Origin of the sequence: Dactylosporangium siamense, from assembly GCF_016862795.1 — a bacterium.
Taxonomy (GTDB): Bacteria; Actinomycetota; Actinomycetes; order Mycobacteriales; family Micromonosporaceae; genus Dactylosporangium; species Dactylosporangium siamense.
In genome coordinates this window covers 57,672-101,903 of sequence record NZ_BONQ01000167.1, presented here as the reverse complement: position 1 = coordinate 101,903, position 44,232 = coordinate 57,672, and the positions used below count along the sequence as shown (strand labels likewise).

At 74.4% G+C, this 44,232-nt stretch carries 30 protein-coding genes (1 of these 30 cut by a window edge); 18 read left to right on the top strand and 12 right to left on the bottom strand.

The annotated features are described in order from the left end of the window. Nucleotides 1-91 precede the first annotated feature (91 nt). Nucleotides 92-1,537, bottom strand: coding sequence for a glycosyltransferase family 2 protein (locus Dsi01nite_RS50450; protein WP_203853643.1), 1,446 nt, complete (start codon nucleotides 1,535-1,537; stop codon nucleotides 92-94). 50 nt (nucleotides 1,538-1,587) lie between these two features. Beyond that, nucleotides 1,588-2,568: a glycoside hydrolase family 5 protein gene (locus tag Dsi01nite_RS50445; RefSeq protein ID WP_239136988.1), complete on the bottom strand. Its 981-nt coding sequence runs from the start codon at nucleotides 2,566-2,568 to the stop codon at nucleotides 1,588-1,590. A gap of 367 nt (nucleotides 2,569-2,935) precedes the next feature. Here Dsi01nite_RS50445 and Dsi01nite_RS50440 point away from each other — a divergent pair, with 367 nt between their 5' ends. Then, on the top strand, nucleotides 2,936-4,267 hold the full coding sequence (locus tag Dsi01nite_RS50440; protein ID WP_203853641.1) for a condensation domain-containing protein: 1,332 nt from the start codon (nucleotides 2,936-2,938) through the stop codon (nucleotides 4,265-4,267). Here the strand turns inward: Dsi01nite_RS50440 and Dsi01nite_RS50435 are convergent. After that, complete coding sequence (locus Dsi01nite_RS50435) at nucleotides 4,264-5,589, bottom strand: condensation domain-containing protein (RefSeq protein WP_275423490.1); 1,326 nt, start codon at nucleotides 5,587-5,589, stop codon at nucleotides 4,264-4,266. The genes Dsi01nite_RS50440 and Dsi01nite_RS50435 overlap by 4 nt on opposite strands. Nucleotides 5,590-5,666: 77 nt before the next feature. Between Dsi01nite_RS50435 and Dsi01nite_RS50430 the strand changes: the two genes are divergently transcribed. Genes Dsi01nite_RS50430 through Dsi01nite_RS59050 form a run of 8 tightly spaced genes read left to right on the top strand, consistent with a single transcriptional unit; the run spans nucleotide 5,667 to nucleotide 23,438 of the window. After that, nucleotides 5,667-7,130: a class I adenylate-forming enzyme family protein gene (locus Dsi01nite_RS50430; RefSeq protein ID WP_239136986.1), complete on the top strand. Its 1,464-nt coding sequence runs from the start codon at nucleotides 5,667-5,669 to the stop codon at nucleotides 7,128-7,130. Continuing rightward, complete coding sequence (locus Dsi01nite_RS50425) at nucleotides 7,127-8,575, top strand: condensation domain-containing protein (protein WP_203853639.1); 1,449 nt, start codon at nucleotides 7,127-7,129, stop codon at nucleotides 8,573-8,575. Before Dsi01nite_RS50430 ends, Dsi01nite_RS50425 begins: the two co-directional genes overlap by 4 nt. Next, entirely contained in the window at nucleotides 8,556-9,449 is an 894-nt protein-coding gene (locus Dsi01nite_RS50420; RefSeq protein ID WP_203853638.1) for a thiamine pyrophosphate-dependent dehydrogenase E1 component subunit alpha, read from the top strand. Before Dsi01nite_RS50425 ends, Dsi01nite_RS50420 begins: the two co-directional genes overlap by 20 nt. Continuing rightward, nucleotides 9,446-10,411, top strand: coding sequence for an alpha-ketoacid dehydrogenase subunit beta (locus Dsi01nite_RS50415; protein WP_203853637.1), 966 nt, complete (start codon nucleotides 9,446-9,448; stop codon nucleotides 10,409-10,411). The genes Dsi01nite_RS50420 and Dsi01nite_RS50415 overlap by 4 nt, the downstream gene beginning before the upstream one ends. Continuing rightward, nucleotides 10,404-11,588 carry a 2-oxo acid dehydrogenase subunit E2 gene (locus Dsi01nite_RS50410; RefSeq protein WP_203853636.1) on the top strand — a complete coding sequence of 395 codons (1,185 nt, stop codon included), beginning with the start codon at nucleotides 10,404-10,406 and terminating at the stop codon, nucleotides 11,586-11,588. The genes Dsi01nite_RS50415 and Dsi01nite_RS50410 overlap by 8 nt, the downstream gene beginning before the upstream one ends. Beyond that, nucleotides 11,588-17,572: a non-ribosomal peptide synthetase gene (locus Dsi01nite_RS50405; RefSeq protein ID WP_203853635.1), complete on the top strand. Its 5,985-nt coding sequence runs from the start codon at nucleotides 11,588-11,590 to the stop codon at nucleotides 17,570-17,572. The genes Dsi01nite_RS50410 and Dsi01nite_RS50405 overlap by 1 nt, the downstream gene beginning before the upstream one ends. Continuing rightward, a complete protein-coding gene (locus Dsi01nite_RS50400; RefSeq protein ID WP_203853634.1) occupies nucleotides 17,569-23,034 on the top strand; it encodes a non-ribosomal peptide synthetase/MFS transporter in 5,466 nt (1,821 codons plus the stop codon). Before Dsi01nite_RS50405 ends, Dsi01nite_RS50400 begins: the two co-directional genes overlap by 4 nt. Further along, nucleotides 23,034-23,438 carry an MbtH family protein gene (locus Dsi01nite_RS59050; RefSeq protein WP_203853633.1) on the top strand — a complete coding sequence of 135 codons (405 nt, stop codon included), beginning with the start codon at nucleotides 23,034-23,036 and terminating at the stop codon, nucleotides 23,436-23,438. Before Dsi01nite_RS50400 ends, Dsi01nite_RS59050 begins: the two co-directional genes overlap by 1 nt. On the opposite strand, the gene Dsi01nite_RS50390 is transcribed toward Dsi01nite_RS59050, so the two are convergent. Both Dsi01nite_RS50390 and Dsi01nite_RS50385 read right to left on the bottom strand, forming a co-directional pair. After that, nucleotides 23,407-25,665: a putative bifunctional diguanylate cyclase/phosphodiesterase gene (locus Dsi01nite_RS50390; protein ID WP_203853632.1), complete on the bottom strand. Its 2,259-nt coding sequence runs from the start codon at nucleotides 25,663-25,665 to the stop codon at nucleotides 23,407-23,409. The two genes, Dsi01nite_RS59050 and Dsi01nite_RS50390, sit on opposite strands and share 32 nt — an antisense overlap. A 1-nt stretch (nucleotide 25,666) precedes the next feature. Continuing rightward, complete coding sequence (locus Dsi01nite_RS50385; RefSeq protein WP_203853631.1) at nucleotides 25,667-26,857, bottom strand: FIST signal transduction protein; 1,191 nt, start codon at nucleotides 26,855-26,857, stop codon at nucleotides 25,667-25,669. Between the two features lie 107 nt (nucleotides 26,858-26,964). Between Dsi01nite_RS50385 and Dsi01nite_RS50380 the strand changes: the two genes are divergently transcribed. Next, nucleotides 26,965-27,759: a M23 family metallopeptidase gene (locus Dsi01nite_RS50380; protein ID WP_239136984.1), complete on the top strand. Its 795-nt coding sequence runs from the start codon at nucleotides 26,965-26,967 to the stop codon at nucleotides 27,757-27,759. A 69-nt stretch (nucleotides 27,760-27,828) separates the two neighbouring features. Here the strand turns inward: Dsi01nite_RS50380 and secD are convergent, their stop codons facing one another. After that, nucleotides 27,829-30,282 carry a protein translocase subunit SecD gene (gene secD / locus Dsi01nite_RS50375; protein ID WP_203853630.1) on the bottom strand — a complete coding sequence of 818 codons (2,454 nt, stop codon included), beginning with the start codon at nucleotides 30,280-30,282 and terminating at the stop codon, nucleotides 27,829-27,831. Between the two features lie 78 nt (nucleotides 30,283-30,360). After that, nucleotides 30,361-30,732 (bottom strand): hypothetical protein, encoded by a 372-nt coding sequence (locus tag Dsi01nite_RS50370; RefSeq protein ID WP_203853629.1) that lies wholly within the window; start codon nucleotides 30,730-30,732, stop codon nucleotides 30,361-30,363. 222 nt (nucleotides 30,733-30,954) lie between these two features. On the opposite strand from Dsi01nite_RS50370, the gene Dsi01nite_RS50365 reads away from it, so the two are divergent. The 5 genes from Dsi01nite_RS50365 (at nucleotide 30,955) to Dsi01nite_RS50345 (ending at nucleotide 35,367) form a co-directional block, all read left to right on the top strand. Continuing rightward, complete coding sequence (locus tag Dsi01nite_RS50365; RefSeq protein ID WP_203853628.1) at nucleotides 30,955-31,254, top strand: hypothetical protein; 300 nt, start codon at nucleotides 30,955-30,957, stop codon at nucleotides 31,252-31,254. Nucleotides 31,255-31,360: 106 nt separating this feature from the next. Then, nucleotides 31,361-33,691, top strand: coding sequence for a helix-turn-helix domain-containing protein (locus tag Dsi01nite_RS50360; protein ID WP_203853627.1), 2,331 nt, complete (start codon nucleotides 31,361-31,363; stop codon nucleotides 33,689-33,691). 95 nt (nucleotides 33,692-33,786) lie between these two features. Further along, complete coding sequence (locus Dsi01nite_RS50355; RefSeq protein ID WP_203853626.1) at nucleotides 33,787-34,224, top strand: hypothetical protein; 438 nt, start codon at nucleotides 33,787-33,789, stop codon at nucleotides 34,222-34,224. Next, entirely contained in the window at nucleotides 34,221-34,652 is a 432-nt protein-coding gene (locus Dsi01nite_RS50350) for a hypothetical protein (RefSeq protein ID WP_203853625.1), read from the top strand. The genes Dsi01nite_RS50355 and Dsi01nite_RS50350 overlap by 4 nt, the downstream gene beginning before the upstream one ends. Before the next feature lie 463 nt (nucleotides 34,653-35,115). Further along, on the top strand, nucleotides 35,116-35,367 hold the full coding sequence (locus tag Dsi01nite_RS50345; protein WP_203853624.1) for a hypothetical protein: 252 nt from the start codon (nucleotides 35,116-35,118) through the stop codon (nucleotides 35,365-35,367). Nucleotides 35,368-35,493: 126 nt separating this feature from the next. Here the strand turns inward: Dsi01nite_RS50345 and Dsi01nite_RS50340 are convergent, their stop codons facing one another. Both Dsi01nite_RS50340 and Dsi01nite_RS50335 read right to left on the bottom strand, forming a co-directional pair. Beyond that, on the bottom strand, nucleotides 35,494-35,853 hold the full coding sequence (locus Dsi01nite_RS50340) for a ribbon-helix-helix protein, CopG family (protein ID WP_203853623.1): 360 nt from the start codon (nucleotides 35,851-35,853) through the stop codon (nucleotides 35,494-35,496). Further along, a complete protein-coding gene (locus tag Dsi01nite_RS50335) occupies nucleotides 35,850-36,131 on the bottom strand; it encodes a hypothetical protein (RefSeq protein WP_203853622.1) in 282 nt (93 codons plus the stop codon). The genes Dsi01nite_RS50340 and Dsi01nite_RS50335 overlap by 4 nt, the downstream gene beginning before the upstream one ends. 276 nt (nucleotides 36,132-36,407) lie before the next feature. Here Dsi01nite_RS50335 and Dsi01nite_RS50330 point away from each other — a divergent pair, with 276 nt between their 5' ends. The 3 genes from Dsi01nite_RS50330 to Dsi01nite_RS50320 are packed head-to-tail and all read left to right on the top strand — an operon-like array spanning nucleotide 36,408 to nucleotide 39,848. Then, nucleotides 36,408-37,400: a hypothetical protein gene (locus Dsi01nite_RS50330; RefSeq protein ID WP_203853621.1), complete on the top strand. Its 993-nt coding sequence runs from the start codon at nucleotides 36,408-36,410 to the stop codon at nucleotides 37,398-37,400. Beyond that, complete coding sequence (locus Dsi01nite_RS50325; protein ID WP_203853620.1) at nucleotides 37,390-38,736, top strand: type I glutamate--ammonia ligase; 1,347 nt, start codon at nucleotides 37,390-37,392, stop codon at nucleotides 38,734-38,736. Before Dsi01nite_RS50330 ends, Dsi01nite_RS50325 begins: the two co-directional genes overlap by 11 nt. Next, nucleotides 38,724-39,848, top strand: a complete 1,125-nt coding sequence (locus tag Dsi01nite_RS50320; RefSeq protein WP_239136981.1) for an amidohydrolase family protein — start codon at nucleotides 38,724-38,726, stop codon at nucleotides 39,846-39,848. Before Dsi01nite_RS50325 ends, Dsi01nite_RS50320 begins: the two co-directional genes overlap by 13 nt. Here the strand turns inward: Dsi01nite_RS50320 and Dsi01nite_RS50315 are convergent. The 3 genes from Dsi01nite_RS50315 to Dsi01nite_RS50305 form a co-directional block, all read right to left on the bottom strand. After that, nucleotides 39,829-42,051, bottom strand: coding sequence for a CBM35 domain-containing protein (locus tag Dsi01nite_RS50315; protein WP_203853619.1), 2,223 nt, complete (start codon nucleotides 42,049-42,051; stop codon nucleotides 39,829-39,831). The genes Dsi01nite_RS50320 and Dsi01nite_RS50315 overlap by 20 nt on opposite strands. A 161-nt stretch (nucleotides 42,052-42,212) precedes the next feature. Beyond that, entirely contained in the window at nucleotides 42,213-43,364 is a 1,152-nt protein-coding gene (locus Dsi01nite_RS50310) for a hypothetical protein (protein ID WP_203853618.1), read from the bottom strand. Continuing rightward, nucleotides 43,365-44,232, bottom strand: the final stretch of a protein-coding gene (locus Dsi01nite_RS50305; RefSeq protein WP_239136979.1) for a DEAD/DEAH box helicase. It continues 2,081 nt past the right edge of the window; the window shows 868 of its 2,949 coding nt (coding positions 2,082-2,949); its start codon lies off the right edge, out of view; the stop codon is at nucleotides 43,365-43,367.

Here is a 44,232-nt window from a genome sequence, read left to right as displayed (position 1 = left end):
ACGGCGAAAGCCAAAGCCAACGGCACCCCCGAAGAGGAACTCGGCGCGCTGCTCAACAGCGGCGACACCTGGACCATCCGGTGAACGAGCATCAGGACGGTTTCGCGATGACCAGGAACTTGTTCTCGGCGTGCCGGGCGAACTTCAGGAAGCCGCGCAGCCCCGGGATGCTCTCCATCAGCCCGAAGATCGGAATCAGCAGGACCACCGCGAGGGACTCCCACCATCGGCGCCGGGGGTCGGCGGACACCTCGGCGTTGACCCGCAGGCCCTCCCAGTACATCCAGACCACGTAGGCCATGTTCAGCGCCCAGAGCGGGATGACCAGGTACGTCACCGGCGAGGTGTTGGGGTCGGCGATCATCACCCCGATGAGCATCACCACGCCGACGTTCTGGATCGGGCCGACCACCCACGACATCACCGAATATCCGAGCAGCAGCCGGTTGCGCCGCTGCAGCGACCGGTTGAACACCAGGCCGGCGAGGCCCCACGACCAGCGTTCGCGCTGCCGGAAGAAGTCCCGGAGGCAGGCCGGCGACGCGCCGTAGCACCGGCCCCCGAACCAGCCGCTGCGACCCTCGTAGCGGGCGCTGAAGATCAGGGCGAACTGGGCGTCCTCGACGATGCTGCGCGGTCCGAAGTCCCAGCCGATCGTCGCCTCGATCGAGGCCCGCACCAGCAGGAGCTCACCGTGCACGCCGGCGCGTGGCGTGCCGCTGCCGGTCCAGGCGGAGAAACGCCCCACGTCCTCGGCCGGCCGGGCCGAGTCCGCGAGCCAGGTGAGCCGGTTCACGGCGTATTCGCGCGGGTACGTCAGGATGCCCTGGGCGAGGTGTTTGGCGTTGCGGCCGGCCTGGGCCTGTTCCTCGATGAACCGGGCGACCGCGAGGGCGGTGTCGGGTCCCACGCCGGTGTCGTCGTCCATGTGCAGCACCCACGTGTCGTCGCGGTGCTCCTGCTCGCAGATGCGCAGCTCGTGCGAGTAGTGGGTGGCGCGCGCCTTGAACCTCGTCCCGTTGGCGGTGCGGTACCACCGCGGCACGGTGACCACCCGGATCAGCGGGCTTCCCGCGGCCAGCTCGGCGATCCGGTCCGCCGCCTCACAGCCCTCGTCGACGACGATGTCGATCCTGAGCCGCGGGAAGCAGCGCGGGAGGAAGGTGACGTAGGACAGGACGGAGCGTTCGAGCGCCGGGTAGGTGTCGTGCCGGCCGACGGTGGGCACGACCACGATCAGGAAGCTCCCGCTGATCGTCAGCCCTTGGCCGTGCCACCGGGCCGCCGACGCGCGCAGCGCCCTGCGGGTCCGCCGGATGCCGACGATGCCGGTGAGCGTGGTGAAGATCGGCCACGTCCACATCACCGTCAGCGGCCAGCCGAGCGTCCCGGGGGTCGGCCCGGCGGCCCAGAAGTCACTCGCCACGATGACCACGTACGCGACGATCAGCGGCTGGTACGCCGGGCGCCAGCGGGACAGCCTGCGGTGCAGCTCCCGCGCCTGCTGGGGCACGTCCCTGTCCCGGGGTGTTGCCATCGAACGTCCCACGTCGGCTCTCCCCTCGTGGTCCCGGCCGGACTGCCGTTCTACCCGGCCGCCGCCTCCTCACCGCCGTAGACGGTGGCTTCCTTGGCGGTGGCCCGGATGCCGTCGGCGCCGTCGAAGATGCGCCGCCCCCAGGCCGTCTGCTGGTCGGCGTCGAAGCCGGCGGCCATGTCGAGGTATTCGACGCCGCCGCTGTTGCCTGCCCACGACCAGCCCAGGTATCCGATCCCGCGGGCCTGTGCCTCGCTCATGACGGTGTCGGCGGCCACGGCACCGTCGGTGTGCTTCCACCCGAACTCGCCGACGACGAGGGGCAACCCGGCGTCGCGGAAGGCGTCGTAGTAGTCGGTGACCTTGGCCGCGGTGCTGTACACGCCATACATGTGGACCGAGAACACGACGTTGTGCAGCGGGTCGTTGGCGAGCACCGCCGGGGCGTTGCCGCGCATGACGCCCGACCAGTCCTGTCCCCAGTTCGGCCCGTCGACCATGACGAGGTGCTTCAGGCCGGCGGCGCGCAGCTTCGTGACCGCGCCGTTCGTCGCGCCGGTCCAGCCGGCGGTGTCGGTGTTGCCGTACGGCTCGTTGCCGACGTTGATGACGACGTAGTCCTCCTGGCCCGCGAGGACCTGCCGCAGCCCGAGCCAGTAGTCGGCGGCGGCGTCGAGGGGGACGGAGTCGCGGTCCTCGCCGTATCCGGTGGTGCCGTGGAACTCCAGGACGCAGATCAGCCGGTGGCGTTTGCACGTCGAGATGACGTCGGCCACCTCGCCGGCCCCGACGTCGGCTGTCAGCACCACCCGCACGGTGTTGGCGCCGAGCCGCTTGATGTCGGCGAACGACTGGCTCTGGTCCTTGTACCAGGCGTACGGGTGGCTGACGCCCCGCATGACGAAGGCCGCTCCGTTGCCCTCGACGATGTTTCTGCCGCTGACGTGCAGACCGGCCCCGTGCGGCAAGGTCTGTGTCGAGCGGGCCGGTTGCCGGGCGGCGAACCCGAACGCGATGAGTGCGACGCACACCACTCCGACGATAACGGCTGTCCTTCTCATGATCTCCCTAGGCGACGACGCGGACCCGGATGGGCGCGGGTGACCCCCGCCGCCGGGCACGCATGCGTCGGCGGCGCTGAATCAGGCGGGAAATGCCGGCCCGCAGCGGTGCGGTCAGATGCCGCGCCGGACCGGCGGCGGTCCGCGGGCCCGGCAAATGCCGTCGAGTGTACGACCCGGCCAATCACCCGCAAAGCCACTCGAAATCGCAGGATGTGCCCGGCCTGGCCAGCCGCCGGTGGGCAGGCGGCCGCATTGCTCGGCGTATCTGTAAAGAAACTGTACGATACTGCGCGGTGATCGATGGACGTCACGGGACCACGGAAGGACCGGTGGCATGACAGCACAGATCATGGTTGCCTTCGAGGGCGAGGGCTCCGGCGTCGACGACCTCTCCTGGGGCCAGCTGGACCTCTGGATGGCGATGCGGCGACAGAACTCCTGGTTGCCGATGGGCGGCGCGACACCGTTGCCCGACGGCACCGCGCTCACCGACGTCGTGGACAACCTCCGCTATCTGATGAGCCGCTATCAGCCGATGCGGACCCGGCTGCGTTTCGACGCCGACGGCCGGCCGTCGCAGGTGGTGTCCAGCTCGGGCGAGATCGCCCTCGATGTCATCGACGCGGGCGACGACGACCCGGCGGAGGTCGCCGACACGCTGCGGCGGACGTACGAGGAGACCGACTACGACTTCGAGGCGCAGTGGCCGCTGCGCATGGGCGTGGTGCTGCGCGACGGGCTGCCGACGCACCTGGTCGCCATCATGTGCCACCTGGTCACGGACGGTTCGGGCGCCGCGGTGATGATCGCCGAGTCCGGAGCGCGGGTGACCACGCCGGTCCGGGGGATGCAACCCCTCGAACAGGCCCGCTGGCAGCGTTCACCGGCCGGGGTCCGGCAGAACGAGGCGGCGCTGCGCTACTGGGAGCGGCTGCTGCGGACCATCCCGGCCCGCCGGTTCGCCGGCTCGGACGACCCGCGGACGCCACGGCACTGGCGGGGCGAGTTCAACTCGCCCGCGCTGCACCTGGCGACGCGGGCGATCGCCGACCGGGCGGGCATGGACGCCTCACCGGTGCTCATGGCCGTCTACGGGGTGGCCCTGCACCGGATCACCGGCATCAACCCGGTGGTGTTCCGGCCGACCGTGAACAACCGGTTCCGCCCCGCGCTCGCCGACGTGGTGTGCACGGTGGCCGAAAGCGGCCTGTGCGCGCTGGACGTCGCCGGGGTGCCGTTCGCCGAGGCGCTGGCGCGCACCCAGCGGGCGGCGATGACGGCGTACAAGCACGCGTACTTCCACCCGGTGGACCTCGACGACCTGATCGCGCGGGTGGCCCGGGAGCGGGACCCGGACTTCGACCTCGGCTGCTTCTACAACGACCGCCGCATCACCACGCGGACCGGTTCGACCGGCCCGGCGCCGACGCCGGACCAGATCCGCGAGGCGCACGCCGGCGACCGCACCACGTTCCGCTGGACGATCCAGCAGGACGACCCCTTCGAGCGGCTGTTCGTCCACATCGACGACGTGCCGGACACCGTCCGGATCACCGTGTTCATGGACACCCACTTCGTCTCCCCCGCCGACGCGGAGGCGTTCCTGTTCGGGATGGAGACCGTCGCCGTCGAGGCCGCGCTGGACCTGGTGCCCCAACCGGGTTAGCCGGACGCGCGCACCAGCATGTCCTCGACGTGGCGGAGCATGTCGCCGGCCGCCGGTGCCCAGGTCGTGTCGCCGTGGCAGGCGATCGTCATCAGCGCCGCGGCCGGCCGGTGCTGGACCGACAGGATGTAGCGCGACCCGCCGGGGCGGTCGGGCTGCTCGGTGACGCGGTCCTGCACGGCCGGATCGGTGAAGGGGATGGCCTCGGCGCCGAGTGAGCGGCTGTTCGCCGCGCTGCCCACGATGGACGCGTCGATGTAGTTGAACCGGGCGACGGCCGCGCCCGCCGCCGCGAGGTCGCCGAGGACCTCGGCGCCGATCGCCGCGGCGCTCGCCGGGTCGAGGTTGGCGAACCGGTGGCCGTGCAACTGGTTGCTGGCCGTGGCCGTCAGCCGCGCCGACAGGTCGCCGGTCCCCGGCACGAGGACCGGCACCGGCATGACCGCCTTGCGGACCGACGCCTGCGTGCCGGCCGACAGCCGGTTCGCGGCGAGGGACCGGATGCCGGCGCACGGCGAACCCTCGACCCGGCTGATCGCCGCGCCGAACGCGGTCAGGTAGACCGCTGACACCGGCAGGCCGGTGCGGGTGGCAACGGCCTGCGCGGCCCGGGCGGCGCGCGCCGAGGCGAGCCAGCGGGACCGCAGCACCGGCTCCGCCGGCACCGGACCGCCGCTCGGGCGCCAGCCGGACAGCCCGTCGCGCAGCGCGCCCAGCTGGCGCCGCCAGTGCGCCTCCGCCCGCGCGGCATAGGCGCGGCCCGATCCGGAGCGCTCCCATTCGGCCGTTTCCAGGGGCTGTTCCGGCGCGGGCCGGCCGTCGAACGCCGGCCGGCCGCTCGCGCGGCCGCGCAAGGCTTGCAAGAAGTCGCCGCGGAGCACCCGCATGCCCCATCCGTCGACCGCGGAATGATCGACGACGATGCCGATGCGGTGCACGGCGCCGGCGGCGACCTCCAGGACGAACAGCACCGGCGGTTGGTCGGCGAGCCGGAAGGGCGTCGCTGCGGCCTCGGCCAGGGCCCGATCCGCCTCCGGGCCGGCCGGGGCGACCCGGACCATCTCGCCGAGCCGCGAAGCCGCCGGAACGACGTGCTGCTCGCGACCCCCGGAGCCGGCGACGGGCAGGAGCGTCCGCAGTCCCTCGTGCCGGTCCAGCAGGTCGCCGACGGCCGCCAGGACCACGTCCAGCCGGGCGGCGGCGCCGTCGACGAGGCCGGTGAAGTTGGCGGCGGAGGACCACGGCGAATCGGCGTCGATGCCGACGTCCATGAACCACTCACGTTGCGCGCAGGTGAGCGGCCCACGTCGAGTCGAGTTCATTCCCGTTCCTGTCCAGTTTCTAAAGTCGACTGCGTTGGATATTGCAGGACTTCACTGCGTCATGCAACCCTGTTGCCGTGGTTTTGCACGCCGTTCCGCCGACGGTTCCACGCCTCCTCGCCGACCGGTCCGAATCGGAGCCGGACCGCGAGGCGCTGGTCGTTGACGGTGTCGGCGCGCTGACGTTCGGCGCCTGGCAGCGACGCGCGACCGGCCTCGCCGGGCGCCTGCGGGAGCACGGCGTCGCGCCGGGCGATCGCGTCGGGCTGCGGTTCGGTGCCGCCGGGTGGCTCGACTACGCGGTCGCCTACGTGGCGGTGCAGCGGCTGGGTGCGGCCGCCGTCCCGGTCCCCGACGACGCGCCACCCGCCGAGCTGGCGCACGTGCTCGGCGACTGCGGGGCCACCGGGCTCGTCCACGCCGGCGACGCAGCCGGCTGGACCGGCGGATGGACGCACGCCGCCGACGACGGCGCGGAATCCCCCACCGGCGCCGACCTGTCCACCTCGGACGGTCTGGCGCAGATCCTGTACACGTCCGGCACGACCGCGCGGCCCAAGGGCGTCGCCGCGAGCCACGCCAACGTCACCTACGGGGCGGGCGCCCGGCACCGGCCGTTCCGGCACTCCCGGCACCTGGTGCACGCGTTCGCGATCGGCACCAACGCGGCCCAGGTCATGCTGATGAACGCGCTGCTCGCCCACCCCGCCGTGGTGACGCTGCCGCGGTTCACCCCGTTGCGCTTCGCGCGGGCCATCGCCCACTGGAAGGCCGGCACGGTGTTCGTGGTCCCGGCGATGGCCATGGAACTGCTCGCCTGCGTGGACCGTGGCGACGGCCACGACCTCAGCAGCGTGCGGCTGCTCGGGTCGGCCGCCGCGCCGCTGCCCGGGCCGGTCGCCGCCCGCCTCGCGGCCGCGTTGCCGAACGCGACGATCGTCAACTACTACACGTCGACCGAGGCCGCCCCGGCGCAGACCGCCATGGCGTACGACCCGGAGCGGCCGGACAGCGTCGGCCGGCCGATCGCCGGCGGTGGCCTCCGCGTCCTCGACGACGGGCGGCCCTGCGCGCCCGGCGAGATCGGCGCCGTCTGGATGCGTTCCCCCGCCCCGGCCCGCACCTACTTCGGCGACACGGCGACCGGCGTCACCACGTTCCAGGACGGCTGGGTCCGGATGGGCGACGTCGGCTACGTGGACGCCGAAGGCTTCCTGTACCTCGTCGAGCGGGACAGCGACGTCGTCAAGACCGGCGCCCACCGGGTGTCGACGCTGCGGATCGAGGCGGCCATCCACGAGCATCCGGCGGTCGCCGACGCCGCCGTCGTCGGGCTGCCGCACGAGGTGCTCGGCGTCGAACTGGCCGCCGTGATCGTGGTCGGCGGCGACGCGTCGCTGACCCCGCCGCAGCTGCGGGCGTTCCTCGCCGACCGCCTCGCGCCGCACGAGATCCCCTCCCGGGTCCACGCCGTGGACAGGCTTCCGCGCAACCGCGGCGGCAAGGTCGACAAGTCATCCCTGCGAAGGACGCTGACATGATCCAGGCATCCGCGGCGCAGCACGGCATGTGGGTCGCCGCGGCCGGCGCCGGTCCCACCGCCTACCACCTGCCGCTGGTCGTCACGTTCGCCCACGAGCCGGACGTCGGCCTGCTGACCAAGGCCTGCGCGGCCGCGGCCGACCGGCACGCCCTGCTGAGCAGCGCGATCGTCGACCGTGACGGCGTCGCCCATCTCACCCCGGTCGCCGCGAGCGGCCTGCGCGTGGCCGGGCCGCACGAGCCGGTCGACGAGGAGATCGCGCGGCCGTTCGACCTCGAACGGGGACCGCTGGTCAGGTTCGCGCTGTTCGGCCGGACGCTGGTGATCACCGCGCACCACCTCGTCTTCGACGGGCAGTCCAAGGAGGTGCTGCTGCGCGACCTGGCCGCCGGCTACGCGGGTGAGATCCCGGCGCCGCCGCCGCGCACCGCCGCGGACGAGCTCGCCGCCGACGCCGCGCGGCTGGCGGACCGGCGGGCCGCGGCGGCCGCGTTCTGGGACGGCCGGTGGGCCGAGCCGCTGCCCGTGCTCGTCGGCGACCAGGTGCTCACCGGCCGGGACCACGGGCCCGGGCAGGTGCACGCGTTCACGCCGCCCCTGCCCGACCTGCCCGGGCTGACGCGGTTCGAGACGCTCCTGGCCGCGGTCCACGCGACCCTCGCCGGGCACGGCAACCAGCGCGTCACCACCGGCGTCGACCTGTCGACCAGGGAGCCCGGCGCCGCCGACGTCATCGGACCGTTCGCGACCGAACTTCCCGTCGACTCGCAACCGGGTGACGCCACGTTCGCGCAGTTCGCCGCGGAGTTGCGCGGCGCGCTGCGCGCCATGTACCCGCACCGCTCGGTGCCCCTGGCCCGGGCGGTGCGCCGGATCCGGCCGCACGCGGCGGTGGCGCCCGTGTCGGTCAGCTACCGCCGGGTCGGTGCCCCGCCCCGGTTCGACGGTGCCCCGGCGGACGTCGACTGGCTGGCCTTCGCCGGCAGCGTGCGCGGCGACCTGCAACTGCAGGCCGTCGACGACGGCACGACGGTCACCGCGCGGCTGCGCTGCTCGGCCGCGGCGGCGCCGGTCGCGCAACGGTTCGCCGGGGACCTGTGCGCGGTGCTCACCCGGGTCGCCGCCGACCCCGCGACCCCGCTGCGCGACCTGGTCGTCACGGCCGCGCCGGTCCTGCCCGCCGCCGTCCCCGCACCCGCCGCCGGGCCCACGCCGGCGCCCGGCGGGGACCTCGTCGAACCGGTCCTGGCCATCTGGCGCGACGTGTTCGGAGACCAGGCCATCGGTCCCGACGACGACCTGTTCGACCTGGGCGGCGACTCGCTGACCGCGACGCAGATCATCGCCCGGATGCGCAAGACGCTCGGCCTCGACGTCGACATCGACACGTTCTTCGACCACCCGACGGTCAACGGAGTCGTGCATGCTGCCGGCCCTCGTTGACGCCCCCGACCAGGTCCGCGCCGACCGGGCGGCGATGCTGCTCATCCGGCACTTCGAGACGGCGTTGCTCGACCTGTTCGCGCGCGGCGAACTGTCCGGGACCACGCACACCTGCCTCGGCCAGGAGCACGTGCCCGTGGCCGTGAGCGGCCTGCTCGGACCGGACGACCACGTGCTGAGCAACCACCGCGGGCACGGCCACTACCTCGCCCGGTTCGACGACCCGGAGGGGCTCCTCGCCGAGATCATGGGCCGGGCCGGCGCGGTGTGCCACGGCGTCGGCGGCAGCCAGCACATCCACCGGCCCGGATACCTCTCGACCGGGGTCCAGGGCGAGAGCCTCCCGGTCGCGGCCGGGCTCGCGCTGCACCTGCGCCGGCACCGGCCGGGCGCCCTGGCCTGCGTGTACATCGGCGACGGCAGCTGGGGCGAGGGTGCGGTGTACGAGGCGCTGAACCTGGCCGCGCTCTGGCACCTGCCGCTGCTGGTCGTGGTCGAACACAACGGCATCGCCCAGTCGACGCCGACCGGGCAGGCCATGGCCGGCACCGTCGCCGGGCGCGCCGCCGCGTTCGGCCTGGCCCACACCCGGATCACCGGGACCGACCCGGCCGCGATCCGGGCCGGGCTGGCGCCGCTCGTCGCCCGGGTCCGGGCCGGCGAGCCGCTGATCGCCGAGTTCCACGTCCCACGGCTCGGCCCGCACAGCAAGGGCGACGACACCCGCCCCGCCGAGCAGGTCGCGGCGCTGCCCGACTGGTATCCGGCCCTGGCCGCCGCCGCGCCGGAGCTCGACCGGGCGCAGCGGGACCGGGTCGCCCGCGTCGTCGCCGACGTGTCGGCCCGCCCGCCCGCCGAGTGGACCGACCGGTGAGGGTCGCCGACAACATCAACGCCGCGCTGCACAGCGTCCTGGCCGGCGACGAACGGGCGTACCTCATCGGCGAGGACCTCCTCGACCCGTACGGCGGTGCGTTCAAGGTCGCGCGCGGGCTGTCCACCCGGTTCCCGGACCGGGTCCTGTCGACGCCGATCAGCGAGTCGGCCATGACCGGCGTCGCGGCCGGCCTGGCCCTGGCCGGTGACACCGCGATCGTCGAGTACATGTTCGCCGACTTCCTGACCCTCGGCTTCGACCCCCTGGTGAACTTCGCCGCCAAGTCCGTCACCATGTACGGCACGCGGCTGCCGATGCGCCTGATCGTGCGCTGCCCCAGCGGCGGCGGCCGCGGCTACGGCCCGACGCACAGCCAGACGCTGACGAAGCACCTCATCGGCGTCCCCGGCCTCGCCGTGTTCGAGATGTCGCCGTTCCGCGACGCGGCCGAGGTCTTCGCCGAGATGCTCGCGCTCGCCCAGCCGTGCGTGTTCGTCGAGGACAAGATCCTCTACACCCGCCGCATGCACGCCGTGCCGCACCCCTTCACCGCGTCGGTACGCGACGGCGTGGCCTACGTCGGCACCGGCGAACCGCCGGACCTGGTGCTCGTCGCGCCCGGCGGCACGGCCGGACGCGCCGTGGCCGCGCTGCACCGGCTGCTGATCGAGGATGAGATCGCCGGCCTGCTCGTGGTGCCGTCGCGGCTGTATCCGGTCTCGCTCGACCTGCCACCCGTCCCGCACGTGGTGGTGGCCGAGGACGGCACCGCCGGCGGCACCTGGGGCGCCGAGGTCGCGCAGCACGTGCACGCTCGGCACTTCGCGGACCTGGCCGCGCCCGTGACGCTCGTGCACGCCGCCGGCGCCGTCATCCCCGCCGCGCCGCACCTGGAACGCGAGGTGCTCGTGACCGCCGGGACCATCTACGACGCCATGGTGAGGACGGTCCGTGGCTGAGATCGCCGTGCCGAAGCTCAACACCAACGACGACAGCTACGTGCTGCTCGCCTGGCTCGCCCCGGACGGCCAGGCGGTGCCCGCCGGCGCCCCGGTCGCCGAGGTGGAGACGTCGAAGGCGGTCGAGGAGCTGACCGCCGCCGCCGGCGGCGTGCTGCGCCACCGCGCCGCGGCCGGCGCCGACATCACCCCCGGGCAGGTCATCGCGCTCGTCGACGACCTCGCCGCCGGCCCCGTCGAGGCGCCGGCCCCGCCACCGGCGGGCGGCCCGACGATCACCGCGCCGGCGCTCGCCCGCATGGCCGAACTCGGCATCAGCGCGGAGCGGGTCGCCGCGCTCGGCCGCCCGATCGTCCGCCGCGCCGACATCGACGCCCTGACCGGCGCCGCCCCCGCACCAACGGCATCCACAGCGTCCACAGTGGACACAGTGGACACAGCGTCCATAGTGGACACTGTGGACACAGTCGAAACGGTGGACACGGCGGACACGGTGGATGCCCTCGGTGGGCCGTCCGCCGGCCTGTCGCGCAACCAGCGGGCCGTCGCGCGCACCGTCGCCCGGTCGGCCGCCACCATCCCCGCCGCCTACACCGCCATGACGGTGGACGTCGGCGCCGCCCTGGAGCGGGCGCCGCGACTCACCCGCGAGGCACGGCGGCCGGTGGGCCTGGCCGAACTGTTCGTCGCCGCGATCGGGTCGGCGCACGCGACGCATCCGATGTGCTTCGCCCGGCTGGACGACGACGGCGTGACGCTGCACCCGGCCGGCGCCGCGCACGTCGGCGTCACCGTCGACCTCGGCGAGGGCCTCTACGTCCCGGTGGTCCGGGACGCGGACACCGCGACGATCGGCGCGATCGCCCGGACGCTGACCAGGCACCGGGTGGCAGCCGCCGGCGGCACGTTCCGCCAGGCCGACCTCGACGGCGCGAACATCACGCTGACGCTGCACCTGGACGCCCACGTGAGCCTGGCCGTGCCGATCGTGTTCCCGGGTCAGACCTGCGCGGTCGCGGTCACCGCCCCGCGGCCGGAGCTGTACCTCGACGGCGACGGCCGGCCGGCGACCCGGACCGTGACGCAGGTCGGCCTCGCCTACGACCACCGCGTCATCAACGGCCGCGAAGCGGCCCGGTTCCTGACCGCCCTGGCGCAGACCGTGAAGGAGCCGTGATGCGCGCGCTCCGCGCCGCCCAGGAACGCCTGTGGTTCCTGCACCAACTGGACCCCGCCGACGTGTCGTACCACCTCCCGCTCGTCCTGCACGTCCGCGGGCGACTGGACCGGCCGGCGCTGCAGCGCGCGCTGGACGACGTGACCGGGCGGCACGAGACCCTGCGGGCCCGGGTCGACCTCGTCGACGGCACGCCCGTGCTGGCGGCCGCGCCCGGCGGGGTCCGCCTCGAAACCGCCGCCGCGGCCGGCCTCGAGGACGCCCGCGACCTGGTCGCCGGGTTCGTCGCGCGGCCGTTCGACCTCGCCGCCGGCCCGATGCTCCGCTGCCTGCTCATCGACGCCGGGCCGGACGGGCACGTGCTCGCGCTCGTCGCCCACCACGTCGCGGCCGACGGCTGGTCGCTGCAGGTGCTGCGGCGTGACCTCGACACGCTGTACCGCGCCCACACCACCGGCACCCCGCCGGCACTGCCGGCACTGCCCGAGCCGCCGGCGGACGACGCCGGCGCCGCACCGGACCTCGGATACTGGACCGGACGGCTGGCCGGCGCCCCGGTCCTGGAACTGGCGACCGACCACCCGCGTCCCGCGGTGCGCCGTGGCCGGGGCAGCTCCGTCGTCTTCGACCTCCCCGTCGACCTGCTGCGCCGGCTGGAGGCGGTGGCCCGGGCCGAACGCACCACCGTCTACACCGCCCTCGTCGCCGCGTTCTCGCTGCTGCTCGGCCGCGTCAGCGGCCAGCACGACATCTGCCTCGGCACGCCGGTCCTCGGCCGCGACGACCCCGACCTCGCCGACCGCGTCGGCTGCTACGCCGAGACCCTCGTGCTGCGCACGGACCTGTCCGGCGACCCGACGTTCCGCGCGTTGCTGCGGACCACCCGGCGGACCGTGCTCGGCGCGCTGAGCCACGCCGCGCCGTTCGAACGCGTGGTGTCGGCGCTCGGCGCCCCCCGCGACCGCAGCCGCACCCCCCTGTTCTCCGCCATGATCATGTACCTGCGGCAGGAGCAGGACCGGCCGCGCCTCGGCGACCTCGACGCCGAGCTCCTCGACCACCCGTTCGACGCCGCCCGCACCGACGTGTCCCTCGACGTCGTCCAGGGCCCCGGGGCCGCGGTCGGGGTGCTCACCGTCGACCGCGACCTGTTCGACCCCGGCACCGCGCAGCGGCTGATCCGCCGGCTCCTCGTCCTGCTCGACGACGCCGCCCGGCGGCCCGACACCGCGATCGGTGACCTGCGCTGGTTCGACGACGACGAACGGCACGAGGCACTGCACCGGTGGAACGGCACCGGCGCCGGGCAACGCACCCCGCTGGTCGCCGAGCTGTTCCAGGCGCGGGCCCGGGCCACGCCCGACGCGGTCGCGGTCACCGGCGACGGCGTCGAGCTCACCTACCGCGACCTCGACGCCGCGGTCGACCGGCTCGCCGCCCGGCTGCGCGGACGCGGACCGCTGATCGGCGTCGGGATGTCCCGGTCGCCGGCGATGGTCGTCGCGCTCCTCGCCGTCTGGCGGGCCGGCGCCGCGTACCTGCCGCTCGACCCGGCGTACCCGGCCGACCGCCTCGCCTTCGTCATCGCCGACGCGGGCGTCACCACCGTGCTCACCGAGCCCGCCTTCGCGGCGACGTTCGGCGCGGCGTCGCTGCTGATCGACGCCCCCTCCGCAGCGGCACCGGTCGCCGTCCCGGCGATCACCACCGGCCCCGACGACCCGGCCTACGTGCTGTACACGTCGGGATCCACCGGACGGCCCAAGGGCGTGGTCGTGCCGCACGGCGCGCTCGCCGCGTTCGTCGCCGCCCTCGCCGACATCACCGGACCCCAGGAGGGCCGCGCGTGGCTCGCGCTCACCTCGCTGTCGTTCGACATCTCCGGGCTCGAGCTGCACCTGCCGCTCAGCCGCGGCGGCCGGGTCGTCGTCGCCGGCGACGCGCAGACCGGCGACGGCGCGGCGCTGCGGGCGCTCATCGCCGCGCACGGCGTCACCGACGTCCAGGCCACCCCGTCCGGCTGGCGGGTGCTGCTCGCCGCCGGCTTCGACCATGACGTGCCGGCCGCGCTGGTCGGCGGCGAGGCGCTGCCGCCGGCCCTGGCCGCGGAGCTGCGCGGCAAGGTCGACCGGCTGACCAACGTGTACGGCCCGACCGAGACGACGATCTGGTCCACGTACTGGCCGGTGCCCTCATCGCCGGCGGCGGTGTCCATCGGCGGCCCGATCCCCGGCACCCGCGGGTATGTCGTCGACGACCGGACCCGGCCCGTCCCCGCAGGGGTGCCCGGCGAGCTCGTCATCGCCGGCGCCGGCGTCGCGCTCGGCTACCTGCGCCGGCCGCGGCTGACCGCCGACCGCTTCGGGCCCGACCCGTGGGGACCGGCGGGAGCGCGGATGTACCGCACCGGCGACCGCGTCCGCCGCCGGGCCGACGGCGGCCTGGAGTTCCTCGGCCGGTTCGACACCCAGGTCAAGCTGCGCGGGCACCGGATCGAGCTCGGCGAGGTCGAAGCCGCCCTCGCCGGCTGCCCGGGGGTCGCCGCCGCGGTCGCCGCGGTCCGCGACGACGCCCTGGCGGCATACGTCACCGCCCGCCCCGGCGCGGACCTCGACCCGGGCGCGATCCGCGACGCCACCCGCGCCGCGCTCCCCGCGTACGCCGTGCCGGCCACCGTCACCGTCCTCGACGCGCTGCCGCTCACCCCGAACGGCAAGGTGGACCGGGCCGCCCTGCCCGACCCGCGACCGCACACCGCCGCCGCGCACGTGCCGCCGCGCACCGCCGCCGAGACGCGCGTCGCCGCCGTGTTCGCCGAGGTGTTCGGCGCGGCCCGGGTGGGGACGCACGACGACTTCTTCGCCATGGGCGGCCACTCGCTGCTCGCGGTCAAGGTCGCGGCTCGGCTGCCCGGCCTGACCGTCCGCGACCTGTTCGACCACCCGACGGTCGAGGCCCTCGCCCGCCGGGTCCCCGCCGGGGGCGACACCGCCGCCGGTGCGGTGCCGGACGGCCCGCCGCCGCTGACCGACGCCCAGCGCCGGCTCTGGTTCCTGCAACGGCTCGACCCCGGCGACGCCGCGTACAACATGTTCCTGGTGCTCCGCCTGCGCGGCCCCCTCGACGGCGGCGCGCTGCGGCGGGCCCTGGACGGCCTCGCGGCCCGGCACGTCGCACTGCGGTGCGGCTACCCGGAGGTCGCCGGCGACGCGGGCGTCCACATCGGACCGGCGACGGTGCCGCTCGAGGTCCTCGACGTGGAGTCCGAGACGGCGGCCCGGGCCGCGGTCGCGCGGCGGACGAACGCGTCGTTCGACCTGCGGGCCGGCGCGCCGGTGCGGGCCACGCTGCTGCGGCTCGGCCCCGCCGACCACGTCCTGTGCCTGGTCGTGCACCACATCGCCGGGGACGGCTGGTCGCTCAACGTGCTGCGGGAGGACCTCGCCGCGCTGTACGCCGGTCGGCCGCTGGCGCCGCTGCCACCCGTGCCGGCGGCGGACGGTGACCTCGAAGCCGACCTCGCCTACTGGCGGGACCGGCTCAGCGACCCGACCGCGCTCGACCTGCCGACCGACCGGCCCCGCCCGGCCGAACCCACCCACCGCGGCGCGTTCACCGGCGCCCACCTGCCCGCCGACGTCACCGGCCGGCTCGAGGACCTGGCCGCCGGCGCCCGCACCAGCCTGTTCGCCGTGCTGCTCGCCGCCTACCAGGTGCTGCTCGCCCGGCACACCGGCCAGTCCGACGTCCTCGTCGGCTCGACCCTGGCGGCCCGGGACCGGGTCGAGCTGGAACGGGCCGTCGGCTACTTCGCCCGGACCGTCGTGCTGCGCAACCACGTCGACCCGGACGAACCGTTCACCGGCCTGCTCGGCCGGGCCCGCGAAAGCGTCCTCGACGCGCTCACCCACGCCGAGGCGCCGTTCGAACACCTCGGCGCGGCGGCGGAGCCGTTGTTCCGGACCATGTGCATCCTGCACACCCAGGACGAAGGCACCCCGGTCGAGGAGTTCGCCGACCTGCGCGCGTCGTTCTTCGACTCCGGCTACCGGCAGGCCAAGTTCGACCTGATGCTGGAGGCGTGGCGGGCCGCCGGCGGGCTCACGCTCGTCTTCGGCTACGACACCGACCTGCTCGACGCGGCGACCGTCGAGCGCTGGGCGCGCCGGTTCGAGGTGCTGTGCGCCGCGATCGCCGCCGACCCGGCCACCCCGGCCGGCGCGCTGCCGCTGCTGACCCCCGACGACGAGGCCCTGATCGCCGCCCTCGCCGCCCCGGCACCCGTCGCGGCCGCACCATCGCCGGTGTCCGAGCTGCCCCGCCACGCGGACCCGGACCGGGTCGCGCTGCGCTGCGGCGCTTCGTCGCTGACCTACGCCGAGCTCAACCGGCGGGCCGACGAACAGGCGGCCGGGCTGCGCGCGGCCGGAGCCGCCGGTCACGTCGTCGCCGTCGCCGCGCACCGGGACATCGACACGATCGTCGCGCTCCTCGCCGTCTGGCGGGCCGGCGGCGCGTACCTGCCGGTCGACCCGGCGCAGCCGGCGGCCCGGATCGCGGAGCTCGTCACCGGCAGCGGCGCCGTCCACACCGTCGGGGAGGCACCGTGGCCGGCGTTGCCGCCGGCAGCGGCGGTGGACGGCGCCGCGTACGTGCTGTACACCTCCGGATCCACCGGCATCCCGAAGGCCGTCGTCGTCGACCATGGGGCCCTGGCCGCCCGGGTCGACTGGATGCGCCGCGACTACGGGCTCGGCCCGGGCGACACGATCGTCCAGTTCGCGCCCCTCGCCTTCGACACGCACGTCGAGGAGCTGTGGCCCGCGCTCGCCGCCGGCGCCACGGTGCGGCTGCTCCCGGACGGCCCGCTCAGCCTGCCCGACGTCCTCGCCGGTCCCACCGGACCCGAGATCACCGTGCTCGACCTGCCCACCGCGTACTGGCACGACCTGGTCGCCCAGCTCGACACGGTCGCCTGGCCGCCCCGGCTGCGGCTGGTCATCCTCGGCGGTGAGGCCGTCCACGCGGCGGCCGTGGCCCGGTGGCGCGCCCGGTTCGGCGACACCGTGCGCCTCGTCAACACGTACGGCCCCACCGAAGCCACCGTCATCGCGACCTCGACCGACCTCGGCGCCGGCGACGCGGCCTGGACCCCGGCGATCGGCCTGCCGCTGCCCGGCGTGCGCGTCGCGGTCGTCGACGCCGACCTGCGCCCGGTGCCGCCTGGCGCGCACGGTGAGCTGCTGCTCGGCGGCACCGGCCTGGCCCGCGGCTACCTCGGCCGGGACGACCTCACCCGGGACCGGTTCGTCACGTGGCGCGGCGCGCGCTGCTACCGCACCGGCGACCGCGTGCGGCTGCGCGCGGACGGCCGGCTCGACTTCGCCGGAAGGCTCGACGACCAGCTGAAGATCCGCGGGTTCCGGATCGAACCGGCCGAGGTCGAGCACCACCTGCTCGCCTGCCCGGGGGTGACCGGGGCCGCGGTGGCCGCGCACGACGGCGCGCTCGTCGCCTACGTGGCCGGTGCCGTGCCGGTCGACGCGCTCCGCGCCCGCCTCGCCGCCGAGCTGCCCGGCCACCTGGTGCCGGACCGGTGGGTCGCGGTCGAGGCGCTGCCCCGCACCCCGTCCGGAAAGATCGACCGCCGGTCACTGCCCGCCGTGCCCAGCCGGCCCGGACCGTCCGGGCCGCCGCGCACCGACGCCGAACGGCTGGTCGCCGACGTCTGGGCCGACGTCCTCGGCGTCGACGGCGCCGGCGTGGACGACGACTTCTTCGCCCTCGGCGGGCACTCGCTGCTCGCCGTCCGCGTCGCCGCCCGGCTGCGCGCCATCACCGACCTCGACCTGCCCGTCCGCCTGCTCTTCACGCATCGCCGGCTGGCCGACCTGGCCGCCACGGTCGAGCAGCGGCTCCTCGACGACCTGGCCGGGCTCACCGACGACGAAGTGGCCGGCCTGCTGGAAGCGGAGACCCTGTGACCGTCGACGACGCCCGCCAGGCGCTCCTGGCGCAACGACTGCGCCGGCGCACCGCGAACCGGACCGTTCCCGCCCGGCCGGCCGGCACGGTGCCGCCGCTGTCGTTCGCGCAGGAGCGGCTCTGGTTCATGGAGCAGTACGCGCCCGGCAACCGCGCCTACCTCGTGCCCGTGGCCAGGCGGATCCGGCGCGCGATCGACGCCGACCGGCTCGCCGGCGCGCTCCGCCGCGTCGTGGCCCGCCACGAGGCGCTGCGGACCCGGTTCCCGGCCGCCGGCGACGGGATCCCGGCCCTCGTCATCGACGAGGAGCCGGCCGTCGAGCTGGCCGTCGTCGACGCCGCCGACGCCGACGCCGCCCGGGCCGCCGTCGAAACCCTGCACGCCCGGGGGTTCGACCTCGCCACCGAACAACCGCTGCGGGCCGCGCTCGTCCGGCTCGCCCCGGACGACGCGATCCTGGCGCTGACCGTCCACCACATCGCGATCGACGGCTGGTCGGTGCCGCTGCTGCTGTCCGAGCTGATGACCGCGTACGACGGCGGCGGCCTCGCGCCCGTCCCGGTCCAGTACGGCGACTACGCGGCCTGGCAACGGGACCAGCCGGCCGCCGGCGTCGCCCGCTGGGCGCAGCGCCTCGCCGGCGTCGAACCCCTCGCCCTGCCGGCCGACCGGCCGCGCCCGGCCGAACTGACCTACGACGGCGGCAGCGTCGAGTTCGAGATCGACGCCGGTCTCGCCGCCGGGGTCCGGGCCCTCGCCGACAACCACGGCGCGTCGCTGTACATGACGATCCTCGCCGCGTACGCCGCCCTGCTCGGCCGGCACGCGCACCAGACCGACCTCACGATCGGCTCCCCCGTCGCCGGCCGCGGCGCGCCGGAGCTCGACAACGTCATCGGCTGCTTCGTCAACACCCTCGTCATGCGCGTCGACCTCGGCGGCGACCCGACCTTCACGGAGCTGCTGCTGCGGGTACGGGAGACCGCGCTCACCGGCCTCGCGGACGCCGGCACACCCTTCGAACGCGTCGTCGCCGACCTGAACCTGCCCCGCGACGTGTCCCGGTCGCCGCTGTTCCAGGCGCTGCTCGCGGTGCAGAACTACGGCGCCGCGGGCGGCGGCGACGGTCTCGACGGCTACGAGATCACCGCGTGGGCGACGCGCTACGACCTCGAGCTGTACGTCAGCGACACCGCCGGCGGCGGGCTGTGGGGGCAGTTCATCTACAGCACCGCGCTGTTCGACGAGGCCACCGTGCGGCGACTCGTGCGCCACCTGACCGCGCTGCTGCGGGGCGCCGTCGCCGACCCCCTCACCCCGGTGGCCGCGCTCGACCTGCGCGACGACGACGAACGCGCGGCGCAGGCGTCGTGGAACGCGACGTCGGTGCCCTTCGACCGGGCCGCCACCCTGCCCGGGTTGTTCGCCGCGCAGGTCGCCGCCACGCCGGACGCGCCGGCCGTGACGTTCGAGGACACCACGTGGAGCTACGCCGAGCTCGACCGGTACGCCGACCAGGTCGCCGCCGCGGTGCGGGCCGTGGGCGCCGGGCCGGGCACGCGGGTCGGCGTGTGCGCGCCGCGGTCGCTGCGGTTGCCGGGCGCGCTGCTCGGCGTCCTGCGCACCGGGGCCGCGTACGTGCCCCTCGGCCCGGAGTACCCGGCCGAGCGGCTGGCGTTCATGGCGGCCGACGCCGACCTCCGCGCGGTGCTGGTCCTCGAGCCGGCGGTCGCGTTCGGCGGCTGCCCGGTGATCCGGCTCGACGCCCTGGACGCATCCGCGCAACGGCAGCCCGTCACCGCGACCGCCGGCGACACCGCCTACGTCATCTACACCTCCGGCTCGACCGGACGACCCAAGGGCGTGCCCAACGCGCACCGCGGCATCGTCAACCGGCTCGCCTGGATGCAGGACCGCTTCCGGCTCACCGCCGGCGACGTGGTCCTGCAGAAGACCCCGGCCGGGTTCGACGTGTCGGTCTGGGAGTTCTTCTGGCCGCTGATCACCGGCGCGCGGCTCGTCCTCGCCCGGCCCGGCGGGCACAAGGACGCGTCGTACCTGCGCACCCTGATCGACCGCGAGGGCGTCACCGTCCTGCACTTCGTGCCGTCGATGCTCGCCGCGTTCCTGGCGGACGACGCCCCGTTCGGCGGCGCGGCGCTGCGCGCCGTCGTCTGCTCCGGCGAGGAGCTGCCGGCCGACCTCTCCCGCCGCTGCCTCGCCCAGCTGCCCGCCGCCGAGCTGCACAACCTGTACGGGCCGACCGAGGCCGCCGTCGACGTCAGCGCGTGGCAGGTCCCCGCCGCTTTTTCAAACGACGCGCACCGGGTGCCGATCGGCGCCCCGGTCGCCAACACCACGCTGCACGTCCTCGACGACCGGCTCCGGCCGCAGCCCACCGGCGTGCCCGGCGAGCTGCACATCGGCGGCGTCCAGGTCGCGCTCGGCTACCTGCGCCGGCCGCGGCTGACCGCCGAACGCTTCGTCCCCGACCCGTTCGGTGCGCCCGGTTCCCGGCTGTACCGCACCGGGGACCTGGCCCGCTGGCGGCCGGACGGCACAATCGAGTTCCTCGGCCGCATCGACGGCCAGGTCAAGCTGCGCGGCCTGCGCATCGAGCTGGGCGAGATCGAGGCGGTGCTGCGCGAGCAGGCGGGGGTGCGCGACGCCGCGGTCATCGTCCGCGAGGACCGGCCCGGCGACCAGCGGCTCGTCGCCTACGTCGCCGGCGCAGTGCCGGACCGCGCCGCGCTGAAGCGGCTGCTGCCCGACTACATGGTCCCGGCCGCGTTCGTCGAGCTCGACGTGCTGCCGCTGTCGCCGAACGGCAAGCTCGACCGGCGGGCGCTGCCGGCGCCCGTCCGCACCGCGCACGCGGGTGCGCCGCCGGAGACCGCGACCGGGCGGCTCGTCGCCGACGTGTGGGCGGCCGTGCTCGACCTGCCGGCGGTCGGCGCCGACGACGACTTCTTCGACCTCGGCGGCCACTCGCTGCTGGCGACGCAGGTGGTCGCGCGGCTGCGCCGGGCCGGCGCGGCGGTCGGCGTCATCGACCTGTTCCAGCACCCGACGGTGCGGGAGCTCGCCGCCCTGATCGACCGGCCGGCCGGCGGCCCGCGGGCGCTGATCCGCCGGCTCACCCCGGACCGGCCCCAGGCAAAGCTGTCCCTGGTCTGCGTGCCGTTCGGCGGCGGCAGCGCCGTGGTGTACCAGCCCCTGGCGGACGCGCTGCCGGACCGGTACGCGCTGTACTCGGTCGCCATCCCCGGCCACGACGTCGGCATCATCGAGGACCGGCTCGACTTCGACGCCCTCATCGACCGCTGCGTCGAGGAGATCCTCGCGACGGTCGCCGGGCCGATCAGCCTGTACGGCCACTGCGCCGTCGGGTCGGCGCTCGCCATCGCCCTCGCCCGGCGGCTCGAAGCGGCCGGCCGCGACGTGGACACCGTCTACATCGGCGCGATGTTCCCGTTCACCGAGCCGCGCGGCCGCCTGGCCCGGACCCTGTCGAAGGTCGCGCGGATGGAGGCGCTGCGCGGCGACCGGGTCTACCACAACTGGCTCACCTCGATCGGCGCCGACCTCGGCGGCCTCGACCCGGCGGAGGCCCGCCACATCGTGCGCAACCTGCGCCGCGACTCCGTCGACGCCGAGCGGTACTACACCGCGATGTACGCGACCGGCGCCGAGCGGCTGCGTGCCTCGTTCGTCACCATCGTCGGCACCCGGGACCCGGCCACCGAGTTCTACGAGGAGCGGTTCCGCGAGTGGCACTTCCTGTCCGACCACAGCGCCGTCGTGGTGCTGCGGGAGGCCGGCCACTTCTTCCTGAAGTACCGGGCCGCCGAGATCGCCGAGATCATCGACACGCCGCAGTTCGGGCCGCCGCCCCCTGATGCGACGGACCGCACCTGGTTCCGGCACGCGGAGTCACACGACCGGCCTGTGTCACACGACGGCGCCGTGTCACACGACGGCGCCGTGTCACACGACCGCGCTGTGTCACACGACCGCGCCGTGTCACACGACCGCGCTGTGTCACACGACCGCGCTGTGTCGCCCGACCGCGCTGTCGCCGGCGGGCCGCAGCCGAGCCTGGGCCGGTTCGCGGCGGTCTCCGCCGGCCAGCTGGTGTCGATGTTCGGCTCCGCGCTCACCGAGTTCGCGATCCCGGTCTGGATCTACCTGACCACCGGGTCGGTCGCGCAGTTCGCGCTGTTCGCGGTCCTCGGCCTCGTCCCGGGCCTGCTCACGCTGCCGGTCGCCGGGGCGCTCGTCGACCGGCACGACCGGCGCCGCATCGTCCTGGCCGCCGACCTGGCCGCCGGCGGGGTCCAGGCGGTCCTCGCGGCGCTGCTGTGGGCCGGGCACCTGAGCGTCGGCGCGCTCTACCCGGCCACCGTCGCGCTGTCGGTCGCGCTGTCGTTCCAGCGCGTCGCCTACATCTCCTCGATCCCGCAGCTGGTGCCGAAGCGCCTGCTCGGCCACGCGGCCGGGATCGGCCAGCTCGGCGCCGGCCTCGCCCAGCTGGTCGCGCCGCTGCTGGGCGCCGGGCTGCTCGCCACGATCGGGCTGCGTGGCATCCTCACCTTCGACGTGGCCAGCTATCTCGTCGCGTTCGCCGTCGTGCTCGCCGTGCGGTTCCCGGCCACCATGCCGTGGCGCCGCCACGAGACGCTGCGCGCGGAGATCGCCGGCGGTTTCCGCTACGTGTGGGGCAACCGGAACTTCCGTCGCATGCTGCTGTGGTTCGCGGCCCTGAACGTGCCGCTGTCCGCGACCTTCCTGATGCTCTCGCCGCTGGTCCTGTCCTTCGGCACCCTCCGCGAGGTCGGCCAGGTGTCGTTCGTGTCCGCGCTCGGCGTCTTCGCCGGCGGCGTCGTCATGGCCGCCTGGGGCGGGCCGCGGCACCGGCGGATGTCCGGCGTCCTCGTCGCGACCCTCGGCCTGGCCGCGTGCGCGCTCGTCACCGGGCTGCGCGAGAACCTCGTCCTGATCGGCGCCGGCGCGCTCGGCATGGCCCTGGCCCTGACGCTGCTCAACGGCGTGTACACCACCATCATCCAGGTCAAGGTCCCGCAGCGGCTGCACGGCCGGGTGTTCTCCCTGAACACGCTGATCGCGTGGTCGACGATGCCGATCGGGTTCGGGATCGTCGCACCGTTCGGCGCCGAACTGTTCCGGCCCCTGCTGCGCGCCGGTGGCCCCCTCGCCGGCAGCGCCGGACTGGTGTTCGGCACCGGTCCGCAACGCGGGCTCGGCCTCATGTTCGCCGTGTACGCCGTCGCCATCGCCGCGATCGCCGCGGCCGGCCTGTACGTGCTGCGCCGCTTCGACGACGAGGTGCCCGACGCGCTCGCCGACGACCTGGTCGGCCTGGCCGTCCTGGACACCCCGGCCACCGACATCCGGACCGCCCTGGACGCGGCGGCCCGCGCCACCTCGGAGAGGACCTGATGGACTACCGCGTAGTGATCAACGCCGACGAGCAGTACACGATCTGGGCCGTGGACGACGACCTGCCGCCCGGCTGGGTCGCCGAGGGGCACCGCGGCAGCCGGGACGAGTGCCTCGACCACGTCGAGCGGGTCTGGACCGACCAGACGCCGGCCCGCACCCGGATCCGTGCCTGGCTGGCCGGCGCCGTCGCGGAGGCGTCCGACGGCCTGCTCACCCCGGCCGAGGTCGGCGCGGCCGGCTGCTCGTTCATCGCCATGGGCGTGTCGTCCCTCGCGACGGTCCGCCTGGTCGACGCGGTCGAGGTGGAGTACGACGTGACCGTCGACTTCACCCGGCACGCCCTGGACGACCTGGACAGCCTGACCGACTTCATCGCCACCGCTCGGCTGCACCGCCGGTGAGCAGCGCCTCGACCTCGTGGTGCGGCAGCTCCGCGGCGAACCGGTAGCCCTGGCCCAGATGGCAGCCGGCGTCGCGCAACCGGCGCTGCTGCTGCGGGGTCTCGATGCCTTCGGCGACGACGACGAGCCGGAGGGTCCGCCCGAGCTGCACGATGGCGCTGGCGAGGGAGGGCGCCGGCGCCAGGTCGCGCTCCGTCTCCGCCACGAACGACCGGTCGATCTTGATCATGTCGATCGGGAACCGGCGGAGGTACGCGAGCGCCGAGTGGCCGGTGCCGAAGTCGTCGAGCGCCAGCCGCACCCCGACCCGTTTGAGCTCACCGAGGCGGGGGATCATCGCCTCGGTGTCGTCGAGGAGCTGCGACTCGGTGAGCTCCAGGACCAGGCGGGACGGGTCGAGGCCGGCGTCGCCCAGCGCCCGGGTCACGAGCTCCGGCAGGTCGGGCTCCTGGAGCTGGCGCGCCGACAGGTTCACCTGCACCGTCAGCGGCGGCCGGCCGGCCGCGTTCCAGGCGCCGGCCCGCCGGCACGCCTCCCGCAGCACCCAGCCGCCGATGGGCACGATCAGTCCGGTCTCCTCGGCCAGCGGCACGAACTGCCCGGGTGGGACGATGCCACGGTCCGGGTGGTGCCACCGGACGAGGGCCTCGACGGCGACGATCCGGCCGTCCCTGAGATCGAAGATCGGCTGGTAGCGCAGGACGAACTCGTCGCGCTCGACGGCCCGGCGCAGATCGGCCTCCAGGTCGAGCGTGCGCAGCAGCCGCTCCTGCATCGCCGGCTCGAACAGTTCGTAGCGGCCCTTGCCGTTGCGTTTGGCCTGATACATCGCGAGGTCCGCGGCGCGGATCAGGTCCTCCCCCGTGCCGCCGCCGGCCGTGCCGTCGCTGTCCTGGTTGAAGGTGACGCCGATGCTCGCGTTGACGAACACCTCCTTGCCGAGCACCTCGAACGGGTCCTGGAGCAGGCCCAGCATCCGCTGCGCGATCTTCTCCGCCTCGCCGGCGGCCAGGTCGAACAGCGCGACGGCGAACTCGTCCCCGCCGATGCGGGCCGCCGTGTCGGTGCGCCGCAGGCACGAGCGCAGCCGGTGCGCCGCCTCGATCAGCAGCGCGTCGCCCGCGGCGTGCCCGAGGGAGTCGTTCACGACCTTGAACCGGTCGAGGTCGATGAACAGCACCGCGACCCGGCCGGGGTGCCGGGCGGCGCCGGCCAGGCCGTGTTCCAGCCGCTCCAGGAACAGTGCCCGGCTGGCCAGCCCGGTGAGCGGGTCGTGGTGCGCCTCGTACGCCTTCTCGCGGGTCCGGTGGTCGGTCACCGCGAGGCTCACCTGGTCGGCGAAGACCCGCAGCGTCTCCCGGGCCCGGGCGCTGTACCGGCGGGGCTGGTACGCCCCGACCAGGAGGCCGCCGACCACGACGCCGTTGTCGTGCACCGGCGCGGCCATCACGGAGCGCAGGCCGCCTTCCCCGGAGCGCTCCGCCACGACGAGGTCGTCGCGCAGCATGGCCTGACCGGCGACGCCGGCGTCCTCGACCCGGGCGCGGCGCTGCTCCTGGCCCGGCGGCAGTCCCCGGCCGGCGTGCAGCACCGTCATCCCGGCGTCGTCCGGGTCGCGCAGGCGCAGGCCGGCGGCGTCGTCGCCGAGCAGGTCCCGGGCCCCGGCCGTGATCGCGTCGAGGATCGACTGCAGCGGCTCGTGGCGGGCGATGGCCCGCTGCACCTTCGACAGCTCCTCGAGCAGCCGGTGGCGCTCCTGCAGGGCGGCGAGGAGCTGGACGTTCTCGGCGGCCCGCCGGCGTTCGGCCGCGAGGGTGTGCAGCCGGGCGACGGTCAGCTCGAGGACCCGGGCCATCCCGCGCAGCAGGCTCACCTCGTCCGCGGTGAACCCGTCGTCGCCGGACCTGGCGACCACCAGGTGACCGCGGAGCTGGCCGGCGACCGGCGCGACGGCCGTGCGGCACGGCCCGGCGCCGGGCACCTCGAGCACGGTGCGCTCGCCGCGGGCCACCTCGGCCAGGTCGGCGCCGGGTGTCCGGCCCGCCGGGAACCCGACGGCGCTGATCACCACCGGCCCGTCGAGCACGACACCGACCTCGGCCTCCAGGGCCCGGGCGGCCCGCTCGGCCGCGACCCTGGTCGCCGTCGGCTCGTCGGGGACGGCGGAGATGACGGCCAGGAACTCCGCCAGTTGCTGGGTTGGCAGCGCGGTCGCCGGTGGCAGCATGTCAGCCGACCGCGAGGACGACCAGCGTCTGGTTGTGGAAGGCGTTGATCCCTTTCGTCCGGGCGACCTCGCCCCAGGTGTACAGGCCGGCGAGGGGTGCCGGGCGGGCATGGGCCGCCATCCTGCGCACCTCCCGGCGCTGGCCGTCGGGGCCCAGGAGCCTGGCCCGTGTCTCGCAGTCGAACGCGATCAACCCGAGCGGCGCCGCGCCCGCCAGGCCCGCCACCGCGTCCCGGCAGGCGTCGTCGGCCGCCTGCAGCACGGTGTCGACGTCACCCTCCATCGGCCAGATCACGCCGCCCTCCGGCACCTCTCCGGACGAGCACAGCACGCCACGGGCCAGACCGGACGAGTTGCCGACGTTGCGGACCACCTCGCCCCCGCGGCTGCGCACCCCGATCGGCCGGCACTCCGCGAACCGCTCGAACGCCGGCGGGTCGGCGAACGCCTCCGGTGGCGCACCCAACCGGCTCAGGTACGCCTCGACCGCCGGCCGGTCGTCCAGGGTCAGCACCTCGTTGCGGTCGCTCTTGGTGACGATCATCGGCTCGCCGACCTTGCGCCAGCCGTGCCGCAACCCGACGCCGAACGGCCCGTCGGACGCGATGACGGCGCCGACGACCGCGTCCGCGACGACCTGGTCACCGTGGAACTGGAAGGTGTGCCGGGCCGCCGTCGGGTGTGGCGTCGACGCACCCCCGACCATGGGCATGCTCGCACCGACGACACTGTAGGCCCCCGCGAGCATCTCCTCCTGCCCGACCACCAGGCCGTCGGTCAGCAGCACCAGCACCTGGTGCCGGCGGCCGGTGCCGGCCCGGGTGACGCGGTCCGTGACCTCGGCGCCAGCCTCCCGCTGCCGCCCGCTCACGTCCAGGCTGACCCCGGTGGTCACGTCGAAGCCCGGCCCTCCCAGGGCGACGACCGAGACGCCGGAGTCCACATCGGACTGCCCGGCGGCGATGACGGCGGTCGTCGAGCACCCGATCAGCGGCGTGGCACCGGCCACCGGACGGATCCCGGCGAGGACGGCCACCGGGTCGTGCAGCGCCGAACAGAACACCATGAGCAGGCGGGCGTCGTCGCGGTCACCGACGGCGGCCCGGGCCGCCGTCGCGCCGGCCGCGCGGGGGTCGGCCGCACCCGAGGTGCCCACGGCGAACCATCGATGGTCGGCACCCGTCGAAACCATGCCGCACAGTCTTGGTCACGGCACCCCACGACAGCAAGTTCCGACCTTCCACACATAGACAGGCTCCGACCTTACGCGCATAGATAATTGACGATAAAGTCGCGGGCATGGTGAATTTCTTTCCGCGCCGGCGCGCCATGATCCGCGCCTTCGCCACCCTGGTGGCCGCCGCCGCCGTGATCGTCGTCCCGGCGACCGCCGCGCTCGCGGCCCCCACGTTCAAGGTCCCGTTCCCGTGCGGCCAGGTGTGGTCGGGCCAGACCCGCTCCGACCACAGCCCCGCCAACGCCATCGACTTCAACCGGACCAACGACGACGGCGACCCCGTCGTGGCCAGTGCGTCCGGCACCGTGGACCGGGTCACGGACCTCGGCAACACCAGCTACGGCAAGTACGTCAGGATCGACCACGGCGGCGGTTACACCACCTACTACGCCCACCTGAGCCGGTTCAACGTGTCCGTCGGCCAGACCGTGCGCTACGGCCAGGTCATCGGCTACGTCGGCACGACCGGCGGCTCCACCGGCCCGCACCTGCACTACGAGCAGCGCTCCGGCGGCACCTCCGTGAAGATCAAGTTCAACGGCACCCAGGCCCTGTACTGGGGCACGAAGAACTACACCAGCGACAACGGCTGCCCGTCCGGCTCGGGCAACGGCACCGTGAACACCGCCGGCACCCCGCTGACCGTGCGCTCCGGCCCGGGCACGGGCTACGACCCCGTGGGCACGGTCGCCGACGGCACCGGCGTGACGATCGCCTGCCAGACCACGGGCACGACCGTCGACGGCACCTACGGCACCAGCAACATCTGGGACCGCATCGGCACCGGCCGCTACATCGCCGACGCCTACGTCCTCACCGGCTACGACGGCTACATCCCCGGCGTCCCCCGCTGCTGACCACCCGTCGCCGCGGCGGGCCGCCGTCGTCGGAAGACGTGGGTTTCCGACGACGGCGGGCCGCCGCGGTCAGCCGGTGCGGCGCACGACGATCACTGCCGGCTTCGTTCCCACGGGCCCCTCGCCCGCGGTGACCGGCCGGCGGCCGGCCGGCTGCCTGGTCACCGGCCGATCACCCCGACCTCCGCGATCGCCCTCGAGCGACACCGCCAAGGGGGCGGCGAGGAAGACCGACGAGTAGGTGCCGACGCCGATCCCGACGAGCAGGGCGAGCGCGAAGTCGGCGAGGGAGTCGCCGCCCAGGACCAGCAGCGCGGTGAGGATGAACATCGCGCCCAGGCCGGTGTTGATCGTCCTGGGGACGGTCTGCAGGCAGCCGATGTTGGCGTGCCGCGCGAACGGCACCCTGCGCCGCGGGTCGCCGCGGACCAGTTCCCGGATCCGGTCGAAGATCACCACCGAGTCGTTGATCGAGTAGCCGACGACGGTCAGCAGCGCGGCCAGGAACACGCCGTCGACCGGCTTGCCGAGCCACGCGAAGACCCCGACGAGCAGCAGCACGTCGTGGGCCATCGCGAGGACCGCCGCGGTTCCCCACCGCCACCGGAACCGGACCGCCAGGTAGAGCAGCTGAGCGCCCAGCGCCACGGCGAGGGCGACGAGGGCGTTGCGCCGCAGCTCGGCGCCGAGCGACGGTCCGATCGCCTCGTCCCGCAGGCGCTGCACCTCACCGCCGCCCGCCCGCTCCAGGGCGGCGCGGACGTCGGCCTCGGTCGCGTCGTCGAACCCGCCGGCGCGGACGCTGAGGTCGTCCGGGCCCGTCGTGTTCACCACCGCCCGTTCCAGGCCGGCGTCCTGCACCGCGGCCCGGGCGGCGTCGATGGACAGCGGCGCCGAGACGCGGTATTCCACCAGCCGCCCGCCGGTGAACTCGACGCCGAGGTTCAGCCCCCGCACCCCGACGCCGATCACCGCGATCACGACGGCGACGGCCGAGATCGTCAGCCATATCCGCCGGCGACCCATGAGGTCCGGCGGGCGCCGTTCGAGCCGGCGCCGCACCCGCCCGAGCCCGGCGAGACCGCTCCAGGCGGGCCGGGCGGCCAGCCACCGGCTGTGCACCAGCGGCATCGCGAGGGTACGGGTCAGCACCAGCGCGGTGAACATGGACGCGAGCACACCGATCGACAGCGTGACACCGAAGCCGCGGACCGGCCCGGCGGCGAAGGCGAACAGCAGACCGGCCGCGAGCAGGGTGGTGGCGTTCGAGTCGGCGATCGCCGACCAGGCGTGGGTGAACCCCGCCCGCAGCGCGCCGCGCAGACCACGCCGGCCGGCGCCGTCGGCGTACTCCTCCCTGGCCCGCTCGAAGACCAGGACGTTCGCGTCGACGGCCATGCCGATCGCGAGCACGAACCCGGCCAGCCCGGGCAGCGTCAACGTAGCCCCGACGGCGAGCAGGGCCGCGTACGAGACGAGGCCGTACGCGGTCAGCGCGACCGCCGCCACGCCGCCGACCAGCCGGTACGCCGCGACGATGAACAGGATCGTGGCGATCGTGCCGATGACCCCGGCCCACGCGGACGCCGTCACGGCCGCCGCACCGAGCGTGGGTCCGACCGTGCGCTGCTCGATGATCTCCACCGGCACCGGCAGCCCACCGGACCGGATGAGCAACGCCAGGTCCTTGGCCTCCGCGACGGTGAACGAGCCGGTGATCTCGGTGGTGCCACCGGTGATGCCGACCTCGCAGGTCACGTTCCGGCCGACCTGCGGTGAGGAGATGACCTGACCGTCCAGCACGATCGCCACCCGGCGCGCCGGATCGCCGTCGGGGGCGCAGGCGGCCGCGGCGGTCAGCGTCCGCCACGCCGCCGCGCCCTTGTCGCGGAAGTCGAGCGTCACCCGCCAGCCGGCCGGCCCGGCGACCGCGTCCGCGTCGGCGACGTCGTGGCCGAACACGACGGCCGGGCCGAGCCGCAGCCGACGGCCTTCCTCGTCCGGCAGCACGACCTCCGCGCCGTTCGCCGCCCCGGCGGGCGCCGGCGTCGTGGGCGCTTGCGTCGTGGGTGCTTGCGTCGTGGGCGCTTGCGTCGTGGGTGGCTGCGTCGCCGGTGGCGGCGATGTGGGTGCCGGTGTGGCACCGGCACCCGGGCCCGGCTCGGCCGGGGCGGGGCCGAGGACCGGGCGGAACAGCAACTGGCCGGTCCGGCCGATCACCCGCACCGCCTCGGCGGGGTCGGTGACGCCGGGCAGCTCGACGATGATGCGCCGCTCACCGGCGCGGGTCACGGTCGGTTCGGTCACGCCGAGCGCGTCGACGCGCCGGCGGAGGATCTCGAGAGCGTCGTCGGTGGTGGTGGCGTTCGCCTCGGCGAACTCACCGTCCCGGGTTTCCAGCACGATCTGGGTGCCGCCACGCAGGTCCAGGCCGAGCCGGGGCGGTCGGGTGGCGACGAGCCACCCGGAGACCGCCAACACGGCGAAGGCCAGCACCGCGCGCACGGCAATGGCGCGCGACATCGAAAAATCTCCTCGGCAAGGAAGGCGCCGACGGTCCGCACGGCGGGACGCCGTCGGCGAAGGGGAACGGGACGCTGGCTACCGCACGACGTGCGGTGGCGCCCTGCCCCTCAACGCGCCGAGAACGACGAGCGACGACCCGGCCGGACCCGCCGCGCCGCCGCCGGTCCGGGCCGTGGGCCGCGCCGGGCGCGCCAGCAGCGCGCACATGGCGGCGACGAACAACCAGACCGCGGCACCGTCACCGGTGAGGCGGTCGGCGGCGAGCTGGACGTCCGGCCGGACGGCATTGACCGACGCCGGCAGCACCGCGGGCATCAGCACCGCGGGCGTCGGCGGCATCGGCTCCGCGGCCTGCGGCGCCGGGTCGGAGCCGCTGAGGATGCCGAGGGCCAGGAGCACGGACAGCAGCACGCCGGGCATCGCCCACCGCACCGGTCCGCGTCGCATCGCTCGACCCTCTCGTCGTCCGGTTCACCGTACCCGTCATCACGACGCGCGGGCCCCCCGCAAAGGTTCGCCGGGTCGCCCCGGACCCGGATTCGGTCGGTCATCCGGTCAGGCAGAGGTGTCCACCAGCCCCGGACATCGACCCATATACACATATGCGCCGGTGGCCGCCAGCCCTACGGTGTGGAGGTCAGGCCCCGGATCGCTCGTCAGGGGGAAGCCATGGGGGATGTCGCGGTACGGCTCCTGAGCAGTCTCACGTTCTGGACCGGCCTGCTGCTGGGGCTGCCGACCGGTGTCGCGTACCAGCGGATGCGCAGCTCCTGGAACACGCACCGGGCCGCCAAGGCGCTGGTGCCGGGCCTGGCCAAGGCCCGCTGGGGATTCGTCCGCAAGTTCCTCGTGCTGGCCGCCGTGGTGGCGGCGGGCGTGCTGTTCTCGCTGTCGTGGATCGCCGGGCAGAACGCCGGCTCCAATCCGGTGCCCGCGTCGGTGCCCACGCTGAGCCCCAGCCCGCGCTGAGTCCTCAGAAGCGCCGGAAGCTCAGGATTTCGTCAAGCCCGTCGCCGCGCGGATCGTCGATGTCGATGATCACCGCTAGCCTGCGGCAGACGGAAGGTGGAGCCTCATGCCCGACGGGCCGGCCGGCGCCGCGCACATCGGCGGCATCGTGCGCCGGCTGCGGGAGCGAGCGCTGCTGACGCAGGAGGAGCTGGCCGGTCGCAGCGGGTTGAGCGTCGGCACGATCCGGGGCATCGAGGCGGGCCGGATCCGGCGCCCGCACCAGGGCTCGGTGCGGTTGCTCGTCGCGGCCCTGGAGCCGGACGGCCCGGAGCAGGACATGCTGCTGGTCGCGCTGAGCGCCGGCACCCCGGCGGCCGACGGCTCACCAATGGCACCACCCGCCGCCCCGCCGCTCCCGGCCCGTCCGGTGCCGGCGCAACTGCCGGCCGCGCCGGCGGCCTTCACCGGGCGGGGCGACACGCTCGCCCGGCTCGACGCGCTGCTGGCTCCCGAAGCGGACCGGCCGGACCCGGTGGCGGTGCCCGTCGTGGCGGTGGTCGGCGCGGCCGGCATCGGCAAGACGGCGCTCGCGCTGCACTGGACGCACCGGGTCAAGGGCGCCTTCCCGGACGGCCAGCTGCACCTGAACCTGCGTGGCTTCGACCCCGGCGCGGCGCCGCTGAGCCCGGAGGCCGCGCTGCGTGCCTGCTTCGACGCGCTCGACGTGCCGCCCGCCCGGGTGCCGGCCACGATCGACGGTCAGAGCGGCCTGCTGCGCAGCCTGCTCGCCGAGCGCCGGATGCTCCTGGTGCTGGACAACGCCCGGGACGCCGGACAGGTCCGGCCGTTGCTGCCCGGCTCGCCGGGGTGTCTCGTCGTGGTCACCAGCCGGGTCCGGTTGACCGGGCTGGCCGCGACCGACAGCGCGACGGTCCTCACGCTGGACCTGTTCACCGACGACGAGGCGCGCAGGCTGCTGACCGGGCACCTCGGCGCGGACCGGGTCGCCGCGGAACCCGACGCCGTCACCGGCATCGTGGACGCCTGCGCCGGGCTGCCGCTGGCACTGACGATCGTCGCCGCGCGCGCCGCCGCGGGTCCCCCGTTCCCGCTCGGGGTGCTCGCCGGCCAGCTGCGCAACATCCGGGATCAACTCGACGTGTTCGAGGACGACGACGCCGCCGGCGACCTGCGGGCGGTCATGTCCTGGTCGGTGCGGACGCTGGACGACGAGACCGGCCGACTGTTCCGGCTCCTCGGCCTGCACCCGGGTCCGGACGTCGACCCGGCCGCGGCGGCCGCGCTCGCCGGCCTCCCCCGGCCGGCGGCCGCGCGCGCCCTGGCCCGGCTCGCCCGGGTGCACCTGGTCGTGGAGGAGCGGCCCGGCCGGTACTCGTTCCACGACCTGGTCCGCGCCTACGCGGCGGAGCTCGCCGGCACGCACGAGTCCGCCGGGGCCGGCCGGGCCGCGGTCGAGCGGCTGTACGACCACCTGATGCACCATGCGCATGCCGCCGCGTTGCTGCTGCGCCCCGAACGCCGCCCGGGTCTGCCCCTGCCGGTGCCGTCCGGCCCGCCGTCGTTCGCCGACCAGGCCGCGGCGGCCGAGTGGTTCGACGGCGAGTTACAGGTCCTGCTGACCGCGGTGGCGGCGCAGTCCAGGGCGACCGGGTCCGCCCTGGACGGTGCTGTCTGGCGGATCGCCTGGGCGGTGCAGGACGTCCTCGACCGCGGCGGCTGGTGGGCCGAGCTCGCCGCGGTCCAGCACGCCGGCCTGGTGTGCGCCACCCGGCTCGGCGACCTCCTCGGCCAGCTGCACACGCGCCGCGCGCTGGCGCTCGTCGGCTTCCGGCTCGGCCGGGGACGCGAAGCGGCCGAGCACCTCGGGCACGCACTGCACTGCGCCGAGGCGCTCGGCGACGTCCCCAGCCAGGCGCAGGTGACGTACAACATCGCGCTCCTGCTGCTCCGGCAGGACCAGCTCGACGCGGCCCTCGCGGCGGCGGAGCGGGCCGACCTGCTCTACGCGGCCGGCGAGCCCGTGCACCGGTGGCGGGCGTGGCAGGTCGTCGCGCAGTGCCACACCGCGCGCGGCGAGCACCAGGAGGCCCTGGCGGCCTGCCGGAGGGCGCTGCTGTTCGTCCGCGCGAGTCCGGACCCGGCGTCGCAGGCATTCGTGTGGGACACCCTCGCCGACGCGCACCACCGGCTGGGCCGGCTCCGGCTGGCGGCGGCGTACAAGCGGCGGGCGTCCGCCCGGTTCGAGGCGGCCGGCGACGCGTACCACCTGTCGCAGATCCTGCTCGACCTCGGCGACATCGAACGGGACGCGGGTGATCACGACGGCGCGCGGGAGCAGTGGGAGGCCTCCCTGGCGATACTCGAGCGGCTGGAACACCCCGACGCGGAGCTGCCCCGGGCGCGGCTTGCCGCCGCGAAGTTGACGGTAGGTTGACGGCGAACCGCCTGGTTCGGGGATCGCGGGAACGACAGAGTGGACGTGGGCGACATTTCGCCACAAACTCCATATTTCTCCCGCGAGAGGACTCCATGATGCACCGAGCGTTCAAATCGGCCGTGGTCGCCGCGGCCCTGATCCCGGCGGCCCTGATCGCGACGCCGGACGTCGCCTCCGCCGCCAGCAACGGCTACGCCTGGGCGTGCTGGATCAAGCCGGGCTCCGCGACCAACGGCGGGTGCGCCAAGTTCTACGCCGACGGCGACACCCTGCGCGTCTGGGACTACACGGCCGACGGCTGGGGCACCCGCGCACAGATCCAGAAGCTGCTGCCGGACTCCAACGGCGTCATGCACTGGGTGAACCACAGCAGCGACTGCTTCGACGACACCAGCACCAGCAACACCAACAAGGGCGCCACCGTCTGCAACTACAACGTCACCGAGGGAATCCAGGTCCGCGTCCACGTGTGGGCGTCGCACAGCGGCACGACCGCGTACCACATCTACAGCCCCTCGATCACCGCGTGAACGCCGTCCGCACCGCCCTCGGCCGGGCCGCGACCACGCTCGGCGCCGCCCTCCTGATCACCGGCGCGCTGCCGGCGACCTTCGCACACGCCGACGCGCCCGGCGAGTACTGCCGGTCGAACCTCGACGACTACATCGACGTCTGGCGGGGGCACGGCTGCTTCGTCAGCTACGGCGACAAGATCACCGTGCGCGACAACATGGAGGACGGCCTGCGCGTCATCGTCACCTGGCAGACCGACTACGGCCGCTCCGACGTGTGCCACAACGCCAAGGGCTTCGACACGACGGTGACCTGCAACTACGACATGCGTGAGGACAGCCGGATCCGGTTCGAGGTCTGCAACCGCAACGGCGCGTCCGGCGCCAACCTCAACTGCACGACCTGGACGCCCTGGTTGAGCATCAGCACCGGCAAGCCGGCCTGAGCGACCACGACGACGTCCCACCCCACCGTCCCCTCGAACGAGAGCGAACTCCCTTGCCTCCCGTGCACCGCACGTCCCTCGCCGCGGCCGCCGTGGCGGGCGTGCTGCTGGCCCGGCGGTGACTCGTTCAGCGTGTACGCCTGACGTACCGCAGACCGGTTCGAGTGCCGCCGGCCCGCTCCCCCCGGGTCGGCGGCACTCGTCCCGGTCACACCGGAAACGCGGCGGCGATCCGGCGCGGCCAGGTGCCGGACCGCCGGCTGCCGGGACACGGCACGACCACCGTCCCGCGCTCCCCCACCGGGGTCGTGGACGAAGGGTGAGCGGGCATACCTGCTAGCAGGTATACGCGGGTGGGGACACCCGCAGTCGGAGAGTCCCGCTGGCGCCGAGGCTGTCCCCCAACGGTACGAGAGAACGTGGATGAAGAGCCATTCCACCCCTCTTGAACAGGTGATCCCCCATGACGACTTGCCCGGTTGAGCCGATGCTGAGCATGGCACTGTTCGTCTCCGACGCATCCGCATGCTGCGACCTGGACGACGCCACCATCCGCGACACCGTTCACCGCACCCTCGAACAGCTCGGCCCCGACGAGTGCTACGCCCGGGCCGCGGAAGTGTTCGGCGACCGCCCCGAGGTCGCGCTGCCCAGGATCCAGTGGGCGCGTGAGCGGTGCGCCCGCGCCATAGCGCCCGCCCTCGCCGCCGCCTGACCTTCCGATCCGACTCCGGCCCGCCTCCAGCCCAGCCCGCCAGCTGCGCCGCGCGGGTCGGACCCGAGCCACCCCAGCAGCCCACCCCACCCGGGGGCCTGGCCGCCACGTCACGATCCGGTGCGCCTACGCCGCCTCAGCCTGGTTGCCGAACCGACCGGCGACCACCTTCCGCAGCACCTCGAGCGCCTGCTGCGCATCGTCAGGCCCCACCGGCGCCGTCCGCTCCCTGATGTAGGACGTCAGCGCCTCCCGGATGACGTCGGAGCGCCGCGCCTGCTGCGCATCCGCGAGACCGTCCAACTCCTCGACCATCGCGACCGGCAGCCGGATGCTGATCATCGCCATCGGCCCGTCCACCGCCGGGGAGACCACGCCGTCCTCGACGGGCGCCACTGCGGACAGCAGCGGCGAGACGTCGTCCGAGGCGTCGAACCAGGCGACGACCTCGTCCTTGGACATCCGCTCGAAGTCAGGACCGCTCACAGGACTCGCCTCCTCCACTCATCCAGCTCGGCACCGGCCAACGCCTTCACGCTCAAAATCCGATAGGTCGTGGTGCGATACATCTGCTCGCAGATGACCGCGATGACCCGGGCACTGCCGGCCATTCCCATGACGACGAGGAGCAGGTCACCGATCCGCCGCTCGAACCGCAGACCCGGCGGAGCGTGCAACGCCTGATCGACCTCCTCGAGGGCGACCTTGCGACGACGGGCGACCGCAAGGCCCTCATCCGTCCACAGGTACTCCCGCTCGACCACGATCCGACCGTATCACAACGTCATACAGCGTCGGGCTTTCGGTGCTCGGTGGGCGAATGGTCGACGGCCTCGCAGCGTCGCGGTTGCGGTCTTCGAGTTCAGCGGCGCGCCGCCACCTCGGCTCAGGCGCTTATCCGCGCCCGGGCGGGGCAGGTCGCACATCGACCGGTGAACGGCCGAGCCCGGCCCGGACCCGGCCACAAGGGTGAGTCGCTGCGAAGGTGGGGCCTTGACGTGCGGGCTTTTTGGGATGCGCTGGTAGCCAACCTCGATCGGGTGACGTTGGCCGGGTGGATACAGATCATCTCAGCCATCGGCGCGGTCGCCGCGGCGGTTGCCGCCGCCTCGGCCGCCCGCTCGGGGCGCGCCGCGGCCCGGACCGCCGCCAGGCAGCTGCCGGAGCTGCAGAAACAGGTCGAGATCAGCGCGGCGCAGTCGAAGGCCGCCGAGAAGCAGGCCGGCTTCGCCCAGGAGACCCTCAAGGCCGCGACGGCGGCGGTCCGGGAGGCGGCCCGCGCCAGGACGGACGAGCGGGCTCCCCTCGTCGTCGCGCTGTTCGAGGCGCCGCAGTGGCCCCCGCTGGTCGACGCGACGCGGGACGGGATGCCGTACGGCAACCAGCCGGGGCTGCTCGACCACCGTGCCGCGGCGCCGGCCGAGGCGGCCTCGCCGGCGCGGCTCTTCGGACGGGGTGAGGACCGGAGCCGGCTCCTGTGGTTTCAGACCCGGGGCGTGCTGATCAACGAGGGCGCGACCACCGCGCGGGTGCGGCTCGCCGACGAGGCCCAGTTCGTGGAGGCGACCGCCGCGAAGCGGGAGCGCCTCCTGCGACCCGGCGAGGTGGCCCCGTTCGAATGGGGAGCGGGCCACACGGTCGCGGAGTGGGCGGTCGCCCGCGAGCGACCCGACCCGCCCAACCCGCTCGGCGCCTGCTTCCTGACGATCACCGTGTTCGACTCGTTCGAGCAGGGCATCTTCGACCACATCCACGTCGTCATGAGCGGCCGGCCGATCGTCGGAGTGGACGGCGCGTTCGACGAGGTGCGGCTCGCCTCCCGGGAGTCCGAGGCGGACATGGCCGTCACGGTCTTCCCCACCCGGCGCACGTACCGCTCCGACGGTGCGCGACGGGACCCCCTGCCCTGGGACGGCACGTACGCGGCCTGGTGGCGGGAGAACGGGCGGCGCGCCACGGAACTGGGCGCGGCCGGGAACGGCAGACCGGCCGCGAACCGGGCGACGGAGGGACGATCAGGCAATGGAGCGTGAAGAGCGCAGCGCCCGCGCCCGCCAGCTCGCCGACGAGTCGGCCGCCCGTGGGGTACGGGCGGTGGCGCTGACCTTCGTCGACAACGCGGGCGTCACGCGGGTGAAGACCGTGCCGGTCGGCCGGTTCGGGCACGCGGCGGCGTGGGGGGTCGGCATGTCACCGGTCTTCGACGTGTTCCTGCTCGACGACTCGATCACCACCAGCCGCCACATCGGCGGCCCGGTCGGCGACCTGCGGCTGTATCCCGACCTGGACCGGTTCACCGTGCTCGCCGCCCAGCCGGGCTGGGCCTGGGCGCCCGCCGACCGGCTGACCCAGGAGGGTGAGCCGCACGCCGGCTGCCAGCGGACGTTCGCCCGCACCGCCGCCGAACGCGCCCGCAGGCGCGGCGTCGACCTCCGGATGGCGTTCGAGGTCGAGTGGTTCGTCGGCACCGACGACGCCGCACCGGCGTGCCATGGCCCGGCGTACGGCATGACCCGCGTCGTGGAGCTCTCGTCGTACGTCGACAGCCTCCTCGCAGCGCTGGACGCGCAGGACGTGCCGGTCGAGCAGTTCCACCCGGAGTACGCGCCGGGGCAGCTGGAGATCTCCGTCGGCGCGGACGACCCCGTGGCCGCGGCGGACCGGCAGGTGCTCGTCCGGCAGACGATCCGCGCCGTGTCCCAGTCGTTCGGCCATCGGGTGTCGTTCGCGCCGGTCGTGGTCGCCGGGCAGGTCGGCAACGGCCAGCACCTGCATCTGTCCGCCTGGTCGCACGGGCGCAACCTGTTCAGCGGTGGCGACGGGCCGCACGGGCTCACCACCCAGGGCGAGACGATCCTGGCGCACCTGCTCGACCGGCTCCCCGCGCTGGCCGCGATCGGCGCCCCGAGCGTGGCGAGCCACCTGCGGCTGGTGCCCCAGCACTGGGCGGCGCCGTACCAGTGCTGGGGCCACGAGAACCGCGAGGCCGCGCTGCGCCTGGTGACCGGCAGCCTCGGCGAGCGGGACACCGCCGCCAACGCCGAGCTCAAGTGCTGCGACGGCGCGGCGAACCCGTATCTGCTGGTCGGTGCGGTGGCCGCGGTGGTGGCCGGGGCCGCGGGCGGGGACCGGCGGCTGCCGCCCGGGATCGACGTGGACCCGGCACAGCTCCCCGAGGCCGGGCGACCGCCCCGGCTGCCGGGTGGCGTCGACGAGGCGGTCGAAGCGCTGCGCCGCGACGACCTGCTTCCGGCGGCCCTCGGTGAACCCCTGCTCGAGGCGTTCTGTGCGGTGCGGCGCGCCGAGGCCGAGCTGTTCCGCACCGCCGATCCGGCGGCGATCGCGGAGGCCGGCCGGTGGCGGTACTGATCGACGCCCATTGCCACACCGTCGTCGCCGGCGAGCTCGACGCGGCGGCCTTCGAGCTGGCGTGCACCGAGGCGCACCTGCCCGCGCCGGCCGGGACATCCTATCTGGACAGTCAGGTCGGCCTGGCGGTCCGGCGCTGGTGCGCGCCCGCGCTCGGGCTGCCCCGGCACGCGGAGATCGGCGACTACCTCGCCCGCCGTTCGGCCGTCGGTTGGCGCGCGGCGACGCGGACCCTGCTGCGGTCGGCGGGCTTCGAGACGCTGCTGGTCGACACGGGCCTGGACGGCCCGGACCGGCTCGACACCGCGACGCTCGGCGACCTCGCCGGTGCGGCGGTGCGCGAGGTCGTGCGGCTCGAAGCCGTCGCCGAGCATGTGGCGTCCACGGGCGTCGACGCGGCCGGGTTCGCCGCCGCGCTCGCGGGCGTCCTCGAACGCCGCACGGCGCACGCGGTCGCGGTCAAATCGATCATCGCCTACCGCGCCGGGTTGGCCGTGCCCGCCGAGCGGCCGGCCGCGGCCGAGGTGCGCCGGGCGGCCGGCGACTGGTTGCGCGGCGGTGGTGGGCGGCTCACCGATCCCGTGCTGCTGCGCCACGTGCTGTGGGCCGGCGTCGACACGGGACTGCCGCTGCAGGTGCACACCGGCTTCGGCGACCGCGACCTGGCGCTGCCGGCCGCCGATCCCGCGCACCTGCAGCCGTTCCTCGGCGCCGTCGACGGGCCCGTCGTGCTGTTGCACTGCTACCCGTACCATCGCCAGGCCGGCTGGCTGGCCCAGGTCTATCCGCACGTCTACCTGGACGTCGGCCTGACCGTCGGGCACCTCGGTGTGCGCGCCGGCGCGGTGCTGGCCGAGTGCTTCGAGCTCGCCCCGTTCGGCAAGGTGCTCTTCTCCACCGACGCGTACCTGCTGCCCGAGCTGTACCTCATCGGCGCCGCGCAGTTCCGGCACAGCCTGCGCCGCATGCTGGACGCCTGGCGGGCCGACGACGCGATCAGCGCGGCGGACGCGGCGCGGCTCACCGAGCGGGTGTGCGCCGGCACCGCCCGCCGCGTCTACGCGCTCGCGGCGGGCGGCCAGCGTCGACCGGTCAGGCGTCGGTCTTCTTGAGTTCGACGTAGTCGAGCTCGGCGTAGCCGGTGCCCTTCCGCAGGCGGATCCGGTTGGTGCCGGCGGTGAGCGCGACCGTCACCGCGGCGACGCGGCCGGCGCGGTCCTGGGTCGGGCCGTCGAACCACGCGCCGGTGCCCGGGTAGGAGACGGTGCCCGCGGCGCCGCCGTTGACGGACACCAGGTGGGTGGACGTCGCGGTGGTGCCGTTGGCGTAGCCGACCTCGAGGCGGTAGGTGCCCGTCATCGGCGCCTCCACCGCGAACTCGACGGCGCTGTCCGGGAAGTCGATGCCACCGACCTTGTCGGGGAACTCGTTCCAGCGGAAGCCGCCGATGCGGGCGTTGGTCACGGTGGCCAGCTCGGCCTCGTAGCGGTGGGTGTCGGGGCGCACGTCGATGAAGTCGAGCTCCGCGTAACCGGTGCCCTTGCCGAGGGTGATGGTGTTGGTGCCGGCGCGCAACGCCACCCGTTTCGTGGTGGTGCGCAGCTCCGAGTTCGCCCAGCCGCTCGTCACCGCGGGGTAGGTGACCGAGCCCTGCGGCTGGCCGTTGACGCGCACCGTGTGGGTGGCGTTCGCGGCGGTGGTGCCGTTGGCGTAGCGGACCGTCATCGTGTGGATGCCGGCCGCCGCTGCCGTGACGGTGAACGTGACGGCGCTGTCGGCGAAGTCGATGCCGCCGACCCAGCCGTTCCCGGACGCGACGGCACTGCCGGACCTGGCCGCCGCGTTGACCCGCTGGGCCTGCTCCGCCTCGTACTTCGTGGGATACGCGGCGGGTCCGGCGGCCGGCGAGATGAGGATCCGGTAGCCGTTGTAGCCCTCCATCCGGTGGATCGGCACGGTCAGCGCGCCGGAGGCGTCGACCGTCATGGTCGAGTCGAGGAGGTTGAGCGGCGCGCCCTGCCAGTCGCCGCCGGCCTGGACGTTGCGGTCGGTCGCCAGGGGGTCGACCGTCCACACCGCCGAGTCGACCCGGACCCGCACGTTGCCGGTCAGGCCGCGCCGGGCCAGGCCCAGCACCCGCACGTCGACGTCGTTGTCCTCGCCGCCGACGAGGACCTGCACGGTGCGGTTACCGCCGTCCCAGCTGGCGACGCCGTCGCAGGCCAGGTAGTGCCGGGTGTCCCACCGGCTCACGTCGACGCGGGTGCCGGTCATCGCCTTGTACCACGCCATCATCTGCCAGCCGGCGTTCGGCTTGAGCCCCGCCGAGGTGCGCCGCAGCGTGTTGCCCAGCAGCCCCGGGTTGGTGTAGATGCCCATCATCGCGTGGTCGACGTCGTACCGCTCGAACTCCGCCCAGTGTTTGATCATCGAGCCGGGGACGCCCTCGAAGTCCTTCGCGGCGCCCGAGCCGTACTCCTCGATGACGACCGGCAGCGGCCGGCCGGGGATGCCGAGCTCGTTCTCCAGGGGTCGGTAGTACCGGCTGAGCGTCTCCGGCACGTCACCCGGGCTCTGGCCGAGGTTGTGCCAGCCGATCAGGTTGGGCACGGTGCCGGTGTTGCGGGCGTTGACGAGGAAGTCGCGCATCTTCGTCTGCAGCGCGGGCTGCCAGCCGAGGTAGAACTCGTAGTTCGGCCCCATGATGGGGATGCTCGGGTCGATGGCGCGGATGCGGCGGAACGTTTGCGTCCACAGCCAGTTGAACTTCTCGTCGTAGGTGGTGCCGGGCACGGCGGCGTCCTGCGCGAACCCGCCCTGCAGCTTGTTGTCCGGCTCGTTGAACGGCGCGACCGCGAGCAGGACGTCCTTGTACGCCTGGATGGAGCGGGTCGCACTGTCCACCTTGGCGTACCAGTCGGCGGTGCCCTTCCAGTCGTAGGGCCAGCCGCCCATGAGGTCGTTGTAGCGTCCGATCATCTTGACGTCGGTGCCGCGCAGCTTGCCCACGACCGCCTCGGTCGACGTCGGATAGGAGGCGTCGCCCTGGGCGCTCTGGTGCTGGCTGAGGTACCGCTGCGAGGCGATCATCAGCTCGCGTGGCGTGTCCGGCGCGGCGGCCACTCCGAAGAGGGTCCCGAGGCCGGCCTTGCGCAGGGTGCCGAACTGGCGGTCGGTGTCCACGGTGATGGTGGAGGCGGCTGCTGCCGCCGTGGGGGCGGCGTCGGCGGCGCGCAGCTGCGCCACCCCGACCGCGCCCGTCAGGACGGCTGCGGCCACTACGGCACGCAGCGGAACCCATCGGGGAATGCGCATGTGAACCTCACCTTGGCGGAGGTGGGAAACCGGCCCGGAGCAGGGCCGACTATCTGGGAGCGCTCCCAATTCCCCGATGGTGGTGTGGTACCCGCGCGACCGTCGACCGTTTTCGAAACCCCTGGCGGAGAACGGCACAGAAGTCCCGGGCGGCGATCGCGCTACGACGTGGCGGGCAGGGCTTCGAGGCGGGCGAGCAGGTCCTCCTGGCCGGTCCGCCCCGCATGCGCCCGCAGGTCGTCCACAGTGGACGGCTCGACCTCGTACTGGCGGCCGAGGTCGCCGAGGCGGCGGTCGAGGGCGGCGCGGCTGTCGACGTCGCGGCTCTGCGCGATCCGCAGCGCACGGTCGCGCATGGCGGTGCGGCGCAGCGCCCGGTCGTCGCACCACAGCTGCAGGAACAGCTCGTCGTGCACCACGTAGGAGGCGAGCCGCCGGTTGCCGGCCGCGAACGCCGACGCCGGCAGGGTGCCGCGCCAGACACCGTTGGGCTGCCGGCGCAGGGTGCCGCCGCCGTGTTCCTTGCGCAGCCACGCCTCCCAGCGTCGTTCGGCGTCCTCGGGGGGCGTGTCCGGCAGCGCGCTGGTGACCTCCGGCGCCTGGCGGCACAACCCTTCGACGAAGGCGTCGCGGCCGTCGCTGGCGGCCGTGTACGCGAGCAGGCCCTGCCCGGTCCGCACCAGGTACGCCGGCAGCCACGCGTCCCGCACGCCGTCGACGCGGGGCCGGTCGATCTCGGCGGGCACGTTGTAGCCGGTGCGGTCCGGCCGGCGGACGAGGGCGTCGACGATCTCGGGGCGGAACGCGGTGCTGGCGAACAGCGCGGTGAAGCGGCTGCCACGCACCCCGTCCAGCGACGGTTCGGGCCGGTCCAGCACGGTGACCGCGTTGGCGTAGTGCGAGCGTGGGAACGGCCCGGCGGTGTACCGGTCGAACAGCAGCTGCTGGCGGACCTCCTTCGACTCGTACCGGCGGCCGTCGTGCATCGACCGCAGGCCGCGTGGCGTCAGCTCGAGGCGTTCGCCGTCGGCGGTGAGGTGCCCGACGGTCATCAGATACTGCACGCAGCCGCGCACGGTGCGCTCCCCCAGGCCCAGGAAGCCCGCGACCGCCGCCGCGGTGTCGAGGCCGGCCTGACCGACGGCGCGGGTGACGAACGAGTCCAGCAGCTCGTACTCCGCCGGGTCCTCGACCCGCGCGGTGATCTCGACCTGCCACAGCGGCCAGAGCACGGCGAAGACCCGCAGCGGCTGCACCCCGGCGAGACCTGCGGCGTGCTCGACCGCCCGGGCCACCGGGTAGATGGCCGCCATCTACAGCACCGCCGTGATCTCGGCGGAGGTGCGCAGGTCGCCGCTGTGCCGCAGGTACGCCGTCATCGCCTGCATCACCTGGCGGAACTTCTCGTCACCGGCCCGTTCCAGGGTGTCGGTGTCGCCGACGAGGACGAGCTGGCGGCGGGCGCGGCTGATGGCGACATTGAGCCGGCGCAGCTCGTCGAGGAAGCCGACCCGGCCGTCGTCGTTGCTGCGCACGAACCCGAAGATGATGAGGTCGCGTTCGCCGCCCTGGAACGCGTCGACGGTGCCGACGCACTCGGCGGTGCGGCCGGGGTCCCCGAGCCGGGCGTCGAGCAGCTCACGGACCAGGTCGACCTGGGCGCGGTACGGCAGGATGACGCCCCAGTCCGGGTGCCAGGCGGTGAGGCCGGTGACGAGCTCGACGATCAGCCCGGCCTCCAGCGGGTTGACATAGCCGTGGGACTCCGCCCGTTTCGGCGGTCGCCGCTCGCCGCGTTCCGCGGCCGGCCGGTCGGCGGTCGTGACCATCGCGAACGGGCTGCGGAAGACCGGGTTCCCGCCGCCGCCCGGGTGCCGGGTCCGCAACCGTCCGTTGTAGAACGTGCGGGACACGAAGGTGGCGAGCTCCTCGGGCATCCGCCGCTGCAGCTGCAGCATGTCGCGGTGGTCCTCGCCGAGCGTGCCGTAGAGCCGCTCGAATCCGCTGCGGGTCAGCAGGTCACCGATCTGCGCGCCGGTGCCCGGGTCGGCGTCCGGGTCGGCGGCCCTGCGCTGCGCCCAGAGGCGCACGTCCTCGTCCAGGAACGGCGGCAGCTGCCGGTGGTCGCCGACGAGCACGGCCCGCCTGGCCCGGGCCAGGGGGACGAGCAGGTTCGGCAGC

What these genes read in the sequence shown, in the direction of transcription:
- Dsi01nite_RS50450 (WP_203853643.1), bottom strand. Translation starts at nt 1,537, where the DNA reads ATGGCAACACCCCGGGACAGGGACGTGCCCCAGCAGGCGCGGGAGCTG.
- Dsi01nite_RS50440 (WP_203853641.1), top strand. Translation starts at nt 2,936, where the DNA reads ATGACAGCACAGATCATGGTTGCCTTCGAGGGCGAGGGCTCCGGCGTC.
- Dsi01nite_RS50435 (WP_275423490.1), bottom strand. Translation starts at nt 5,589, where the DNA reads ATGAACTCGACTCGACGTGGGCCGCTCACCTGCGCGCAACGTGAGTGG.
- Dsi01nite_RS50425 (WP_203853639.1), top strand. Translation starts at nt 7,127, where the DNA reads ATGATCCAGGCATCCGCGGCGCAGCACGGCATGTGGGTCGCCGCGGCC.
- Dsi01nite_RS50420 (WP_203853638.1), top strand. Translation starts at nt 8,556, where the DNA reads ATGCTGCCGGCCCTCGTTGACGCCCCCGACCAGGTCCGCGCCGACCGG.
- Dsi01nite_RS50405 (WP_203853635.1), top strand. Translation starts at nt 11,588, where the DNA reads ATGCGCGCGCTCCGCGCCGCCCAGGAACGCCTGTGGTTCCTGCACCAA.
- Dsi01nite_RS59050 (WP_203853633.1), top strand. Translation starts at nt 23,034, where the DNA reads ATGGACTACCGCGTAGTGATCAACGCCGACGAGCAGTACACGATCTGG.
- Dsi01nite_RS50390 (WP_203853632.1), bottom strand. Translation starts at nt 25,665, where the DNA reads ATGCTGCCACCGGCGACCGCGCTGCCAACCCAGCAACTGGCGGAGTTC.
- Dsi01nite_RS50385 (WP_203853631.1), bottom strand. Translation starts at nt 26,857, where the DNA reads ATGGTTTCGACGGGTGCCGACCATCGATGGTTCGCCGTGGGCACCTCG.
- Dsi01nite_RS50380 (WP_239136984.1), top strand. Translation starts at nt 26,965, where the DNA reads ATGGTGAATTTCTTTCCGCGCCGGCGCGCCATGATCCGCGCCTTCGCC.
- secD (WP_203853630.1), bottom strand. Translation starts at nt 30,282, where the DNA reads ATGTCGCGCGCCATTGCCGTGCGCGCGGTGCTGGCCTTCGCCGTGTTG.
- Dsi01nite_RS50370 (WP_203853629.1), bottom strand. Translation starts at nt 30,732, where the DNA reads ATGCGACGCGGACCGGTGCGGTGGGCGATGCCCGGCGTGCTGCTGTCC.
- Dsi01nite_RS50365 (WP_203853628.1), top strand. Translation starts at nt 30,955, where the DNA reads ATGGGGGATGTCGCGGTACGGCTCCTGAGCAGTCTCACGTTCTGGACC.
- Dsi01nite_RS50360 (WP_203853627.1), top strand. Translation starts at nt 31,361, where the DNA reads ATGCCCGACGGGCCGGCCGGCGCCGCGCACATCGGCGGCATCGTGCGC.
- Dsi01nite_RS50355 (WP_203853626.1), top strand. Translation starts at nt 33,787, where the DNA reads ATGATGCACCGAGCGTTCAAATCGGCCGTGGTCGCCGCGGCCCTGATC.
- Dsi01nite_RS50345 (WP_203853624.1), top strand. Translation starts at nt 35,116, where the DNA reads ATGACGACTTGCCCGGTTGAGCCGATGCTGAGCATGGCACTGTTCGTC.
- Dsi01nite_RS50325 (WP_203853620.1), top strand. Translation starts at nt 37,390, where the DNA reads ATGGAGCGTGAAGAGCGCAGCGCCCGCGCCCGCCAGCTCGCCGACGAG.
- Dsi01nite_RS50315 (WP_203853619.1), bottom strand. Translation starts at nt 42,051, where the DNA reads ATGCGCATTCCCCGATGGGTTCCGCTGCGTGCCGTAGTGGCCGCAGCC.
- Dsi01nite_RS50310 (WP_203853618.1), bottom strand. Translation starts at nt 43,364, where the DNA reads ATGGCGGCCATCTACCCGGTGGCCCGGGCGGTCGAGCACGCCGCAGGT.